Here is a 47,184-nt window from a genome sequence, read left to right on the forward strand (position 1 = left end):
TGACGCTGACGACGCCGGCGGTGCCGGGCGAGTTGATCAGCGAGCCGCCGGGCAGGGCGTAGTTGGTGGTGTTGCGGCTGTTGGCGTCGAAGCCGTAGCCGGCGTTCACACCGAAGTAGAAGCCGGTCCAGGTGAACACCGGCACCGGCGTGAACACCGGCGGCGGCGCGGCGCGGCGCGGCAGGTCGGCGGCGGACGCCGCGGCGGTCATGCCGGCGAGAACGGTGGATGCGAGGAGAAGCTTCTTCATGGTGGTGTTCGGTCCTGGGGTTAGCTTGAGCCGGCAGCCTTCTAGGCGCTCTCGGATGGCGGGTCTGTCGCTTTCCTGCAACAAGCCTCCTCAGGCTAGGGACATCCCGTCAACGAAAGATGAAGACTAGCCGGCCCGCCCCACAGCAGAGGGCCGGGTCGCGGCCCCGCACGAGGCGCGGACAGTTGCAAAACCCCGGATGACGAGCTGCGTTGCGCGCCGCGCATATTGTCGGAAGCCGGCGTGTTCCGGGCGAGATCGCCCGAGGTCTCTGCAGGGACGGGCGAGGGCGGACGTTTTATTCCGGCACAACTTTGACGAGAGGTCGCCGCCTCGTAAGCGATCGGTTAACCCTGTTGACCGATGGTCCGGCGCTCGCGGGCTCGCCCGCGAGCCCCGTCGCGCCCCGCACCGAACCCGGTCCCCGGCCGGTGGAGAGAACCGTCCATGCAGAGCCCCGACGATCGGAGCCGGACAATCTTCGGCAAGCGCCGGACCGTCGAGGCCGCGCCCGGCTCGCAGGTCGGCTCGACTGCCGCGCGGGTCGCGCGCGCCAAGCCGAGCCGGACCGCGGGCCCCCTGCCCTGGGCGCTGCGCGTGGCGGGCTTGGCCGGGATCGTCGCGGTGATCGGCGCCTACCAGCTCGCGCGGCTGAGCCGGCCCGACGCGGCGCTGCCCGGGACCGCCCTCGCGACGGCGGCGCTGCCGCCGATGGCCGAGCCCGAGACGACCGGCGCGCTCGCGGCGCGATCCGCCCGGTCCACCCGTCTGGACCCCTGCGCCGTGCCCGCGCTCGACCGTCTCCGGCCCTGATCGGGGGCCGCTCCCGGGGCCGATCCCCTGTGCGCGGACGCGCGCTGTCGCGATTGCGAGATTGACAAGTCGCGCCAAGGCCCTAACTGACGGGGACGATGCGCCCCGCGGCCCCGGGAGCGTCCGAGCGCCCCGCGCGAGCCTTTCCCAGCCGTTGCCGCGACGGTGTCCTTCGCGCCGGCCGGGCGCGCAACGGTTCCTGAACGCAAATGCCTTTTTCCGACCTGGGACTGAGCGAGAAAGTCCTGAACGCCGTCGAAGCGGCGGGTTACACAGAGCCGACGCCGATCCAGGCCGAGGCGATCCCCCACGTGCTGGCACGTCGCGACGTCCTCGGGATCGCCCAGACCGGAACCGGCAAGACCGCGGCCTTCACGCTGCCGATGCTGACGCTGCTGGAGAACGGCCGCGCCCGCGCCCGGATGCCGCGCACGCTGATCCTGGAGCCGACCCGCGAGCTGGCCGCCCAGGTGGTCGAGAATTTCGACCGCTACGGGACCAACCACAAGCTCAACGTGGCGCTGATCATCGGCGGCGTCTCCTTCGCCGACCAGGACGCCAAGCTGATGCGCGGCACCGACGTGCTGATCGCCACGCCCGGCCGCCTGCTCGACCATTTCGAGCGCGGCAAGCTGCTGCTCACCGGCGTCGAGCTCCTGGTCATCGACGAGGCCGACCGCATGCTCGACATGGGGTTCATCCCCGATATCGAGCGCATCGTGAAGATGGTGCCGTTCACCCGGCAGACCCTGTTCTTCTCGGCCACCATGCCGCCGGAGATCGAGCGGCTCGCCGACATGTTCCTGCACAACCCGCAGCGGGTCGAGGTGGCCCGGCCGGCCTCCACGGCGACCACGATCACGCAGCGCCTCGTCGCCACCGGTGCCGAGGGCCACGCCAAGCGCGAGCGCCTGCGCGGCCTGATCCGCGGCGAGGAGGATCTGAAGAACGGGATCATCTTCTGCAACCGCAAGCGCGACGTCGCGCTGCTGCAGAAGTCCCTGGTCAGCCACGGTTTCGACGCCGCGGCGCTCCACGGCGACATGGACCAGCGCGCCCGCACGACGGCCCTCGACGGCTTCCGCAACGGCGAGACCGCCCTGCTGGTCGCCAGCGACGTGGCGGCGCGCGGCCTCGACATCCCCGCGGTCAGCCACGTCTTCAACTTCGACGTGCCGCATCACCCGGAGGATTACGTCCACCGGATCGGCCGCACCGGCCGCGCCGGCCGGAGCGGCACGGCCTACACGCTGGTCGCCCCCGACGACGCGCGCTCGCTCGGCGCCATCGAGGCGCTGATCGGGCAGCCGATCCCCTGGCTGGACGGCGACCTGACGAGCGTGGCCGACGCGTCCGGCGACACCGGCACGCGCCACCGCGGCCGGTCGAGCGACGGGCGGCGGGGCGGGCGCTCCGCGAAGAGCGGTGGCAGGAGCGGCGACAAGGGCAGCGACAAGGGCGGCGACAAGAGTGCCGACAAGGGCGTCGTCGAGAAGAGCGCCCGGAGCGCCGGCGAGGCCGGGGAGGTCCGCGAGCGCCCGACCCGGTCGCGCGGCGGCCGCGGCGCGGCGCGCGCGGAGAGCCGCCCGGACGACCGTCCCGAGAGCCGCTCTGAGACCCGCCCCGAGAGCCGTCCGGAGCCGCGCGCGCCGGGCCGCGCGTCGGGCCGCGGCGAGGCCGCGCGCGAGGAGCGCGGGCGCCGGATCGACGCCGACGGGGACACGCCCGTCGGCCTCGGCTCCCACGTTCCGGCATTCCTGCTTCGACCAGTCTTGGCGAAGAAGGATAAGTAACAGACGTCTGTTCGGGCTTAACTGTCCGGCTACCAGGCGGCCGTATATCAAGTCTGGGTGACGGCGCATGCGCGCCGGTCGCCCCGGACCGCGGGATACGGATGAGCCAGGAGACCTATTCGGATCGCGATCGCAGCTTCGCGCTGGCGAAGCGCAGCCACGATCTGATTCGCGACTACGGCCCCTCCGCGACGCCGCGCGCCTACGCCGTCTGGTACGCCTACGTCTCGGGGGAGCTGCCGCTCCTCGCCGACGCCGTGAAGCGCCTCACCACCCAGAATGGCTGCCTCACCGAGGGCGACATCGACGACCTGCACGAGACCTATCTCGACGGGCGCCGTCTCGCGAGCACCACCGACGACGTCAGCCGCGTCGTCCTCAGCGAGATCGCGGCCGTCACCGAGATCCTGGACCTCTCCCTGGGCTCGACGGCGCAGTACAGCGAGTCCCTGCGCGGGGTCGCGCAGGATCTCTCCCAGGGCGTCCCGAGCCGGGCGCGGTTCGGCGAGATCGTCGCGACCCTGGCCGCGACGACCCGGGAGGTCGCCGCCAACAACCGGATCCTCGAAGCCCGCATGCGCGAGACCCGCAGCGAGATCGAGACCCTGCGCGAGAAGCTCGACGCGACCCGGCGCGAGAGCCTGACCGACGCCCTGACGGGGCTGGCGAACCGCAAGCATTTCGAGGAGACGCTGAAGGCGTCCATGGAGACGGCCCGGGCGCGCACGACGCCCATGAGCCTGATCATCCTCGACATCGACTTCTTCAAGCGCTTCAACGACCTGTACGGTCATCTCACGGGCGACCAGGTCCTGCGGCTCGTGGCGATCGTGATGCGCGAGAACGCCGGTAAGCAGGCGCAGCTCGCCCGGTTCGGCGGCGAGGAGTTCGGGATCATCCTGCCCGGCGTCGACCGGGCGGTGGCCAAGCAGGTGGCCGAGACGGTGCGCACCAGCGTCATGGGGCGCGAGCTCGTCAAGCGCTCGACCGGCGAGTCGCTCGGCAAGATCACGATCTCCCTGGGTGTCGCGGTGCTGCGCCCGGGCGACACGCCGGCCTCGCTGATGGAGCGGGCCGACCTGTGCATGTTCGCCGCGAAGCGCGCGGGCCGGAACCGCTTCCTGGACGACGCCGCCGAGTCGCTGTCGCAGGTGGCCTGAGGGCGCGGCGCGCCGCCGGCTCGCTGCGCGCCGGGGCGCTCCCGCTCAGACCTGCGCGGGCAGGCGGTCCGCCGAGACCGGCGTGATCGCCACGGATTCCCCGCAGCCGCAGGCCGAGGTCTGGTTCGGATTGTTGAACACGAACTGCGACGCCAGCTTGTTGGTGGTGAAGTCCATCTCGGTGCCGAGCAGGAACAGCACCGCCTTCGGATCGACGAACACGCGCACGCCGCGATCCTCGACCACGTCCTCGCCGGGCTTGGCCGCCTCGGCATATTCCATCGTGTAGGACATCCCGGCGCAGCCGCCGTTCCGGACGCCGACGCGCAGCCCGGCGATCGGCCGGTCGGCCTCCGCCATGATCGCCTTGATCCGATCGGCGGCGCGATCGGTCAGCGAGAGAACCTTGAAACCAGCGGACATCGTCACCCTCCCGCCCATCCGGGTTCAAGGCCCGGGGACGCGCATTCCGACGCGCACAAGATAAGCATTGGCTCGGGGCCGGTCCACCGCGGCGGGGTCACACCGGCCCGGCAATCGGCGCCTGAGGCCGCCTCAGGCCGCCTCGCCGGTCAGCCGCGCGAAGGCCGCGAGATCGACGTTGCCGCCGCTGATCACCACGCCGACGCGCTTGTCCGTCACGTCCACGAGGCCGCTCAGCACCGCCGCTGCCGCGAGGCAGCCGGTCGGCTCGACCACGAGCTTCATCCGGCTGGCGAAGAACCGCATGGTCTCGACGAGCTGCGCGTCGGTGACGGTGAGGATGTCGGACACCTGCGCGCGGATGATCGCGAAGGTCAGGTCGCCCAGCGCCGTCGACTGCGCCCCGTCGGCGATGGTCCGGGGCACCGGGATCGTGACGATCCGGCCCTCGCGGAACGAGCGCTGCCCGTCATTGCCCGCCTCCGGCTCGACGCCGATCACCCGGCAACCCGGCGACAGCGCGGCGGCGGCGAGCGCGCAGCCCGCGAGCTGGCCACCGCCGCCGAGGCAGGCCACCAGCACGTCGAGTGGCCCGACCGTCTCGATCAGCTCCTGCGCCAGCGTCCCCTGCCCGGCGATGACGTCGGGATGGTTGAAGGGCGGGATCAGCGTCAGGCCGCGGGCCTCGGCGATCTCGCGGCCGAGCGCCTCGCGATCCTGGGTGTAGCGGTCGTACAGGACCACCTCGGCGCCGTAGCCGCGGGTGGCGGCGATCTTCGCCGCGGGGGCGTCGCCCGGCATGACGATGGTGGCGGGCGCCCCGAGCAGCCGGCTCGCGAGGGCGATCGCCTGGGCATGGTTGCCCGAGGAGTAGGTGATCACTCCGCGTGTGCGGGCCGCCTCCGGCAGGGCGCTGATCGCGTTGTAGGCGCCGCGGAACTTGAAGGCGCCGGCCCGCTGCAGGTTCTCCGCCTTGAAGAACAGGCGGCCGCCGGTCATCGCGTCCGCCGTGCGCGAGGTCAGGACCGGGGTGCGGTGCGCGGCCCCGGCGATCCGCTCCGCGGCGCGGGCCACGTCGGCGAAGGTGGGGAGGCCGCCGGCGGTCCCGCCGGGTTCGCCCTGTTGGGTGTCGTGCGTCGTCGCCTGCATCGTCGCCTGCATCCCATCCGCCCGGGCCGCGCCCGAAGAAGCGGGGGCGCGGCAGCCTCTCATACGGGCGTTTCGGCCCGCATGCATCCGGCCGATCCACATGCGCAAGCGGAGCCATTCGCCGACTCGCCGCTTATACCCAGCGACAACTTGGCAGGAACGCTGGGGGGCGGCATCGCCATGGCCATCGAGACCACGTGCGGACCCGTATTGCGGCCACGCGACGGAGGCACGCCGTGAGCGCCCTGGACCGCGCGTCGGGCGACGCGGCGACCGAGGTCACCTTCCGGGGGCGCGGGCTCGCGCTGCGCACCGGCTCGCGGCTGATCCTGCTCGTCTGCCCGCTCTGCTCCCAGCGCAACGCGCAGCGCGGCGCGGAGCGCGGGATCTGCCAGTGGTGCGCCTACGTGCCGTCCCCGGACCAAGCCGAGCCCGTGGAGCGCGGGCATAGCTGAGGTTCGGGATCGCCTCTGACGCCTCAAAGCGGCCTCAGATCCATGATCTGGGATTGTGTTTCGACTAAGTACTATCTTCGGTTGCATAATCGGGCGCGCCTCGCCAGACTCCCGACGGGGGCCTGAGTTGGAGCGCGCATGCAACCGTCCGAATGCTGCATCTTTCGGATGACCATCGCCTCCGTGATCGGCAGCTGCATCACGCTCCTGCTCGTCCGGGGGCTCGATCCGGTCGTCGCCCTGCTGCTGATCCCGATCGGCGGCAGCGCGGCGACGGTTCTGGTGATCCTGCTGTTCCAGGCCGTGAGCCTGACGCTCGCGGCGCGGTCCCGCCCGCACTGACCGCTCGGCGGCGCGCGGGTCCACGTCCGACCCGCGCGCCCCGTCGGCCGCCGATCAGGTGTGGATCACCTTGCCGTAGGCGTCGAGCACGCTCTCGTGCATCATCTCGCTGAGCGTCGGGTGCGGAAACACCGTGTGCATCAGCTCCTCCTCGGTGCTCTCGAGGTTCATCGCCACCACGTAGCCCTGGATCAGCTCGGTCACCTCGGCCCCGACCATGTGGGCGCCGAGCAGCTGGCCGGTCTTGGCGTCGAACACGGTCTTGATCAGCCCGTCCGGCTCGCCCAGCGCGATCGCCTTGCCGTTGCCCGCGAACGGGAATCGGCCGACCTTCACCGAGAAACCCTGCTCCTTGGCCTTGGCCTCGGTCAGCCCGACGCTGGCGATCTGCGGCTGGCAATAGGTGCAGCCCGGGATCTTGGCCTTGTCCATCGGGTGGGTGTGCAGGCCCTTGATGGTCTCGATGCAGATGACCCCCTCGTGCTCGGCCTTGTGGGCGAGCATCGGCGGGCCGGCGACGTCGCCGATCGCGTAGAGGCCGGGCACGTTGGTGCGGCCAAGCCCGTCCGTCACCACGATCCCGCGGTCGATCTTCACGCCGAGCTTCTCGAGGCCGATATTCTCGATGTTGCCGACGACGCCGACCGCCGAGATCAGCTTCTCGGCCGTGATCTGCTGGGTCTTGCCGTCGCCGCCCTCGACGGTGGCGGTGACGGAGTTCGCGCCCTTCTCGACCTTCGTGACCTTGGCGCCGGTGAGGATCTTGATGCCCTGCTTCTCGAAGCGCTTGCGGGCGAGGCCTGCGATCTCGGCATCCTCGACGGGCAGGATCTGCGGCAGCAGCTCCACCACGGTCACCTCGGCGCCCATGGTGCGGTAGAACGAGGCGAACTCGATGCCGATGGCGCCCGAACCCATCACCAGCAGGCTCTTGGGCATCGTCTCGGGGACCATGGCCTCGTAGTAGGTCCAGATCAGCTTCTTGTCGGGCTCGATCCCGGGGATCGCGCGGGGGCGCGCGCCGGTCGCCACGATGATGTGCTTGGCCTGGTAGGTGCCGGCGCCCTTGGCGCCCTTCGGCGCCTCGGCGCGCTTCGTCTCCTTCACGGTGACCTGGCCGGGCTGGTTGCCCTGCGCGGCGCTGTCGACCGAGGCCTCGCCCCAGATCACGTCGACCTTGTTCTTCTTGAGCAGCATGCCGACACCGCCGTTGAGGCGGGCCGAGACGCCGCGGGAGCGCTTCACGATGGCGGCGGTGTCGAACCCGACCTTCTCCGCCGTCAGCCCGTAATCGCCGGGGTGCTGGAAGTAGTGGAAGATCTCGGCCGAGCGGAGCAGGGCCTTGGTGGGGATGCAGCCCCAGTTCAGGCAGATGCCGCCCAGGTGCTCGCGGTCGACCACGGCGGTCTTGAAGCCGAGCTGCGCCGCGCGGATCGCCGTGACGTAGCCGCCGGGCCCGGCGCCGATGATGAGGACGTCGTAGGTGTCGGACATCGTGTCTCAGCTCTCCGCTGTGGGGCGCGCGACCGCACCGTCGTTGAGGAGGCGATCAGGGCGAGGTCTCCAGCGCGCTCAGCCGCTGCTCCATGGCCTTGATCGTCTTCTTGATCGACTGAAGATCCGCCTTCGCCTGCGTGCCGAGGCCGGTCTCGTAGGCGACGTAAATCTCCAGTTCTTCCAGCTTCTCGGTATGACCCGTCAGGGTTGTCTTGATCGCTGCGACATCGCGCTTCACCTCGGCGATGTCGCTCTGCATCCGTTGAAGGGCGAGCAGAACCGGATCGGTGACTTCGGACACGCGACTCTCCTTTGATCGCTCAGGCGATCATAGCAGAGTCGCTCCTCACACCAGCATGCCCATCGGGTTCTCGATCAGCCCCTTGAAGGCCGAGACCAGCTCCGCGCCGAGCGCCCCGTCGAGCACCCGGTGGTCGCACGACAGGGTGCAGGTCATCACCTGGACCACGGCCGGCGCCCCGTCCTTGACGACCACGCGTTTCTCGCCCGCGCCCACCGCCAGGATGCTCGATTGCGGCGGGTTGATCACCGCGGTGAAGTGCTTGATGCCGAACATGCCGAGGTTCGACACCGAGGTGACGCCGCCCTGATACTCCTCGGGCTTAAGCTTCTTGGCGCGGGCGCGGGCCGCGAAGTCCTTCATCTCGTTGGAGATGGTCGAGAGCGTCTTCTCGTCCGCCCGGCGGATCACCGGGGTGAACAGCCCGCCGTCGATCGCCACCGCGACGCCGACCTCGGCGTGCTTGAAGCGCAGGATCCGGTCCTCGGCCCAGACCGCGTTGGCGGCGGGCACGCGGGTGAGTGCCAAGCCCATCGCCTTGATGACGAAGTCGTTCACCGAGAGCTTGAAGGCGGGCTTGCCGTCCTTGTCCTTGCCGGCGGAGCCGTTCAGCGTCTCGCGCAGCTTCATCAGCGCGTCGAGCTCGCAATCCACCGTCAGGTAGAAGTGCGGGGCGACCTGCATCGCCTCGGTGAGGCGCTTGGCGATGGTCTTGCGCATGCCGTCGAGGGGGACGTCCTCGTAGGCGTCCTTGGCGAAGAAGCCCTTGACCTGATCGGTCGTGAGCCCGGCCGGCGCCCCGCCCGCGGGGGCGGTCTTCGGGGTCGGGGCTGCCGCCTTCGGCGCCTCGGCGGCGGGCTGCGCGGCGGCGGGCGCCTGGGTGGCGCCGGAAGCCTTCGCGGCCTGCACGTCGCGGGCGATGATGCGGCCGTGCGGCCCGCTGCCCCGGACGGCGCCGAGATCCACGCCCTCCTGCTTGGCGATCCGCCGAGCGAGCGGCGAGGCGAAGACCCGGCCGCCCGAGCCGGCCTGCGCGCCGGCCTGCGGGGCGCCGCCGGGCTGCGCGCCCTCGGGCGCCGCGTTCACCCGCTCGTACGCCATGTGGCCGCCGCCGGGCGTCGTGTTCTGCCCGGCCGCCGAGGCGTCGGCCTTCGGCTCGGGCTTGGATTCCGCCTTGGCCTCGCCGTTCGAGGCGGCCTTCGGCGCGCCGCCGGCCTGCACGCTCGACGGGTCCTCGCCCTCGCCGGCGATGATGGCGATCAGGTCGTTGACCGGAACGTCCGCGGTGCCCTCGGGCACGAGGATCTTGGCGAGCACGCCCTCGTCGATGGCCTCCACCTCCATGGTGGCCTTGTCGGTCTCGATCTCGGCCAGCACGTCGCCGGACTTGATCGGGTCGCCCTCCTTCTTCAGCCACTTGGCGAGGTTGCCCTTCTCCATGGTCGGGGAGAGCGCGGGCATCAGCACGTTGATCGGCATGGCATCAGGTCTCGGGCAAGGCCGGGGCGGCCGGATCGTCGAAGGGGAAGAGGTCGTCGAAGGGGAACGGGACGGCGTCGAAGGGCGGCAGGGCCACGGTCTCGCCGCGCTGGATCGTGGCGAGGAGCACCCAGCGCCCGTCCGCGGGGGCGAAGCCTTCCAGCACGCCGGCCGCCGGGTCCAGCAGCCAGAGGTGGTCGACGCCGGACCCGGCGTAGATCCGGCGCTTCGGCCCGCGATCGAGGCGAATCGTCGACGGCGAGAGGATCTCGCAGACCCAATCCGGAGGCGTCTCGATGAAGGCATCCTCGGGTTCGGTCGGCATCCGCTCGCGGCGCCAGCCCGCAAGATCGGGCACGACCACCTGGGATCCGAGGTGAAGCTCAGGCTCGGTGATGGAGACCCATCCGCCGGGACCACCACGGCCGCGTGCGAACGGCCGATCCAGCTCTCCCGACAGGCGGGCCGCGGCGATGCCGTGCCGGGGTCGCGGATACGTCTCCAACACCCCGTCGATGATCTCGGCGACGCGATGCTCCGGGACTGCCTCCAGATCCGCGTAGGTCGCCTGCCGGACAGCCGCCTCAGCCATGGTCGGCCGCCATCGTCAGTTGAGGCCGCCGGGGTCGAGCCCCTCGGCCTCCCAGCCCGCGCGGATGCGCTCCAGCGCCTCCTCCTCCGACATGTCGGTCTCCAGCGCGTAGGCGCGGGCCGCCTGCCGGGCGAGGTCGATCAGCAGCCGGCCCCAGGTCGCCGGGTCGTCGAAGGAGCGGCGGAGCGCGACGCTCACCGCGCCGTCCACCACGGCCGCGCGCAGAACCTCGATACCGCCCTGCTCCAGGGCGTCGGGCGGGATGGCGAGTTCGGCGAAGTCGCTGCTGGGATCCTGGCTCATGGCGCGCCGGCTGTTCCTCGGTCCTGGCCGGGGCGGGCGACGGCGTCGCCCGCGCGCCGGTCACTTGTAGCAGACGCTCTTGGCGGCCTCGACGACCTCCGCCACCGTCGGCAGGGCCAGCTTCTCGAGGTTGGCCGCGTAGGGCATCGGCACGTCCTTGCCGGTGATCCGCAGGACCGGGGCGTCGAGGTAATCGAAGGCGTCGACCATCAGGCGGGCCACGATCTCGGCGCCGACGCCGGATTGCGGGAAGCCCTCCTCCACGGTGATGCAGCGGCCGGTCTTCTTGACCGACGCGACCACCGTCTCGGTGTCCATCGGCCGGATGGTGCGCAGGTCGATCACCTCGGCCTCGATGCCCTGCTCGGCGAGGGCCTGCGCGGCCTTGAGGGCGTAGGTCATGCCGATCGCGAAGGACACGATGGTCACGTCGCTGCCGGTGCGGTGGATCTTCGCCTTGCCGATCGGCAGCACGAAGTCGTCGAGCTGCGGCACCGGGAAGGACTGCCCGTACAGGATCTCGTTCTCGAGGAAGATGATCGGGTTCGGGTCGCGGATCGCGGCCTTCAGCAGGCCCTTGGCGTCGGACGCCGTGTAGGGCGCGATCACCTTGAGGCCCGGCACGTTGGAGTACCACGCGGCGTAGTCGTGGCTGTGCTGGGCGGCGACGCGGGCGGCGGCGCCGTTCGGGCCGCGGAACACGATCGGGCAGCCGAGCTGACCGCCGGACATGTACAGCGTCTTGGCCGCCGAGTTGATGATGTGGTCGATCGCCTGCATGGCGAAGTTGAAGGTCATGAACTCGACGATCGGCTTCAGGCCGGCCAGCGCCGCGCCGACGCCGATGCCCGCGAAGCCGTGCTCGGTGATCGGGGTGTCGACCACCCGCTTCGGCCCGAATTCCTGCAGCAGGTTCTGGGTGACCTTGTAGGCGCCCTGATACTCGGCGACCTCCTCGCCCATGACGAAGACGTCGCCGTCGCGGCGCATCTCCTCGGCCATGGCGTCGCGCAGGGCCTCGCGGACGGTCTGCGTGACCATCGGCGTGTCGGCCGGGAACTCCTCCATCACCGGCTCCTGCGCCTTGTTGGTGATGACGGCGGGCGCGGCCGGCGCCTTCGGGGCGTCGTCGCCGGTCTTGGCCGCGGGAGCCGGTTTGTCGGCCATGCCCTCGGCCTGCATGTCGGGGGCCGGGGCGGGTTGCCCGCCCGCGCCGTTGGGCTTGGCGCCGCCGCCGGACTGGACGCTCGACGGGTCCTCGCCCTCGCCGGCGATGACGGCGATCGGCGTGTTCACCGCGACGCCCTCGGTGCCCTCGGCGATCAGGATCTTGGCGAGGACGCCCTCGTCGATGGCCTCCACCTCCATGGTGGCCTTGTCGGTCTCGATCTCGGCCAGCACGTCGCCGGACTTGATCGGGTCGCCCTCCTTCTTCAGCCACTTGGCGAGCTTGCCCTCCTCCATGGTGGGCGAGAGGGCGGGCATCAGGATGTCGGTCGCCATGCTCAGCTCTGCGGTCGTTTATTCGTTGGGGGGGCGGCCAGCGGTGTCGTCCGCGCTCAGGCGTGCGCGTCCAGGAGGATGTCGGTCCACAGCTCGGACGGATCCGGCTCGGGGTCGTTCGTGGCGAACTCGGCCGAGGCATTGACGACCTCGCGGACCTTGGCGTCGGTGGCCTTCAGCTCGGCCTCGGGCACGGCGTGCAGCTCGAGCAGGCGCTTGCGCACCATCTCGATCGGGTCGTGCTCGTCGCGCATCTTCGAGACCTCGTCCTTGGTCCGGTACTTGGCCGGATCGGACATGGAGTGGCCGCGGTAGCGGTAGGTCTGCATCTCCAGGATGTAAGGGCCCTGGCCCGTGCGGGCGTGCTCGATCGCCCGGGTCGCCGCCTCGCGGACGGTGCGCACGTCCATGCCGTCGACCTGCTCGCCGGGAATGCCGAAGGAGAGGCCGCGCTTCGAGAAGTCGGTCTGCGCCGAGGCCCGGGCCACCGAGGTGCCCATGGCGTAGCGGTTGTTCTCGATCACGTAGACGACCGGCAGCTTCCAGAGGGCCGCCATGTTGAAGCTCTCGTAGACCTGCCCCTGGTTGGCGGCGCCGTCGCCCATGTAGGTCAGGCTGACCTTGCCGTTCTCCCGGTAATGGTCGGCGAAGGCGAGGCCGGTGCCCAGCGAGACCTGCGCGCCGACGATGCCGTGGCCGCCGAAGAACTGCTTCTCGCGGCTGAACATGTGCATCGAGCCGCCCTTGCCGCGGCTGTAGCCGCCGCGGCGGCCGGTCAGCTCGGCCATGACGCCCTTCGGATCCATGCCGCAGGCCAGCATGTGGCCGTGGTCGCGGTAGCCGGTGATGACCTGGTCGCCCTCGACCGAGGCCATCTGCATGCCGATCACCACGGCCTCCTGGCCGATGTAGAGGTGGCAGAAGCCGCCGATCAGGCCCATGCCGTAGAGCTGGCCGGCCTTCTCCTCGAAGCGCCGGATCAGCAGCATCTCGTGATAGGCGTGGAGATCCTCGTCCCGCGTGAACTGCGGCATGTTCGGCGCGGGGCGGTGCGCCTCGGCGGCCTGAGGGCTCGCGGCCTGCACCGGCGCGGACGACGCGTCCGTTGCGGGCTCTTTGGCAGGCTCCTTGGCGGCGTCCATCGGCGCTCTCCCCGTGATTCCACGCGACTGCGTGGGGGTGTAGGACAGCGACGATTGGAAAGCGAGGGCTGCCGCTCTGACAGGAAGCCGCTCTTGTCAGAGCACTTTCAGGACTGCGGAAAACCGTCCCCGGGACTTCCGCGGGATGCTCGCGCGACGGTCAGGGCGTGATGATGACCACGTCGTTGGCGTGCACCCGGCCCAGGACGATCCGGGCGCGCTCCTCCAGGAGGTCGCGGTCGATCTGGTCGCTCTTGAGCAGGTTCACCCGATGCTCCCAGACGGCGCGCTCGGCCTTCACCGCGGCGAGTTCCTGGCTGAGGCCGTAGGCGCGGATCTTCAGGGCCTTCTTGGCCTCGAGGCCGCGGTTGCCACTCTCGGCCTGCCACACGAAATAGCCGACAACGAGCGCCGACAGGGTCCAGAGACCCAGCGGCAACACGACCATTCTGACTCGGCGGCGCACGACCATGGCGCGACCCTCGCGCGGAAAGGTTAACGGTTCTTTTCGATCGCGCCGCGGTCGGGACAGGGCCGGGTCGGGGCCGGGCCGCGGCCGGCACGGACAGGGGCGAGCCTGAGGCATGGACCTGACGCATCTGGGGCGCTGGATCGCCGCGCACGCCACGGCGACCGACGACCACGACACCCTGCTCGCGGGCTTCTGCGAGTCGCTGGTCGAGGCCGGCCTCCCCGTCTGGCGGGTCAGCGTCATGGCGCCGGCCCTGGACCCGACGCTGCGCGGCGTCAGCCTGAACTGGCACGCGGGCGAGGGCATGTCCTTCGTCGCCAACGCCCACGGCGCCGACGAGGAGAGCGACTGGCTCCTGAGCCCGGTCTACGCCCTGGTGGAGAAGGGCGAGACCTTCGGCCGCTGGCGCCTCGACGCGCCCGGACTGGCGGTGGACTTCCCGGTCCTGAACGCCCTCGGGGCGCAGGGCGGCGTCGACTACGTGCTGCACATCGCCGAGTTCGCCCCCGGCACCGCGCTGCGGGGCATCGCGGTCTCATTCTGCACCCGCGCCGCCGCCGGCTTCACCGGGGCGGACCTCGCCGCGATCGCCGATGTCCTGCCGTTCCTGACGCTGGCGATGGCCAAGATGGGCCTCGCCCACACGTTCCGGGAAGTGTCGGCCACCTATCTCGGCCGGTCCACCGCCGAGCGCATCCTCGACGGCCAGATCCGGCGCGGCGAGGGGCGGGCCGTGCCGGCGGCGATCCTGCTGACCGACCTCCGGGGCTTCACGGCCCTAGCCGACCGGGTGGATCCCGCCGACATGGTCACGTGGCTCAACGAGCACTTCGACGCCCTCGGCGACCCGGTGGCGCGGCACGGCGGCGAGATCCTGAAATTCCTCGGCGACGGCTTCCTGGCGATCTTCCCGGTCCCGGACGCCGACACCCTGCCCTGCCCGGTCTGCGGCGGCGCCCTCGACGCCGCGACCGAGGGGCTCGCCGCCAACGCGGCGCTCAACGCCCGCCGCCGCGCCGCGGGGCTGCCCGAGCTCCCGGCCGAGTGCGTCGTCCATTTCGGGACGGTCATCTACGGCAATGTCGGCACCGAGCGGCGCCTCGACTTCACGATCATCGGGCGGGCGGTCAACGAGGCCAGCCGGATCGAGAGCCAGTGCGCGGCCCTCGGCCACGAGCTCCTCGTGTCGGACTCCTTCGCCGAACGGTGCGCCCGGCCGCTGGAGCCGGTCGGGACGATCGAGCTCCGGGGCCTATCGCGGCCGATGCGGGTCTGGACCGTGCCGGGCGAGCCGTCCGGTGCGGCGACGGCCTGAGGAGGCGGAGATCCTCCGTCCGAGTCGAGCGGACGAGCGGACGGATCGGCGCCGCCCTCAGAACAGCGCGCAGCTCCGCTGCAGCACCAGGCCGACCGCGCCCTGCGCGAAGCGGGTCCGGTACGCCTCCTGCACGGCGCGCAGGGAAGCGACCGCCTCGGGCGTGGGTTCGGTGACGATCAGGACGATGCGGGCGGCCTCGTGGACGATCCGTCCGTCCGGTCCGCGCCACTGGCCCCGGCCGGCGAAGACCGTGAGCCCGTCCGGGAAGCGCGGGGTGATCCGCTCGGCCAGGAACCGGTCGAAGGCCCGGCCCGAGACGCGCCCGCCGTCCGGCCGCGACAGGCCGAATAGCAGCTGCGCGCTGAGCGTCGGGCGGGCGCCGTCGCAGAGCGGGTCCGCGCGGGCGGGGCCGGCCGCTCCGACACCGAGTAGGCCGGCCAGCAGGATCTTACCGATCAGCGGCGGGCGAGCTGCTTGAGCGCCGACGGGCCGGCGTAGAGCGCCTGCGGGCCCAGGCCCTCCTCGATGCGGATCAGCTGGTTGTACTTGGCCAGTCTGTCCGAGCGGGCGAGCGAGCCGGTCTTGATCTGCCCGCAATTGGTGGCGACCGCGAGGTCCGCGATGGTCGAGTCCTCGGTCTCGCCCGAGCGGTGCGACATCACCGCGGTGTAGCCGGCGCGCTGGGCCATATCGACCGCCGCCAGGGTCTCGGTGAGCGAGCCGATCTGGTTGACCTTGATCAGGATCGAGTTGGCCGTGCCCTCGGCGATGCCGCGGGACAGGCGCTCGACGTTGGTGACGAACAGGTCGTCGCCGACGAGCTGGCAGCGGTCGCCGATCTTGTCGGTCAGGAGCTTCCAGCCGGCCCAGTCGTCCTCGGACATGCCGTCCTCGATCGACACGATCGGGTAGGTGGCGACGAGCTGCGCGAGGTAGTCGACCTGCGCCTCGATGGTGCGGGTCTTCCCCTCGCCCTCGTACGCGTAGGCGCCGTCCTTGAAGAACTCAGTGGCGGCGCAGTCGAGGGCGAGCGCCATGTCCTGGCCGGGCTTGAAGCCGGCGGCGCTGATCGCGTCCATCACGAAATCGAGGGCGGCCTCGGCGGACGGCAGGTTCGGGGCGAAACCGCCCTCGTCGCCGACGTTGGTGTTGTGGCCGGCCTTCTTCAGCTTGCCCTTGAGGGTGTGGAACACCTCGGAGCCCATGCGCACGGCCTCGGCGAGCGAATCGGCGCCCACCGGCATGATCATGAATTCCTGGAAATCGATCGGGTTGTCGGCGTGCGCGCCGCCGTTGATGATGTTCATCATCGGCACCGGCAGCACCCGGCCCTGCACGCCGCCGACGTAGCGGTAGAGCGGCAGGCCCGAGGCCTCGGCCGCGGCCTTGGCCACCGCCAGCGACACGCCGAGGATCGCGTTCGCGCCGAGGCGCGCCTTGTTGGGCGTGCCGTCGAGCTCGATCATCGCCTCGTCGACCGCGACCTGGTCCTCGGCCTCCATGCCGCCGATCGCGTCGAGGATCTCGGTCTGGGCCGCCTCGACCGCCTTCAGGACGCCCTTGCCGAGGAAGCGATTCTTGTCGCCGTCGCGCAGCTCCACCGCCTCGTGGGCGCCGGTGGAGGCACCCGACGGCACCGCCGCGCGGCCGAAGGAGCCGTCTTCCAGGATGACGTCGACCTCGACCGTGGGGTTGCCTCGGCTGTCGAGGATCTCGCGGGCGCTGATATTGGTGATCGCGGTCATGGAACGTCCTCTCGCGGGGGCCGCGGGTCGGCGACCGCGCCCCGATCGGGGGTGCGGCGCATCGCGGCGGCTTATCCGTCAAGCCGCGGCCGGCGGCAAGCGCCGGGACGGGCGGCGCACAGCCGGGTTCACCCGGGAAAGCGTCGCGGATCAGGCGGATGCGCGCGGGGCCGGCAGGCTCTATATGGCCGGCCATGACCTCCACCGACGATCTCCAGCTCGGCCAGCCGACGCCCTTTCCCGCCTCGCCCGAGGAGGCGCGGCTCGACCGGGTCCCGAACCCGCACGCGGACACCGACTACGTCGCCCGGTTCACCGCGCCCGAATTCACCTCGATCTGCCCGGTCACCGGGCAGCCGGACTTCGCGATCCTCGTGATCGACTACGTGCCCGGCGACTGGCTCGTGGAGTCGAAGTCGCTGAAGCTCTACCTCGGGTCGTTCCGCAACCATGGCGCGTTCCACGAGGATTGCACGGTGGCGATCGGCAAGCGGCTCCGCGACCTCTTGGAGCCGCGCTACCTGCGCATTGGCGGCTTCTGGTATCCCCGCGGCGGCATCCCGATCGACGTGTTCTGGCAGACGGGCGAGCTGCCGAAGAACGCGTGGCTGCCGGACCCGGGCGTCCCGCCCTACCGCGGACGCTGACCGGACAGACGAAAAGGGCGACCGGCTCGCGCCGGTCGCCCCCGATCCTCGTCGGATCTCCGATCTCAGTAGCCGTAGCCGTAGTAGCCGTAGCCCGGGGCCGCGTAGCCGTAGCCGCCGTAGACCGGGGCGTAGCCGTAGCCGTAGGACGGGGCGTAGCCGTAGCCGCCGCCGTAGTAGCTGTCGCGGGCCGCGCCGGCGGCGATCGCACCGGCGGCGAGGCCGGCGATGCCGAGGCCGATGGCGGCGCCGGTGCCGATGCCGCGACGGCCGCGGTAGTAGCCGTGGCCGTAGCCGCCGTAGCCGCCGTGGTAGCCGTAGGGACGCGCCTCGGCGCTGGTCGTGACGGCGACGCTGCCGAGAGCCATGGCGGCAGCGGTGGCGATGATACCGATCTTGCGCATAGTGTTCCTTCTCGATCCTCGATCGAACATGCCCAATAACGTGGCCGCACCCGGACAGTTCCAGATTTCATGACGTGCTTGCGTGCGGATCCGCACGCGGGCAGGATTATGAACCGCCGTTCATCGTTCCCGCCTCTCCGTCGACTCTGGTCAAGCTTGGGCGCCTCTGCGGGAACTGCCTCCGAACTCTTGCGCGGCGCCGTTCAGGGCGGGCGTGACGACTGCGCCGCGCGAGACTTCTGTCCTGAGGCCGCGACGGCCGCCCGGCGCGCGCGGAGGAAACCCCTCCTCTCCCGGCCCGGCCGTGCTACGGATCCTCGCGGAGGACCGACGATGGATGCCCTGACCCTGATCCGCGAGAGCCTCGCGCCGCTGGCCGGCAAGCGGATCGTCGATATCGGGTGCGGCCCCGGGGCGCTGGCGCGGCGGCTGGTCGACGCCGGCGCGCGCGTCACCGGGATCGACCCCGGCGCGGCGGCGCTCGCCCGGGCGCGGGACGCCGTGCCGGAGGCGCGCTTCGAGGCCGCGACCGGCGAGGCCCTGCCCTTCCCCGACGCCAGCTTCGACGGCGCCGTGATGCTGAACGCCCTCCACCACGTCCCGGACCCGGCTGCGGCCCTCGCCGAGGCGGCCCGCGTGCTGGTCCCGGGCGGACGGCTCGTCGTGGTCGAGCCCCTGGCGGAGGGCAGCTTCTTCGAGGCGCTGCGGCCGATCGAGGACGAGACCGCGGTCCGCGCCGCCGCCCAGGACGCCATCGCGGCCGCCCTCGCCCGCGGCGCCTACACGTGCCGCCGCGAGGCGACGATCGAGCGGCGCGAGCGCTTCGACTCCCTCGACGCGTTCCTCGCCCGCGTCAGCGCCGTGGACCCGGCCCGCGAGGCGACCATCCGGGACCGGCGGCCCGTCGTCGCGGAGGCCTTCCTCGGGGCCGCGGCGCGCGAGGCCGACGGGACGTTCGGCCTCGTCCAGCCCCTGCGGATCCACGTCCTGGAGCCGGCGGCCGCCTGAGCCGGTCAGGCGGTCCGGCGCTTGGCGAGGCGGTCGAAGGCGAGGAGCTCCTCGAGCAGGGCCGGCATGTCCCTCAGCGCCACCATGTTGGGGCCGTCGGAGGGCGCGCGGTCCGGGTCGGGATGGGTCTCGATGAACACCCCCGCCACGCCCACCGCCACGGCGGCGCGGGCGAGGACGGCGACGAACTCGCGCTGGCCGCCGGAGCTCGCCCCCTGCCCGCCGGGCTGCTGCACCGAGTGGGTGGCGTCGAACACCACCGGCGCGCCCTGCGTGACCTGCGCCATGATCGGCAGGCTGCGCATGTCCGAGACCAGAGTGTTGTAGCCGAAGGAGGCGCCGCGCTCGGTGACGATGACGTTGGGGTTGCCCGCCTCCGTCACCTTGGCGGCGACGTGCTTCATGTCCCAGGGCGCCAGGAACTGGCCCTTCTTGATGTTGACCGCCCGGCCGGTCGCGGCGGCGGCCAGCAGCAGATCGGTCTGGCGGCACAGGAAGGCGGGGATCTGGAGCACGTCCACCGCCTCGGCGGCGCGGGCGCACTGCTCGGCGGCGTGCACGTCGGTCAGCACCGGCAGCCCGAGGGTCTCGCGGATCTCGGCGAAGACCGGGAGCGCCCCGTCGAGGCCGATGCCCCGGGCGGCGCTGCCCGAGGTGCGGTTGGCCTTGTCGAAGGAGGTCTTGAACACGAGGCCGACGCCCAGGCCCGCGGCCATCTCCTTGAGGGCGGCGGCGATCTCCAGGGCGTGCTGGCGCCCTTCGAGCTGGCACGGGCCGGCGATCAGCGTCAGCGGCAGGTGGTTGGCGAAGCGCGCGTCGCCGACTTGGACGACGGGGCCGGGTGTCTCGATCTTCGACATGCCGGCCCGTCTAGCCCGCGCGGCGGATCCGCGAAAGCCCGGGCCGGGGCGCGACCCGGCAGACCGTGCGGTCGTCCCGGAGGGCGTCGGTGCGCGGGCCGGTCTCGCACAGCATCAGGATCCGGCCGGCGCCGCCCCGGCGCGGGGCATCCGCCAGCAGGCTGGCCTGGTGAAGGTTGAGCGCCAGCACCTCGATCACGGCGGCGTCCGCCCCGGCTAGCGCCTGCGCGGCGCGGCCGATCAGGACGAAGTAGGCCGGCGCCGGCTCGCGGTCGCGGGAGGCCACGGTGATCCGGGCCGGGGCGCGGCAGTCGAGGCTCAGCCGCTCGGCATCCTGCGCCCGGAACACCGCGACGGGCCCGGCCCGGCCGGCCAGGGAGGCGCCGGTGGTGCGGATCACCCGCGCGGCCAGGGCGTCGCAGGCATCCGCCGCCCGGGCCGGGGCGGGCCCGAGGAGGAGCGCGCCGGCGAGGGCGGTCAGGGTGGTGAGGCGCAGCATCGGGATATCCGCGGCGGGAGATGGTCGCCCCCGGGAGATAGCGCGCGCCGCGGCGGGCGCGAAGCCGCGGCGCTCCGCGGGGCGTGGACAGGGGCGCCCGGATGACCGATCTGAGCGGGCGGCGCGGCGCCGCACGCCGCTCGCAGACCAGGCTCCGACGCGGCCATGCTCCGAAACCTCCTCGCCTCCGTCCTGCTGGCCCCGCTGGCCCTGCTGCCGGCGGGACCCGCTTCCGCCGAGCCGCTGCCGCAGCCGACCTACGGGCCGGAACTCGAGGGCTTCGCCTACCCGTTCCCGGTGGAGCGGTTCCTGTTCACCTCGCAGCGCCAGCCGCTGCAGATGGCCTATCTCGATGTCCGCCCGGCGACGCCGAACGGCCGGACCGCGGTGCTGCTGCACGGCAAGAACTTCTGCGCCGCCACTTGGGAGAGCCAGATCCGGGCGCTCAGCGCGGCCGGGTACCGGGTGATCGCGCCGGACCAGATCGGCTTCTGCAAGTCGAGCAAGCCGGCGGCCTACCAGTTCACCTTCCGGCAGCTCGCCGAGAACACCCACGCGCTCCTGGCCAAGCTCGGGATCGAGCGCCCGATCCTGGTCGGCCACTCCACGGGCGGCATGCTGGCCGCCCACTACGCCCTGCTCTACCCGAAGGCGGTGGAGCAGCTCGTGCTGGTCAACCCGATCGGCCTGGAGGACTGGGCCGCCAAGGGCGTGCCGCCGACCTCGGTCGAGCAATGGTACCAGCGGGAGCTGAAGGTGACGGCGGCCTCGATCCGGGCCTACGAGACGGCGACCTACTACGCCGGCGCCTGGGAGCCCCGCTACGAGCCCTGGGTCACGATGCTGGCGGGCCTCAACGGCGGTCCCGGCAAGGAGGCGGTCGCCTGGGACTCGGCGCTGCTCTACGACATGATCCTCACCGAGCCGGTGGTCTACCGGTTCCCGCAGATCGCGGTGCCGACGCTGCTCCTGATCGGCCAGAAGGACAACACGGCGATCGGCAAGGACCTCGCGCCGCCGGAGGTGCGGGCGAGCCTCGGCAACTATCCCGAACTCGGCAAGGCGGCCGCCAGGGCCATCCCGGGCGCGCGGCTCGTGGAGTTCCCGGATCTCGGCCACGCGCCGCAGATGTCCGACCCGGACGGGTTCAACGCGGCGCTGATCGCGGGCATCGCGGCGCGGTAGGCGCCGCGCGACGTCGCCCGTCGTCCCGGGGCGCTCGCGGCGCCCCGGGACGACGGCGGGCCGGTCCTAGAAGTACGACTTCAGCACGCCCCGGCGGCGGACGTCGAGGGTCGCGCAGTGGAACGAGCCGCCGAACGGGCCGTAGCTGAGGAACGGCGCCGGGATCGGGTCGAAGCCCCAGTCCTTGAGCGCCTTGATCAGCGTCGGCTGGCTCTGGTCGACGACGATCTTCTTCTCGGTGATCGCCAGGACGTTGATCGAGGTCCAGGGCGAGCACATCGAGATCTTGCTCATGAAGCCCTCGACCGGGTCGGGGCGCGGGGCGATCAGCACGTCCCACTTCTTGAGCACGGCCGGCAGCTTCTCGACGTCGACGTAGTCCGGGTTCACCAGCACCTTGCCGGGCGCCAGCGGCATGAACGACGAATCGATGTGCATCGGCTGCGGGCAGCGGCTCTCGATCTCGTGGATGCGGAAGCCCGGGCCGAGGTGGCGGCGCAGCCACTCGATGCCCATCAGGTTGGTCACGTTGGAGCGGGTGACGAACAGGTCGCGGCCGCAGCGGACGAAGTCGGCGGCGTCGAAGACCGGCTCGAACTCGTTGACCGTGAACTGCATGGGCTCGCCGGCCTTCAGGTTCGGCACCCGGTAATCGTAGTTGTAGAGGTCGTCGGTCAGCTGCGGGCGCGGCGCGGAGGTCCAGCGGGCGCCGGCGCGGAAGTACTCCTTGAACAGCGACCGGTAGGCGTCGCCCTCGAAGTAGCGCGAGCGCCAGCACATCGGGCTCTCGATGATCTCGTCGCCGATGACGAGGTACGGGTCGCGCGGGCAGGCGACGCAGAAGCCGCGGGAGGACCAGCGCGGCGCCTTGAACTTCTTGGAGAAATCCACCGCGTCGGGGCGGCGGACCTTCACGCCCTCGCCGGCCAGGATGGTGATGAAGTTGTCGAGCTCGGCCTGGGCGAGCTTCTTCATGAACTTCGGATACTTCCAGCCGCTCGCCAGCCGGTAGAACGGCTGCGCGGCGCGCGGCAGGTTGAAGATCACCGTCAGGTGGTGGGTCGGGATCGTGGCGCCGTCGAGCGAGCCGACGATCACCTCCTCCAGCGGATCCCACTCGTTCCAGGCCATCACCGGCGACTGCGGAGCCGGCACGCCGGGTCCGGTCCCGCCCGGAAAGCCGCCCGCATGCGTGTCGTCGGTCACGGCCTCCAGGGCCGTGATCGGTGATTCGCGCTCCATGACGTGTGCCCCTTCTGCGACGTGCCGCGGCCTTCTGCGCGGGCTTCTCGGCCCGGCCGCCGCTTTGGCCCCCGGTGTGTCAAACGGGTGATAGACACCGCTAATCCGTGCTGCAACGTGACAGAAACGTTCCCGGCCCGGCGGACCTATTTCTGCCGCGACCGTGACCGATTTCCCGCATCAAGCCTTACGCGAGCTTGAAAGACGACAATGAAGCGCCTGACGACCTTGGCCTCGATCGCCGGTCTGTGCACGGTCGTCGGCCTGTTCATGTCCTCCGGCCTGGAGGACGTGTCGGCCGCCGTCGTGAGCGCCGGCTGGGGCGCCGCCCTCGTGGTGCTGGCGCGCCTCGTGGCCGTCGCCTGGGCGGGACTCGGCTGGTACGTCGTGTTCCCCGCCGGCGCGACCAAGCTCGCCGACTGCGTCTCGCTCCGCTTCGTCCGCGAGGGCATCAACACGCTGCTGCCGGTCGCTACCGTCGGCGGTGACTTCGTCGGCGCCCGCCTGCTGTCGAAGCGCAACGTCCCGGGCGCGCTCGCGGGCGCCAGCATGTTCGTCGACCTGATGACCCAGGCGCTGACGCAGCTCCTGTTCACGGTGGCCGGACTCGCCCTGCTGGTCCTGATCTCCGGCGACGGGCCGATCGCCCACACGGTCGAGGGCGGGCTGGCCCTGGCGGTCCCGGCCCTCGGCGCGTTCTACCTGATCCAGCGCCGGGCCGGTCACCGCCTGATCCAGGCCCTGCTCAGCCGCTTCGCCTCCGGGCGCGAGTGGCGCGCCTTCGGCGCCATCGACCAGCTCTACGACAGCCTGCGCCGGCTCTACGGCAACCACGGGCGCTTCGCGGCGGCCCTCGCGGTCCACCTCGTTGGCTGGGTGATCGGCACGCTCGAGGTCTATGTCTGCCTGCGGTTCATGGGCTACCCGATCGACTTCGCGCAGGCGCTCATGATCGAGAGCCTCGCCCAGGCCGTGCGCGGCGCGGCCTTCGCGGTGCCCGGCGCCCTGGGCGCGCAGGAGGGCGGCCTGATCGCCCTGTGCGGCCTGTTCGATATCCCGGCCGAGGCGGCGCTCGCCCTCTCGCTGGTCAAGCGCTTCGCCGATCTCGGCGTCGGGCTCCCGAGCCTCCTGCTCTGGCACCGGATCGAGTCCAGGCTCCGGTCCGAGGCGCCCGAGGAAGAGGTGCGCGAGCCGGAGCCGGAGGCCGGGCGCAAGGCCAAGAGGGTCGCGCAGCCCGCCACCCTCGGCCCGTTCTACAGCTACGCCCCGCCGCGCATGGGGGCGCGGCTCGGCGACGGCGAGGAGTTGAAGAAGTGCGCCTGACCCGCCGGCTCGCGGCCGCCCTCGTCGCCGCTCCCTTGGCCCTGACCCTGCTCGTCCCGGCCCCGTCACGGGCCGCGGACGATCCGGCCGTTCAGACCGTGCGCGACCTCTACGCCGCCTTCTCGGCCGCGCTGAAGGACGGGCCCGGCCCCCTGCCGGCCCGGGTCGAGGCCGTCGGCCCCGCGCTCGACAAGGCGTTCGACTTCCCCGCCATGACCCGCATCGCGGTGGGCTCGAAATGGTCGAGCTTCACCCCCGAGCAGCAGGCGGCGGTGATCGACGCGTTCAAGCGCAGCCTGACCGTGACCTACGCCAACCGGCTGGCCCGCGCCGCCGGCGGCAAGTTCGACGTGACCCCGAAGGTCGAGGAGCGGGGCGCCCAGCGCGTGGTGCCGACCCGCGTCACCGCCGCGGACGGCGACGATTCGGCCGTAGACTTCGTCGTCAACGCCGACAATCGCATCCAGGACGTCCTGCTCAACGGCGACGTCAGCGAGATCGCCGCGCAGCGGAACGCCCTGTCGGCGCCGCTGAAGTCCGGGGGCGCCGACGGCGTCGTGAAGTTCCTCCGGGCGCGGACCGACGGCATGCTCGCGGCCAAGCCGACGCCCTGAGGATCGCCGGCGCCAGCGCCGACCTGAACCGGCCGCTCGCGGCCATCGCCGCCTCGGCGGCCGGACGACCGCACGGACCCGACCGGATGGATGTCTCCTCCCTGGCGCTGCACGGCCTCTCGTGGCTCTCGCTGCTCTGCCTGATCCTGGCGGCGGCGGGCTGCGTCTACGGGCTGGCCGCCGCCATCTGCGCGGGCCGCTACGCGGGCCGACGCCCGCCGGCGCTCCCCGGGGGAGCCACGCGGCCCTCCGTGACCGTGCTGAAGCCGCTCTGCGGCCTCGAGCCCAACCTCTACGCGAATCTCGAGACCGTTCTGCGCCAGGACTACGCCGGGCCGGTCCAGGTCGTGTTCGGCGTCCAGAAGCCCACCGATCCCGCGATCGGCGTGGTCGAGCGCCTGCAGCAGGCCTATCCGGAGGCCCGCATCGACCTCGTGATCGACGGCCGGCAGCACGGATCGAACCGCAAGGTCTCGAACCTGATCAACATGGCCGAGGCCATCGCCCACGACGTGGTGGTGCTGGCCGACAGCGACATGGTGGTCGGCCCCGACTACCTGGAGCGCCTCGTCGCGGAGCTGTCGCAGGACGGCGTCACCGGCGTGACCTGCCTGTACCACGGCGTCCCGGCCTTCCGGGGCCTGTACGATCAGCTCTCGACGCTCGCGATCGACACCCACTTCCTGCCCAACGTGGTGATGGGCCTGAGCCTCGGGCTGGCGAAGCCCTGCTTCGGCTCCACCGTGGCCTTCACCCGGGCGAGCCTGGAGGCGGTCGGCGGCTTCCGAACCTTCCGCAACGATCTGGCGGACGACTACGCCATCGGCGCGGCCCTGCGCGGACTCGGCGGCCGCGTGGTGATCCCGAGCTTCACGATCGGCCACACCAGCGTCGACACCGATCTCTCCGGGCTGTGGCGGCACGAGCTGCGCTGGAACCGGACGATCCGCACCGTCGACCCGGCCGGCTACGCCGGCTCGATCGTCACCCACGCCTTTCCCCTCGCCCTGCTGGGCGCGCTCCTGCCCGGCGCCGGGACCGGCGCGCTCTGGGTCGCCGCCGCGGCGCTGGCGAGCCGCGTGCTGCTCTGCCGGCAGCTGGAGCGGGCCTTCGGCCTCGCCCCGCACCCCTACGGACTGTTGCCGATCCGCGACATCCTCTCCTTCCTGAACTTCTCCTGGGCCTTCGTGTCGGGGGCGGTGACATGGAAAGGTCACGATTATCACGTGGTTGCGGATGGCACCCTGATCCCGGACGCCGAACTCGGCCGCGATGCCGGCGCGCCGCTCCGCTGAACCCGGCTCCCTCGTCCTCCGCCCTCCCCCCGGCATTGCCCTGAGGCCTTGAACCCCATGCGCACGCTCTTCCTCCAGGCCCCCACCTTCGACGGTTTCGACGGCGGTGCCGGCTCCCGTTACCAAGCCAAGCGCGAGATCAAGTCGTTCTGGTACCCGACCTGGCTGGCCCAGCCGGCCGCCCTGGTGCCGAACTCGAAGCTGATCGACGCGCCGCCGCACAACATCAAGCTCGCCGAGATCGTGGCCCAGGCCAACGACTTCGACCTCGTCGTGCTCCACACCTCGGTGCCGTCGTTCAAGTCCGACGTGAAGACGATCGAGGCGCTCAAGGCCGCCAACCCGAAGCTCATCGCCGGCCTGATCGGCGCCAAGGTCGCGGTCGACGCCGCCGGCGCGATGGCCCAGGCCCCGGTGGTCGATTTCTGCGCCCGCAACGAGTTCGACTTCACCGTCAAGGAAGTCGCCGAGGGCGTCCCGATGTCGGAGATCAAGGGGCTGTCCTATCGCGACGCCAACGGTGTCGTGGTCCACAACGAGGACCGCGAGATCATGACCGACATGGATCAGCTGCCCTTCGTCACCAGCGTCTACAAGCGCGACCTGGAGATGGAGAAGTACTTCATCGGGTACCTGAAGCACCCGTACATCTCGTTCTACTCCGGCCGGGGCTGCAAGAGCCGCTGCACCTTCTGCCTCTGGCCGCAGACGGTCGGCGGCCACACCTACCGCACCCGCTCGGTCGCCCACGTGATCGAGGAGATCAAGTACTGCCTGAAGGAGTTCCCGCAGACCAAGGAGTTCTTCTTCGACGACGACACCTTCACCGACAACCTGCCGCGCGCGGAGGAGATCGCCCGCGAGCTCGGCAAGCTCGGCGTCACGTGGTCGTGCAACGCCAAGGCCAACGTGCCGCGCGAGACCCTGAAGGTGCTCAAGGAGAACGGCCTGCGCCTGCTGCTGGTCGGCTACGAGTCCGGCAACCAGCAGATCCTGCACAACATCAAGAAGGGCATGCGGGTCGAGGTCGCCGAGAAGTTCACGAAGGACTGCCACGACCTGGGCATCGCCATCCACGGCACCTTCATCCTCGGCCTGCCGGGCGAGACGAAGGAGACGATCCAGGAGACGATCGCCTTCGCCAAGCGGATCAACCCGCACACGATCCAGGTCTCGCTGGCGGCCCCCTACCCCGGCACCTTCCTGTACAAGCAGGCGGTGGAGAACGGCTGGCTCGACATCGAGAACGCCGAGCTCGTCGACGAGAACGGCGTGCAGGTCGCGCCGCTGCACTACCCGCACCTCTCGCACACCGAGATCTTCACCTCGGTCGAGGAGTTCTACAAGAAGTTCTACTTCCGGGCTCCGAAGATCGCCTCGATCGTCAGCGAGATGGTGCGTTCGCCCGACATGATGAAGCGCCGCCTGCGCGAGGGCGTCGAGTTCTACCGCTTCCTCAAGGAGCGTCAGGGCACCGCCAAGGCGGCGTAAGTCCGGGGTCCGGGGCCTGCGGCCCCGGCGGGGTGTGGGGCAGAGCCCTGCACCTCTTCCAGGGCTCCGCCCTGGACCCGTCGATACCCGTTACGAGGTTTGCGTGAAGCGTCTGGTCGTCACCGCGGATGATTTCGGGCTGAGCCCCGAGGTCAACGAGGCCGTCGAGCAGGCCCATCGCGACGGGATCCTCACGGCGGCGAGCCTGATGGTCTCGGCGCCGGCCGCCGCCGACGCGGTGGCCCGGGCCAAACGGCTGCCGTCCCTGCGCGTCGGGCTGCACCTCGTCCTCGTGGAGGCGTGGCCGACCCTGCCGGCCGCCGAACTGCCCGACCTGACCGACGCGGCCGGCCTGATGCGCGCCGACATGGCCCGCCTCGGCCTCGACTTCGCCCGCAGGCCCGCGGCCCGGCGCCAGCTCGCCGCGGAGATCCGCGCGCAGTTCGAGGCCTACCGGGCGACCGGCCTGCCGCTGGACCACGTCAACGCCCACAAGCACTTCCACGTCCACCCGCTGATCGCCGGGGCGGTGCTGCGCATCGGCCGCGACTTCGGGATGCGCGCCCTGCGGGTACCCCGGGAGCCGCGGGAGATCCTGCGCCGCGCCGAGCCCGGTGCCCGGCCACGGCCGGCCCTCGACATCGCCCCCTGGGCGGCGCTGCTCGCCGTCCGCGCCCGGCAGGCCGGGCTGCTGATCCCCGACCGCACCCTCGGCCTCGCGTGGTCCGGTGCGATGACGCCCGCCCGCGTCGCGGCTCTGCTGGCCGAACTCCCGGACGGGCTGACCGAGCTCTACACCCACCCGGCCACCGCCGGCGGCTTCCCCGGCGAGGCGCCGGGCTACCGCTACGCCGACGAGCGGGACGCGCTGATCACCCCCGCGTCCCTGTCGGCCGCCGGCGCGTCGGGCGCGGCCCGCGGCGGGTTCTCCGACTTCCTGGGTTGATCCAGGCCGATATCTGACTTTAGTCAGATACCATGGATCCTGCCGAGATCGCCCGCGTCCGCCGCTTCGCCCGCGCCGTCACCGCCGAGGTCGGCGCGCTCGACTCCTCGTTCCTCGGCCGAGGCCGTCCCCTGGGGGCGGCGCGCGTCCTGAACGCCGTCGGGGCGGGGCGCGCGGAGATCGGCGAGATCCGCGCCTATCTCGGTCTCGATTCCGGCCTGATGAGCCGTCTCCTGCGCGGCCTGGAGGAGGAGGGACTGGTCGCGACCGCACCGCATCCCGCGGATGCCCGCCGCCGGGTCGCGTCCCTGACCGAGGCCGGGCGGCGCGAGTTCGCGGCCTACGAGGCGCTGTCGGATGCCCGCGCCGTCGCCCTGCTGGAGCGCGCGCCGCAGGTGTCGGCGCTCTTGCACGCCATGGACCGGATCGCCCTGGTCCTCGGCCGCGACGCCATCGCGATCACCGAGGCCGATCCCGCGAGCGCGTCCGCCCGCGCCTGCCTCGCCGCCTACTACGCCGAGCTGGCGAGCCGATTCGCCGGCGGGTTCGACGTCGCCCTGTCGTGCGACCCCGAGGCCGGCGCCCTGGTGCGCCCGCGCGGCACCTTCCTGCTCGCCATCGCGGACGGCCTTCCGGTCGGATGTGTCGGGCTCAAGGGGAGCGGCGGCGCGGTGGCGGAGATCAAGCGGCTCTGGATCGATCCCGCGGCCCGCGGGCTGGGCCTCGCCAAGCGGCTCATGCAACAGGTCGAGGCCGCCGCCCGCGACCTCGGGATCCGGACGCTGCGCCTCGACACCAGCAGCGCCCTGCCCGAGGCCCTAGCGCTCTACCGGCGGTCGGGCTGGGTGGAGATCGACCGCTTCAACGACGACCCCTACCCGGACCACTTCTTCGAGAAGGCCCTCTGAGGATGCCCCGGGGCGCGGGCCGGCGCGGTTCGGCCCCTCCTACTTGGCCGGCACCGGATCCTGGTGCGCGGCGGTCTTGCGCAGGGCCGCGCCGGCCGCCTTCTCGGCTTCCGGACGATCCTCGTCGGGCTGCTCGGGCGGCTCGCCGAGGGTCGCCGGCACCACGAAGAACGCCGCCACCAGGGTGAAGAACAGCGACAGCGCCAGCAGCTTGCCCATGCTCGCCGTGCCGGGATGGCTCGACAGGACCAGCGATCCGAAGGCGCTGCCCGTGGTCAGCGCCGAGAAGAAGATCGCCCGGGTCAGGCTGGAGGCGAGCATGTCGGTCACGCCCGCCCGCCACGCGATCACGTAGTAGATGTGGAACGCCACGCCGACCGCGAGCATCAGCGGCAGGGCGATGATGTTGGCGAAGTTCAGCGGCATGCCGACGATGCGCATCGCCATCAGCGTCCAGAGGGTCGCGATCACCAGCGGGCCGAGGGTCATCGCCACGTCCCACGGCTTGCGCAGGGCGACCGACAGGATGACGAAGATCAGCACGAAGGCCGTCACCGCCGCCTGCACGAAGGCGCCCAGGATCGTGTAGCTCGACTGCGTGGTGGCCACGGGCGCGCCGGTGGCGTGCGGGGCGACCTTCAGGACCTCGTCCGAGAACCGGCGGAGCACCGTGTCATCGTTCGAGTCGCCCTTCGGGTGAACCTCGATGCGCGCCCGGCCGTCCGCCGCCACCCAGTCGGCCTTGAGCTGCGGCGGCAGGTTCTCCAGCGTGATCTTCTCGGGATGCAGCAGGTCGCGCAGGCGCGCGAGCAGCGGCACCAGGTCCTTGGTCAGCGCCACCGAGGCCGCCTCGCGCATCTGCACCGGGCCGGCGGCGAGCTTGTCGAGGGTGCCGGCGAGCTGCTTCGCTTGCTGGGCGCCCTTCGCGTCCCCCTTGGCGTCGGCGGTGAGCCCGTTGAGCGCCGCGGCGGCGTCCTTGAGCGCCTTGACGTTGTCGGCGTCGGTCGGCGGCGGCGGCCGGCGGCCGGGATTGAGCACCGGGTCGAGGAGCTGGGCCGTGTCGGCGATCTGGGCCAGCTTCTTGTCCTGATCCCGCGGCACGAAGGTGTCGATGCTGTTGACCGAGGCCGTCACCGGGAGCGCCAGCAGCGTCTTCGACAGCGCCGGGACCGCCTCGACGCTGGGCGCCAGCACGTCGATGAAGTTCGGGCTCGTCTCGGGATTCTTGATCAGGTCCAGGTAGGTCGCGATGGACTGCGTCTTGGGGCTGCGCAGGTGCATCGGGTTCGAGTCGAACGGAAGGTGCCAGAGCAGCGGAGCGCCGGCCAGGGTGATCAGGCCGACGACGATCAGGATCGGCTTGCGGTGCCGGATGATCCACGGATCGACGCCGACGAGCCACTCGGTCTGCACCGCCGCCTTCTCGCCGACCGGCTTGAACACCGCGATCAGCGCCGGCAGCAGGGTCAGCGAGAACACGAAGGCCACGATCATGCCGACGCCGGCGATCAGGCCCAGCTCCGACACGCCCCGGAAGGCCGTGGGCAGGAAGGCGAAGAAGCCCGCCACCAGCGACACCGCGGCGAGCGTCAGCGACCAGCCCACGCCCCGGGCCGCGGCGCGGATCGCGCTCTCCAGCGTCGGCTGCTCGTAGCGGTCGGCCCGGTAGCGGACCGAGAACTGGATGCCGAAATCGATGCCGAGTCCGACGAACAGGGCCGCGAAGGCCACCGAGATCGGGTTCAGCTCCTTGACCATGACGAGGCCCAGGGCGGCCGTGACCACGAGGCCCGCGAAGGTGGTGATGATCACCGCGCCGACGAGCTTGCCCGAGCGCAGGGCCAGCCACAGGAACAGCACGATCGCGCCGACGATGATGCTGTTGTTGAGGCCGGCATCCTCCGACAGCGTCGCGAACTCCTCGTCCGCCACCGCCACCGTGCCGGTCAGGCGCATCCGCAGGCCGTTCTGGGCGTCGATCCCGAGGTCCTTGGCGACGTTGCGGATCAGCTTGGTCGCCTGGTAGCCGGGCTCCAGGGCGTTGAAGTCGAGCACCGGCTGGATCACCACGAACTTCATCTTGTCGGTGACGCTGGTCTCACCCCCCGACAGGAGCTCCTGCCAGGACATCCGCGCCGGCTGACCGGCCAGCACCTTCTGCAGGGTGGCGTCGATCTGCCCCATGGGCTTCTCGAGATCCTCGATCTTCGCGTCGCCGGTCTTCACGCCGCGCGCGCCCAGCGTCAGCACCCGCATGATGCCCCGCAGCGAGGGGTCGGCGGCGAGCGGCCCGAGCAGACCCTGCTGCTGGGTCAGCGCCTCCAGGGTCTTGTCGAGCTCCGCCTGAGACATCAGCAGCAGGCCGTTCTTGTTGAAGAACGGGCCGCCGTCGGGCCGGTACACCGTCTCGATCAGGTTCTTGTGCGCCGTGAGCGCCTTGGCGAGGTTGGCGGCCGCCTCCTCGGTCTCCTCCGGCGTCTCGCCGTTGATGACCGCCACGATGGTGTTGCTGCGCTGCGGGAACGCCTTCTCGAAATTGATCTCGTCCTGCCGCCACGGCTCCTTCGGGTCGATCAGGCGCTCGACGTCGGTGTTGATTCGGAACAGGTGCGCCGCGACTCCGAGGCTCGCGACCGTGAGGAACGCCGTGAGGGCAATCACGATCCACCGATACCGCACCGAGAACGCGACGAGACTTTCGATCACGAGCACCCTGCCTGTTCGCATCGGACGCGCCCCGCGCGCGACCGGCTCCTGCCATCCGTCCGGTCCGAACCCGGGCCACCGACGCCGTCGGGCTCAGGGCTCCGCAGCGCGATCGCTCCGCGATCCGATCGGGCGCGCATCGGGTTCGAGGACCGCCGCACCGCCCGATCCGAACGCGCCGCGCGCGTCCGGCACCCGACTGACTTCGCCCGATGCGGTCCGCGATCCGGACACCGATCGCGGGCCAGGACTTGCATCGCGGCCACGAGGCTCAGTAAAGAGGGCGATGCCAGATTGCAACGCGGCCGCCGCGGCGCGCATCCCGCGCCCGCCCGTGTGCGCTAGCGCACGGCGATTCAGGCGCGGCCTCCCGAATCCTGGGATTTCGGTCGTATTGCCGACGCAATGCACGTGCTGTCCTCAACGATCGGGCGCTTCCGTCCACGGACTTCGCACACGCGGTCCATGTGGCACCGTTGCGTCAGGAGCGGAATAAGATGTCATCGCCCCGCCCAAACGGGGTCGTTTCAGATTAGTTCCAAGCTAGATCGCTGGAATTCGAGATTTTTTCGCGTTAAGCACCCCGACGCCCCGGGGTCGACGAAGTAAGGAGCCGCAATCTTGGGTATCCCCCTCCGGTACGTCGCGAAGATCGGCGGCTACATCCTGAAGCAGCACCTCACGGGCCGCAAGCGTTACCCGCTTGTGATGATGATGGAGCCGCTGTTCCGCTGTAACCTGGCCTGCGCCGGCTGCGGCAAGATCGACTACCCGGACGAGATCCTGAACAAGCGCCTGCCGGTCGCCGACGCGCTCGAATCGGTGCGCGAGTGCGGCGCCCCGGTGGTGGTGATCGCCGGCGGCGAGCCGCTCCTGCACAAGGACCTGCCGCAGATCGTCGAGGGCATCATCGCCCAGAAGAAGTTCGCGATCGTCTGCACGAACGCGCTGCTCCTCGAGAAGAAGATCAAGGAGTACAAGCCGAGCCCGTACTTCACGTGGTCGATCCATCTGGACGGCGACAAGGAGATGCACGACCAGTCGGTGTGCCAGCGCGGCGTCTACGACAAGGCCGTGGCGGCGATCGCGAAGGCCAAGGAGATGGGCTTCCGCGTCACCATCAACTGCACCTTCTTCAACAATTCCCAGCCGGAGAAGATCGCCGACTTCTTCGACAGCGTGACCCGGATGGGCATCGACGGCATCACCGTCTCCCCCGGCTACGCTTACGAGCGCGCTCCCGACCAGAAGCACTTCCTGAACCGGAAGGCGACGAAGGAGCTGTTCCGCGGCGTGTTCCGGCACGGCAAGGAGAAGGGCCGCGAGAAGTGGACCTTCCAGCAGTCGGGCCTGTTCCTCGACTTCCTGGCCGGCAACCAGACCTACCACTGCACCCCGTGGGGCAACCCGACCCGCACCGTGTTCGGCTGGCAGAAGCCCTGCTACCTGCTCGGCGAGGGCTACGCGGCGACCTTCAAGGAGCTGATGGAGACCACCGACTGGGACGCCTACGGCACCGGCAACTACGAGAAGTGCGCCGACTGCATGGTCCACTCGGGGTACGAGGCCTCGTCGGTCGTCGATTCGGTCCGCAAGCCCTGGAAGCCGCTGGTGCACGCGATTCGCGGCATCAAGACCGACGGCGCGATGGCCCCCGAGGTCAGCCTGGAGAACCAGCGCCCGGCCGAGTTCGTGTTCTCGCGCAACGTCGCGCAGAAGCTGTCCGAGATCAAAGCGGCCGGCGTCGACACGAAGCAGGAAGCCCGCAAGCGCACCGCCGCCTGACCGGGCGCGCACGATCGGCGACACGAGACCCGCGGCCGCGAGGCCGCGGGTCTCTTCGTGTCCGGATCCCGGATCGCCTCAGCCGAGCAGCGGCACGTGCGGGGCGCAGTCGCGCGGCAGAGTCCCGTCGAGCCGCGGATCGGGCGCGACCTCGACGTGGACCGCGAAGGGGACGAAGCCCGAGCGCCGGTAGAAGGCGAGCGCCCCGGGATGGTCCAGGGTGCAGGTATGCACCCAGAACCGCGTGATCGGGCGCGCCCAGGCCCGGCCGATCGCCGCGTTCATCAGCGTGCGGCCGATCCCGGTCCCGACCGCGTCGTCGGTCAATCCGAGGAAGACCAGCTCGCAGGTGCCGGGCTGGCGGAAATCCAGTTCCAGCATGCCGAGGTTCCGCCCGTCGCGCCGGAGCGCGAAGATCTCGACATCGCCGTCGGCCAGGATCGCCGCCAGCGCCCCGTCCGCCAGGGTGAGGCGCGAGAACCACAGCCAGTCGGCGCCGACCTCCCGGAACAGGGTCCGGTAGGTCTCCGGGTCGGTGCCCGCCAGCGGCTCGAGGGCGAGGCCGGGCGGGAGCGGCCGTCCGGGACGCGGCGGCGGCGGCCGGTGCATCTCCAGGCTCGTGACGACGGTGGCGAGATGGCCCCGCGGCACCGCCGCGTAGCCCGGGGTGAGGGTCGGGATCCCCGTATCGGGCAGCATGATTCTCCTCGGCGGTCGCGTCGGCGCGGCCCGGTCAGGCGGCCCGCGGGCGGCGCCGGGCGACCAGCCACGGCAGCACGCAGGCCGCCGACACCGCGATCGAGGCGGCGTAGGCCGCGACTGGGTCGATCCGCCCGAGCAGCAGGTGCACGCAGACATAGAAGGCCAGAACGCCGAAGGCGCCCTGGGCGCTGCCGCGCACCACGTCCAGCGCGGCGCCGACCCCGTCCTGCGCCCGGGCGAAGACGATGAGCGGCCAGGAGATGATCGGGATCGGTGCCAGGACGCCGCTCAGGCCCGAGCCGAGATGCGGCGCCAGGCCCGAGACCAGCAGGACCAGGCCGGTGGCGGCCGCGAGCCGGGCCGGCATGTCCCAGCGCGGCGGGCGCGCCCGGCGGACCGGCGCCGCGGTCCCGGCGGCCGGCCGGCACAGGGCGACCACCAGCGCCATCGCCGGCAGGTCGATCGCCGTGGCGAGCCACAGGCCGGGCTGGACCACCCCGTGCAGCAGCGCGCCCGCGAGGACGAAGGCCGCCAGGGCGAGCAGCGCGGACGCGAGGTTCCCCGTCCGCGGCGCGGAGACGGCGTAGGCGAGGTAGCTGACCGTGACCGCGCCGAGTCCCTCCACCGAGCCGATCGCCGCCTCGGCGGCGAAGCGCTCGCCCTGCTCGGCGGCGAGGTAGATCGAGATCGGCGCCGAGGTGAGCGGCAGGCCCGAGAGCAGGCCGCCGACGAGGCTGCCCCACCGGCGCGCGGCCGCCGACACGGCCCACATCAGGGTCGGCGTGACGACGATCTTGGCGGCGATCAGGCTCATGGCGACCGGCGGGGCCCGGGGCCTCAGGCCGCCTGGGGCGGCCCGTCATCCTCCGGGTCGGCGGGCGAGTTGAGGATGTCCTCCAGCTCGTCGACCAGCCGGTCGACCTGGTCCTCGGTGGCGAGCACCTTCAGCACCTCCCCGGTCTCCGTCTCCACGGCCAGCTCGATATGCGGCCCGACCCGGGCCGTCAGGATCCGGGCCAGGATCTTGATTGCACTCATGCGACTGCCTCCTCCGCGGCGATGAGGCCGACCGCCACCGCCGGTCCACAGGTCGAGATCCCGTCGCGCGCGCCGCCGATCCGGTCCCCCAGCAGCGCCGCCAGCGGCGTCGAGGGCCGACCGAGCCGCTCGGCGAGGCGGGCGCCCACGAAGGCGCCGGCGCCGCACAGGACGAGGGGCGCGTCCGCGCCGAGATCGGGCCGGCTGAGGATCTCCGCCGCCGCGTCGTGCAGCAGGCGCAGCTGCGCCTCCGCGAAGTGGGCGGCGAGCGCCGTCCAGGCCGCTCCGGGCGCCTCCGCCCGGTCCCGCCCGACGATCCGGGCGAGCCGGGTCTCGCTCTCGGCGACCGTCTTGCCCTTGCGGTCGCCGCTCGGCTGCTGGTCGGCGCCCTCGGGGAGGAGGCCGAGGATGCGGTAGACGTCCGCCATGTGGGCGAAGGTCTCGGTCATCAGCCGGGTCCGGCGGCCCGCGAAGGGGGCGTGGTCGGACAGCGCGATCACCGGCGTGCGCACCGCGCCGGTATAGACGAGCTCGCCGGTCTCCAGCCGCTCGGCGTCGCTGTAGCCGGTCGCGGCCGGCCGTCCGCCCGCGACGGGGATCAGGTCGGCGGTGGTCGAGCCGATATCGATCAGGAGCGCGTCCGGGACGTGCCGGCCGGCGAGCGCCGCGGTGGCGTGCCAGTTGGCCGAGGCCACGTCCGCCGCGCGGGACGCGGCCGCCTCCGGGGCGACGAAGCCCGAGCGCCCGGCGTAGATCCGCACGGTCCCGGCGAGGTGCGATCCGGCCCACCCGGCGAGCGCCGCGACGCCGGCGCGCCGATCGGCGAAGCAGTCGGTCAGCTCGCCCGTCATGGTCACGGCGTGGAGCGCCGCGCCGCGGGCCCAGTCGGGGGCGGCCTCCAGCGCCCGGTCGAGGGCCGGCAGGCCCTGCCAGAGCGGGCACGGCACCTGGGCCGCGGCCGCGACCCGGCCGTCCTCGACCAGGGCGACCTTGACGTGGACCCCGCCGAGGTCCCACCCGATCGTCGTTGGGTTTGATGAGCGCATGGGACCGCGATGAGCGCCTCGATGGACCACAGGATCGGGCGCCCCGGCTTCGCGGTGATCCCGGTGCTCGATCTCCGGGGCGGCCGCGTGGTGCGGGCGCGCCGGGGCGAGCGCTCCTCCTATGCCCCGATCGAGACGCCCTTGGCAAAGGGCTCGGCGCCCGACGCGGTGGCCCGGGGGCTGCGCGACGCGTGGCCCGCCGCCATCCTCTACGTCGCCGATCTCGACGCGATCATCGATCGCGCCGCGCCCGATCTCCGCGCCCTGGAGGCGATCGCCCGCGCCTGCCCGGGCGTCAGCCTGTGGGTCGATGCGGGCTTCGCCGAGCCGGCGGGCGTCGACGCGTTCCTGGCCTCCGGCCTGGGCCGCCCGGTGATCGGCAGCGAGAGCCAGGCGGATGCCGACCTCGTGACGCGGCTCGGCGACCGGGCGGTGTTCTCCCTCGACACGCGCGGCGCGGAGCGGCTCGGCCCGGCGGCCCTCCACGACGATCCGGCGCTCTGGCCGCCGGAGGTGATCGCCATGACGCTGGCGCAGGTCGGCGCCGGGGCCGGCCCGGACCTTGGGGCCCTGGGAGCCCTGCGCGCGCGGGCGCCGGATCGCCGCCTCTACGCGGCGGGCGGCGTGCGCGGCCCGGACGACCTGCGGGCGCTGCGGGCGGCCGGGATCGCCGGGGCGCTGGTCGCCTCGGCCCTCCACGACGGGACCCTGTCCCGGGCGACGGCGCCCGACCTCGCCTGACGCTTCCGGCCCGGGCCGGCGGCTGCTAAACCGCCCGGCAGAGAGACCACCGACACGAGCCGTCAGACGATGGAAAAGTTCACCACCCTGGAGGGCGTCGCGGCGCCCCTGCGGACGATCAACGTCGATACCGACCGGATCATCCCGGCGAAGTACCTGAAGACGATCCGGCGGACCGGGCTCGGCAAGAGCCTGTTCGCCGAGATGCGCTACCGCGAGGACGGCTCCGAGAACCCGGACTTCATCCTCAACCAGCCGGCCTACCGGAACAGCAAGATCCTGGTGTGCGGGGACAATTTCGGCTGCGGCTCGTCCCGGGAGCACGCGCCCTGGGCGCTGGCCGATTTCGGCATCCGCTGCGTGATCTCCACGAGCTTCGCCGACATCTTCTTCAACAACTGCGCCAAGAACGGCATCCTGGCGATCGTCGTGTCGCCCGAGGACCTGGAGAAGCTGTTCGAGGACGCCGAGCGCGGCGCGAACGCCACCCTGACGGTCGATCTGGCGGCGCAGACGATCCGGGGGCCGGACGGCGGCACCCTGCATTTCGACGTCGACGAGGGCCGCAAGCACAACCTGCTGAACGGACTCGACGAGATCGGGCTGACCCTCGAGCGCGTCTCGTCCATCGACGCCTACGAGCAGAAGCTCGCCCAGCGCGCGTGGGCCTGAGCGGCGGTATCCGCGTCTCGACGGCGCTCGCGTCGCGCTGAGGCGACCGCCGGTCCGACCCGGATGCGGCCTCACCCGAGCCGCATGGACAGTTCGACGTCGTCGGCGAACGGCACCGACAGGTAGCCCCGGCTCGGCGCGCGCACCCGTGCCAGGTAGTCCGGGCTGTGGTCCGCGTTGTCGGCGACCACGAGCGCGCCCGGCCCGAGGCGGCTCTCCACGAGGCTGAGAACCTCCGGATAGAGCCCCTTCGCCCCGTCGAGGAGCAGCAGGTCGACCGAGTCGGGCAGGTCGAGGCCGAGGGTCTGGAGGGCGTCGCCCTCGCGGAACTCGACGAGATCCGCGAGCCCGGCCGCCATCAGGTTCGCCCGCGCCCGCACCACCTTGGACGGCTCGAACTCGCAGGTGATGAGCCGGCCGCCGCCGTTGTCGCGCAGGGCCGCGGCGAGGTGAAGGGTCGAGAGGCCGAAGGAGGTGCCGAACTCGACGATCGAGCGCGCCCGGCGGGTCCGCGCCAGCATGTAGAGCAGCCGGCCGGTCTCCCGCGAGACCGCGAGGGGCATGTCCTTGAGCCGGCTGTAGAAGTCCCGGTAGCCGGTGCGGCTGCCCATGAGGCGCGTCCGCTCGTCCGCCGAGAGATCCCCGACGGCGCTCAACGGTGAGGATGCCTCCGCCTGCACGAAGAGACTGTCCAGCAGCGAGGCGATACGCGGTTCGGCGAGTGTGGAAGCTGAGAGTGACATGGCGCGTTGCTGTCCGTCTTGCGTGTTCAACTGAACACGACGCAGAGTACCGCTGCCCCCTGCCCCCGCCTATTCGCGTTCCGAGCACCACCCCATGCCCGACCGGCCAAGTCTCGGAATTTCCAAGCGAAAGCAGCCCCGACAGGCGCGCTCCAGCGACCTCGTCGCGGCCGTTCTGGAGGCGGCCACTCAGGTTCTGGGGGAGGTCGGCGCGGAGCGCTTCACGACGGCGCGGGTCGCCGAGCGCGCGGGCGTCAGCATCGGCTCGCTCTACCAGTACTTCCCCAACAAGGCGGCGATCCTGTTCCAGTTGCAGAGCGACGAGTGGCGGGACACGACCGCCCTCCTCGCCGGCATCCTGACGGATCCCGCGACGGCGCCCGGCGCGCGCCTGCGCGCCGCCGTCCACGCCTTCGTGCGCTCGGAATGCGCGGAGGCCGCGATGCGCCGGGCCCTCGACGCGGCCGCCCCCGCCTATCGCGACGCGCCCGAGGCCGCGGAGCCGCAGCTGGCCGGCGCGCAGGCCTTCCGCGATTTCCTGCACGCGGCACTTCCGTCGGTTCCCGAGGCGGAGCGTCAGGTCGCGGGCGAGATCATCGCGACGACGCTCGGCACGGTCGGCGAGCGCATCTCGGAGTCGATCCGCGACGAGGCCGCCCTGGAGACCCGCGCGGACGCCCTGGCCGACATGCTCTGCGCCTATCTGGACCGCCTCGGAGGCGAAGGCCGGGCCGTCGGGCCTTCCCGATGACGCGCCACGGCGCCGCCCGAGGTCCCGGGGCGCGGCCCCGGGTCGGCCGGTTCAGCCGGCCTCGCCGGTGAAGGCCTCGAAGGCGCGGGCGGTGTAGACCAGGGCGGCGCCGGCGTTCAGCGCCACCGCGACGCCCAGCGCCTCCACGACCTCCTCCTTGCTCGCGCCGGCCTTGCGGGCGGCGTCGGAATGCACGGCGATGCAGCCGTCGCACCGGGTCGTCACCGCCACCGCGAGGGCGATCAGCTCGCGGGTCTTCGCGTCCAGCTTGCGCTCGGTCGGGGCCGCCGCCGCGAGCTGATCGTGGGCCTTGAGGAGGTCCGGGCTCACCGCACCGATGCGCCCGAGTGTGCTGACGAGCTCGGCGCCGTACTGATTCCAGTCCTTCATCATGCGTCCTGTCTCCCTGCTCGGTGGGGCCGACCACTGGCGGACCGGCTCCGCATCAACCTACTGGTTGGTAGGCAGATGGGTCAAGGTAAGGCGGGTTTCCTCACCGTTCGTTAACCCACATGTCGCCTGAATCCGCGCCCAGACTCCGTTCCGCATCGTGAGGATCGTCAGCATGCCGAAGCACCCGACGGGACCGAGGACGGCGCGCGCGCTCGGGCTGCTCGCCGGCATCGCGGTCCTGCCCTTGGCGAGCCTGCCGGCGCGGGCCGATTTCGACAGCTGCCTCGCCGGCATCCAGTCCCAGGCGGCGGCGGCGGGCGTCTCGGCGCAGACCTTCCGGTCCGCCACGAGCGGCATCAGCTACGACGACAAGGTGATCGAGCTGTCCCAGGCGCAGCCCGAATTCAAGACGCCGATCTGGGACTACATGGCGGCGCTCGTCGACGAAGAGCGGGTCGAGGACGGGCGCGCGGCCATGCGCCAGAACGCGGCGGCGCTCGCCCAGGCCGAGTCGCGCTACGGGGTCGACCGGTACACGATCGCGGCGGTCTGGGGCGTCGAGTCGAATTTCGGCAAGAACCTCGGCAAGATGCCCCTGGTGCAGTCGCTGGCGACGCTGGCCTGCTCCAACAACCGCCGCCGGGACTTCTTCCGCGGCGAGCTGATCGCCACCCTGCGGATCATCGAGCGCGGCGACATCGCGCCGGAGCGGCTGACCGGCTCCTGGGCGGGCGCCTTCGGCCAGACCCAGTTCATGCCGACCACCTATCACCGCCTCGCCGTCGACGGCGACGGCGACGGGCGGCGCGACGTGGTCGACTCGACGGCCGACGCCGTCGCCTCCACGGCGAACTTCCTGCACGTCGCCAAGTGGCAGCACGGTCAGGTCTGGGGCTACGAGGTGAAGCTGCCCCGCGGCTTCAACGTCGCCGCCGCCGGGCGCAAGAACAAGAGGCCGGTTGCCCACTGGGCGTCGCTCGGCGTGACCCGCGTGGACGGCCGTCCGCTCTCGGGCGAGGGGCCGGCCGGGATCATCGCGCCCGCCGGCATCGACGGGCCGGCCTTCCTGGTCACCAGGAACTTCGACGCGATCTACTCGTACAACGCCGCCGAGTCGTACGGCCTCGCCATCGCGGTCCTGTCCGACCGGCTGCGCGGCAAGGCCGGCGTCCAGGCGGCGTGGCCGACCGACGACCCGCCCCTGTCGCGGGCCGAGCGGCGCGATCTCCAGACCCGGCTGGCCGCCCGCGGCTACGATGTCGGCGAGCCGGACGGCAAGGTCGGCCAGAAGACGCGCGACGCCATCAAGGACGTGGAGCGCCGGCTCGGCATGACGCCCACGGGCCGCGCCGGCGGCAAGGTGCTGGAAGCCCTGCGCGGCGGATGAGCCGGCGGCTGATCACCTCGGGCTCCCCGTTCGAGCGGGATTACGGCTACTCCCGGGCGGTAATCGACGGCGACACCGTCTACCTGTCCGGGACGACCGGCTACGACTACGCCACGATGACGATGCCCGACGGCGCCGCCGCGCAGGCCGAGGCCTGCTGGCGCACGATCCGCTCGGTTCTCGCCGAGGCCGGGACCGGCCTCGCCGGCCTCGTGCGCGCCACCTACTACGTCACCGACCGGGACGATGCCGAGGCCGTGCTGGCGGTCTGCGGCCGGGTGCTGGCAGATGTCCGACCGGCCGCCACGATCGTGATCGTGGCGGGCCTCCTGCGCTCCGAGATGCGCGTCGAGATCGAGGTGACCGCCCGGATCGGCTAGCCGCCTGACCACGATCCCGGCAGCGCGGTTGTGCCGGGCCGCGGCGCCACGCCGATCCGCCGCCGATATCATCCCCGATCGCGCCCGAGCGGCGCCCGCAATGGGCCGACTTCGCCCAGCTGCCGCGGACGGCCGGGACGTTTCGTCCGCGCGCCGCGGGCAAGATCTCAGGTTCTCCATCGCCGTTCCGCGGCCCGTTCCTCCGCCCGATGCAGACCGCGTCGTGGCCGACGACCTCTTCGTCCGCTCTGCACCGCTGATCCTATCCTCTTTCAGATCTCGCCCCGGATCCTCGGGCTTGCGTTGACATGTACGCGCAGATTTATCAGGTCTCACCGCAGCATCTCCGATGCTGGCGCTCCTGCGGTATGTATTATGATCAGAATATTTTTCAGTAAAAGCCTTTCACTTCGAATGATGGCGCAGATTTCGCTCATAACAATGCTTATCGCGGTCATCGGCGCTGCCGGGTTGCGAATGTATTATCAGGAAATGCTGTCGGAGAGGCTGCAGTCCCTGCGCACGGTCACGGAGCTGTTCACCACCTATGCGCAAAGCCTCGAGACCCGGGTCAGGAGCGGCGCTCTGTCCCGGGAGGCGGCCCTGGCGGCACTGGTCGAGACCGCCATGGCCATGCGCTTCGACACGGGCACCAACTACGTCGCCATCTACGCGATGGACGGCACGGCGCTGGCGGTTCCCGACCGCCGACTCGTCGGCAGCAATCAGCTGGAGACTCGGGTCAACGGCGTTCGCGTGGCCGGGACCCTGATCGATCTGCTGAAGAAGTCCGACACGGCTACGATGAGCTATCTCTATCCCCGGCCCGGGCATGAAGGCCTGTCTCCGAAGACGACGCTCGCCGTCAGGTTCGCGCCCTGGGACATCTTGATCGCGGCGGGGACCTACACCGACGACATCAAGGCCGCCTTCCAGGCGCTCGCCCTCGCGGCGATCGGCCTTCTGCTCGGGCTCGGCGCCCTGGGAGTGATCGGCTCGCTCCTGATCGGGCGCGGCATCACGCGGCCGCTCGACCGGCTCGGCCGCCGGATGCAGGTGCTGGCTCAGGGCGACGGCGCGGAGCCGATACCCGGGCTCGAGCGGACAGACGAGATCGGCGAGATGGCCCGGACCGTCGAAGTCTTCCGACAGGCCCTGGTCGCCAAGGCCGCCATGGACCGGGCGGCCGCGCAGGAAGCGGAGGCCAAGGCCCGGCACGCGCAGAGCCTCGACGCGCTCACCCGGGCGTTCGAGGCCCAGGCCGGTGCGCTGATGACGGGCGTCTCCGCGGCCGCGACCGAGATGCAGGCGACCGCCGAGGCGATGGCGCGGACGGCCTCGCGCACAAGTGCCCGGGCGACGCGCGTCGCCGGGGCCGCGCAGGAGACCGCCGGGAGCGTGCAGAGCGTCGCCGCGGCCACCGAGGAGATGGCGATCACCATCCAGGAGATCTCCGGACGGATGGCGCAATCGTCGGCCAAGACCGCGCGGGCGGCGACCGAGGCGCAGCGCACGGACGCCCTCGTGGGCGATCTCGCCGACGGGGCCGAGCAGATCGGGGTCGTCGCCAGCATGATCGCGGGCATCGCCCGACAGACCAACCTCCTGGCCCTCAACGCCACGATCGAGCCGGCCCGGGCCGGCGAGGCCGGCCGGGGCTTCGCCGTCGTGGCGGGCGAGGTCAAGGCGCTGGCCGAGCAGACCGCGGCCGCGACCGAGGAGATCGCCGCGCGGATCGGCGCGGTCCAGGCCTCGACCCGGCAGGCCGTCGAGGCGATCCACGGGATCGGTCGCACCATGGGTGAGGTCAGTACGCTTGCCGCGACCGTGGCGGCCGCGATCGAGCAGCAGGGGGCGACCACCGAGGAGATCGTGCGCAGCGTCGCGCGCGCGGCGGCCGGCACGGAGGCCGTCACCGGCAACATCGCCGACGTGTCGCAGGGTGCCGAGGCGACGGGCGACGCGGCTGAGCGGGTTCTCGGCGCCGCGATCGACCTGTCGCGCAGGTCCGAGCAGCTCTCCGCCGAGATCCACCGGTTCCTCGACGGGATCCGGGCTGCCTGAGGTGGCGTGCCGGCGGCCTGGACGAGACTGTCGGCCAAGAAAAAAACCGGCCCGGCTGAGCCGGACCGGTCTGAATGAAACGGGACGATCGCTCCGGCCCGCGGAGCGGATCGGACAGCTTACTCGGCGGCGGGCGCCGCGGCCGGGGTGTCCTTCGCCTTGTAGCGGTCGGTGCGCTCGACGATGCGGGCCGACTTACCGCGCCGGTCGCGCAGGTAGTACAGCTTGGCACGGCGCACCTTGCCGCGGCGGGCCACCTTGATCGAGTCGATCATCGGGGAATGGACCGGGAAGACGCGCTCCACGCCCTCGCCGTACGAGATCTTGCGGACCGTGAAGCTCTCGTTGAGGCCGCCGCCCGAGCGGGCGATGCAGACGCCCTCGTAGGCCTGCACGCGGGTGCGCTCGCCTTCCTTCACGCGGACGTTGACGATGAGCGTATCGCCCGGCTCGAAATCCGGGATGGTCTTGGCGAGGCGCGCGACTTCCTCGCGCTCCAGCTGCTCGATGATGTTCATGGCATAGCTCCGGCCGTCGCGCCGTTCCGCCCCTCATGGGCGATCGGCGCCAGGATTTCGGCGATCCTGTTGTGAGTTGGGCGGCTCTCTACAGGATCGCCGCCGGCTTGTCGATTGGGGTACGGGCGCGATCGAGCCGCGGCGCCGCCGGGATGTCGGATCGTGCGATCGATCCCGGACGGAACTCCGCCGCGTCCCGCTCCTCCAGGTGGGGCCGGGTCTTCGCCGCGCCCCTCCCCGGCCGCGGAGGCACCGCGACCGCGCCGCCCGGCTTCGCGTCAGCGGCGCTCCTCGGATCCCGACCGCGCTTCGGGCAGCACGCAGGCGGAGAGGAAGGCGGCGAGATCGTCCGTGATGTGGTCGATATGCGGCTCGCGCACCGCCTCCTGCTCGAAGGCCTCGCGATAGGGATCGGTGACCTTCGGCACCACCAGCACGGTCGCCATGCCGAGGTCGTGCGGCACCGCGAGGTTGCGGGCGATGTCCTCGAACAGGGCGGCCCGGGTCGGCTCGACGGCGTGCTTCTCCAGGAACCGCTCGTAGGTCGTGCGCTCCGGCTTCGGGACGAAGTCGGCGGCGGCGATGTCGAACACGTCCTCGAAGTGGTCGAGGATGCCAAGCTTGCCGGCGACGTTCTCGGCGTGGCGGCGCGACCCGTTGGTCAGGATCAGCTTGCGCCCGGGCAGCCGCTCGATCGCGTCGCCGAGGCTCTTGTCGAGCTTGATCGACGAGTGGTCGATGTCGTGGGCGAAGTCGAGGAAGTCGTGCGGATCGATCCGCGACTCGACCATCAGCGCCGACAGCGTCGTGCCGTAGCGGTGATAGAAGTACTTCTGCAGGGCGCGGGCCGAGATGCCGTCGAGCCCGTAGAGCTGCATCACGTACAGGGTGATGCGCTCGTCGACCTTCGGCCAGACCGCGGCGTCGCTCGGGTAGAGGGTGTTGTCGAGATCGAACACCCAGGTGTCGACATCGGCGAAGCCGCGCGCCGCCGGCGTGGTGAACTGGGCCTTGTCGGGGTGGTGCACCGGAACCCCTCAGGTTGCTGTTGCCCCGGAATCTGGACCGGAATGGCCAAGCTCGCAAGTTTGATGCTTGTCCGGACCTTGTGAGGCCGGCCCCTCCGGGGCGGGCGGGGGTACGACAATGCGCCGGGCGCGCGGAGGTTGCGTCCGCGCACCGCACCGCGCCGTCGGGGGCGGCGCGGTGCGCGGGCGGCCGCGTTCTCAGCCCCGACGGATCAGGGTGCCGGCACCGTAATCGGTGAACAGCTCGAGGAGCACGGCGTGGTTGACCTTGCCGTCGAGGATGACGACCGCCTCGACGCCGCGCTCGATCGCGTACATGCAGGTCTCGATCTTCGGGATCATCCCGCCCGTGATGGTGCCGTCGGCGATCAGGCGCCGGCAATCCTCCACGGTCAGCTCGGGGATCAGCTTCTTGTCCTTGTCGAGCACGCCCGGCACGTCGGTGAGCAGCAGCAGGCGCTTGGCCCGGAGCGCCCCGGCGATCGCCCCCGCGAAGGTGTCGGCGTTGACGTTGTAGGTCTGCCCGTCCGCCCCGTAGGCGACCGGCGCGAGGACCGGGATCAGCTCGGCCTTGAGCACCGCGTCGAGGACGCCGCGCTCGACGTGGTCCGGCTCGCCGACGAGGCCCAGATCGACGGTCTGCTCCACGTGGCTCTCGGGATCGACGACGGTCTTCATCGCCCGCTTGGCCCGGACCATGTTGCCGTCCTTGCCGCACAGGCCGACCGCCCGGCCGCCCTCGGCGGAGATCCAGCCGACGATCTGCTTGTTGATCAGGCCCGCCAGGACCATCTCGACGACCTCGACGGTGGCCTCGTCGGTGACGCGCAGGCCGCCGCGGAACTCGGACTGGATGCCGAGCCGGTCGAGCATCTTGCCGATCTGCGGACCGCCGCCGTGCACGACGATCGGCTTCAGCCCGGACTGCTCCAGGAGGACGATGTCCTCGGCGAAGTCCTCGGCCGCGGCCCGGTCGCCCATGGCGTGGCCGCCGTACTTGATGACCACGATCTCCTGGTCGTAGCGCTGCATGTGGGGCAGCGCCTGGGCCAGGACCTCGGCACGCACGTGCACGTTGGGCAATTCGGTCATCGCGGTCCTTCACCGATCCTTGGGTCGGGTCCTCGGGGCGGATCCGGGCCTCCCCGCCGGGCGGGGGCGCTTCTACAGGAAGCCGCCCGCGCTGCGAAGCCGCCCCGCGCGCCTTCGCGGAGGCGCGGCCCGCGGACCGGCGGCCGATGCGGGCCGCCCCGCGGCCGGCTGTCAAACTACAGTCATCCTTCGCGGGTGTTGCATTCCCGTGACAGACTGGAGCAGATCCAGGCTGGCCCGGGTTGCATCCGCGTGCGCCCCGGATCATGTTGCATCGCAGCAAGCCGAGGGCGAGCTGCCGGGAGGGCCCGATGCGGATTGCGATGATTGGGGCCGGATATGTCGGCCTGGTCTCCGGCGCCTGCCTGGCCGATTTCGGCCACACGGTCGTGTGCGTCGACCGGGACCCCGACAAGATCGCCAGCCTGAACGCCGGCCGCATGCCGATCTACGAGCCGGGCCTCGACGTCCTGGTCGCCGAGAACGTGCGCCAGGGCCGGCTCGCGTTCAGCACGTCCATGCGGGAGGCCGTGGCCGAGGCCGACGCGGTGTTCATCGCGGTGGGCACGCCCTCCCGCCGCGGCGACGGCTTCGCCGACCTGAGCTTCGTGTTCGACGCCGCCCGGGAGATCGCCGGCGCGCTGTCCGGCTTCACCGTGGTGGTGACCAAGTCGACCGTGCCGGTCGGCACCGGCGACGAGGTCGAGCGCATCATCCGCGAGACCAACCCCGGGGCGCAGTTCGCGGTCGCGTCGAACCCCGAGTTCCTGCGCGAGGGCGCGGCCATCGCCGACTTCAAGCGCCCCGACCGCATCGTCGTCGGTGCCGAGGAGGCCAGCGCCGAGGCGGTGATGCGCGAGGTCTACCGGCCGCTCTACCTCAACCAGGCGCCGATCATGGTCACGTCGCGGCGCACGGCCGAGCTGACCAAGTACGCGGCGAACGCGTTCCTGGCGGCGAAGATCACGTTCATCAACGA

49 protein-coding genes and 1 pseudogene are annotated in these 47,184 nt (G+C 71.4%); 23 read left to right on the forward strand and 27 right to left on the reverse strand.

The window, feature by feature from the left end:
• Positions 1-250, reverse strand: a pseudogene (locus ACTJK8_RS26275) (porin family protein); the annotation flags it as partial.
• A gap of 447 nt (positions 251-697) precedes the next feature.
• Here ACTJK8_RS26275 and ACTJK8_RS26280 point away from each other — a divergent pair.
• The 3 genes from ACTJK8_RS26280 to ACTJK8_RS26290 all read left to right on the forward strand — a co-directional run bounded on the left by ACTJK8_RS26280 (position 698) and on the right by ACTJK8_RS26290 (position 4,016).
• A complete protein-coding gene (locus tag ACTJK8_RS26280; RefSeq protein ID WP_440762763.1) occupies positions 698-1,063 on the forward strand; it encodes a hypothetical protein in 366 nt (121 codons plus the stop codon).
• Between the two features lie 209 nt (positions 1,064-1,272).
• Complete coding sequence (locus ACTJK8_RS26285; RefSeq protein WP_059409614.1) at positions 1,273-2,856, forward strand: DEAD/DEAH box helicase; 1,584 nt, start codon at positions 1,273-1,275, stop codon at positions 2,854-2,856.
• Between the two features lie 101 nt (positions 2,857-2,957).
• On the forward strand, positions 2,958-4,016 hold the full coding sequence (locus ACTJK8_RS26290) for a GGDEF domain-containing protein (protein ID WP_012318000.1): 1,059 nt from the start codon (positions 2,958-2,960) through the stop codon (positions 4,014-4,016).
• Positions 4,017-4,061: 45 nt separating this feature from the next.
• Here ACTJK8_RS26290 and ACTJK8_RS26295 read toward each other — a convergent pair whose 3' ends face one another.
• On the reverse strand, positions 4,062-4,439 hold the full coding sequence (locus ACTJK8_RS26295) for a HesB/IscA family protein (RefSeq protein WP_024830854.1): 378 nt from the start codon (positions 4,437-4,439) through the stop codon (positions 4,062-4,064).
• A gap of 132 nt (positions 4,440-4,571) precedes the next feature.
• Positions 4,572-5,588, reverse strand: a complete 1,017-nt coding sequence (locus ACTJK8_RS26300; RefSeq protein WP_012317998.1) for a threo-3-hydroxy-L-aspartate ammonia-lyase — start codon at positions 5,586-5,588, stop codon at positions 4,572-4,574.
• A gap of 236 nt (positions 5,589-5,824) precedes the next feature.
• On the opposite strand from ACTJK8_RS26300, the gene ACTJK8_RS26305 reads away from it, so the two are divergent.
• A complete protein-coding gene (locus tag ACTJK8_RS26305; protein ID WP_024830855.1) occupies positions 5,825-6,043 on the forward strand; it encodes a hypothetical protein in 219 nt (72 codons plus the stop codon).
• Between the two features lie 168 nt (positions 6,044-6,211).
• A complete protein-coding gene (locus tag ACTJK8_RS26310) occupies positions 6,212-6,385 on the forward strand; it encodes a hypothetical protein (protein WP_208861836.1) in 174 nt (57 codons plus the stop codon).
• A 54-nt stretch (positions 6,386-6,439) separates the two neighbouring features.
• Here the strand turns inward: ACTJK8_RS26310 and lpdA are convergent, their stop codons facing one another.
• From lpdA to ACTJK8_RS26350, 8 genes are all read right to left on the reverse strand, one after another.
• Positions 6,440-7,879, reverse strand: coding sequence for a dihydrolipoyl dehydrogenase (gene lpdA / locus ACTJK8_RS26315; protein WP_440762764.1), 1,440 nt, complete (start codon positions 7,877-7,879; stop codon positions 6,440-6,442).
• A 55-nt stretch (positions 7,880-7,934) separates the two neighbouring features.
• Positions 7,935-8,183 (reverse strand): hypothetical protein, encoded by a 249-nt coding sequence (locus ACTJK8_RS26320; protein WP_287080770.1) that lies wholly within the window; start codon positions 8,181-8,183, stop codon positions 7,935-7,937.
• A gap of 45 nt (positions 8,184-8,228) precedes the next feature.
• Positions 8,229-9,662 (reverse strand): pyruvate dehydrogenase complex dihydrolipoamide acetyltransferase, encoded by a 1,434-nt coding sequence (locus ACTJK8_RS26325; protein WP_012317994.1) that lies wholly within the window; start codon positions 9,660-9,662, stop codon positions 8,229-8,231.
• Positions 9,663-9,666: 4 nt separating this feature from the next.
• A complete protein-coding gene (locus ACTJK8_RS26330; RefSeq protein ID WP_127991425.1) occupies positions 9,667-10,254 on the reverse strand; it encodes a Uma2 family endonuclease in 588 nt (195 codons plus the stop codon).
• A gap of 15 nt (positions 10,255-10,269) precedes the next feature.
• Entirely contained in the window at positions 10,270-10,557 is a 288-nt protein-coding gene (locus ACTJK8_RS26335; protein ID WP_012317992.1) for a DUF5076 domain-containing protein, read from the reverse strand.
• Between the two features lie 60 nt (positions 10,558-10,617).
• A complete protein-coding gene (locus ACTJK8_RS26340) occupies positions 10,618-12,060 on the reverse strand; it encodes a pyruvate dehydrogenase complex E1 component subunit beta (protein ID WP_440762765.1) in 1,443 nt (480 codons plus the stop codon).
• 56 nt (positions 12,061-12,116) lie between these two features.
• Positions 12,117-13,094, reverse strand: coding sequence for a pyruvate dehydrogenase (acetyl-transferring) E1 component subunit alpha (gene pdhA, locus ACTJK8_RS26345; RefSeq protein ID WP_234742070.1), 978 nt, complete (start codon positions 13,092-13,094; stop codon positions 12,117-12,119).
• Between the two features lie 268 nt (positions 13,095-13,362).
• On the reverse strand, positions 13,363-13,674 hold the full coding sequence (locus ACTJK8_RS26350; RefSeq protein ID WP_012317989.1) for an FtsB family cell division protein: 312 nt from the start codon (positions 13,672-13,674) through the stop codon (positions 13,363-13,365).
• A 112-nt stretch (positions 13,675-13,786) separates the two neighbouring features.
• Between ACTJK8_RS26350 and ACTJK8_RS26355 the strand changes: the two genes are divergently transcribed.
• Positions 13,787-14,989 (forward strand): adenylate/guanylate cyclase domain-containing protein, encoded by a 1,203-nt coding sequence (locus ACTJK8_RS26355; RefSeq protein WP_012317988.1) that lies wholly within the window; start codon positions 13,787-13,789, stop codon positions 14,987-14,989.
• 57 nt (positions 14,990-15,046) lie between these two features.
• Here ACTJK8_RS26355 and ACTJK8_RS26360 read toward each other — a convergent pair whose 3' ends face one another.
• Together ACTJK8_RS26360 and eno are read right to left on the reverse strand one after the other, a co-directional pair.
• Positions 15,047-15,451, reverse strand: a complete 405-nt coding sequence (locus ACTJK8_RS26360) for a DUF3574 domain-containing protein (protein WP_246694653.1) — start codon at positions 15,449-15,451, stop codon at positions 15,047-15,049.
• Positions 15,448-16,737 carry a phosphopyruvate hydratase gene (gene eno, locus ACTJK8_RS26365; protein WP_012317987.1) on the reverse strand — a complete coding sequence of 430 codons (1,290 nt, stop codon included), beginning with the start codon at positions 16,735-16,737 and terminating at the stop codon, positions 15,448-15,450. The genes ACTJK8_RS26360 and eno overlap by 4 nt, the downstream gene beginning before the upstream one ends.
• A gap of 194 nt (positions 16,738-16,931) precedes the next feature.
• Here eno and queF point away from each other — a divergent pair, with 194 nt between their 5' ends.
• Positions 16,932-17,384, forward strand: coding sequence for a preQ(1) synthase (gene queF / locus ACTJK8_RS26370; protein WP_043073251.1), 453 nt, complete (start codon positions 16,932-16,934; stop codon positions 17,382-17,384).
• Positions 17,385-17,449: 65 nt separating this feature from the next.
• Here the strand turns inward: queF and ACTJK8_RS26375 are convergent, their stop codons facing one another.
• A complete protein-coding gene (locus tag ACTJK8_RS26375; protein WP_012317985.1) occupies positions 17,450-17,788 on the reverse strand; it encodes a hypothetical protein in 339 nt (112 codons plus the stop codon).
• A gap of 333 nt (positions 17,789-18,121) precedes the next feature.
• Between ACTJK8_RS26375 and ACTJK8_RS26380 the strand changes: the two genes are divergently transcribed.
• Positions 18,122-18,796, forward strand: coding sequence for a class I SAM-dependent methyltransferase (locus ACTJK8_RS26380; protein WP_440762766.1), 675 nt, complete (start codon positions 18,122-18,124; stop codon positions 18,794-18,796).
• Between the two features lie 5 nt (positions 18,797-18,801).
• On the opposite strand, the gene kdsA is transcribed toward ACTJK8_RS26380, so the two are convergent.
• On the reverse strand, positions 18,802-19,656 hold the full coding sequence (gene kdsA, locus ACTJK8_RS26385; RefSeq protein ID WP_024830864.1) for a 3-deoxy-8-phosphooctulonate synthase: 855 nt from the start codon (positions 19,654-19,656) through the stop codon (positions 18,802-18,804).
• Between the two features lie 10 nt (positions 19,657-19,666).
• A complete protein-coding gene (locus ACTJK8_RS26390; RefSeq protein WP_012317982.1) occupies positions 19,667-20,155 on the reverse strand; it encodes a hypothetical protein in 489 nt (162 codons plus the stop codon).
• Between the two features lie 165 nt (positions 20,156-20,320).
• Between ACTJK8_RS26390 and ACTJK8_RS26395 the strand changes: the two genes are divergently transcribed.
• Positions 20,321-21,340: an alpha/beta fold hydrolase gene (locus ACTJK8_RS26395; protein WP_012317981.1), complete on the forward strand. Its 1,020-nt coding sequence runs from the start codon at positions 20,321-20,323 to the stop codon at positions 21,338-21,340.
• A 66-nt stretch (positions 21,341-21,406) separates the two neighbouring features.
• On the opposite strand, the gene ACTJK8_RS26400 is transcribed toward ACTJK8_RS26395, so the two are convergent.
• On the reverse strand, positions 21,407-22,582 hold the full coding sequence (locus tag ACTJK8_RS26400; RefSeq protein WP_012317980.1) for an amidinotransferase: 1,176 nt from the start codon (positions 22,580-22,582) through the stop codon (positions 21,407-21,409).
• 210 nt (positions 22,583-22,792) lie between these two features.
• Between ACTJK8_RS26400 and ACTJK8_RS26405 the strand changes: the two genes are divergently transcribed.
• The 6 genes from ACTJK8_RS26405 (at position 22,793) to ACTJK8_RS26430 (ending at position 29,159) form a co-directional block, all read left to right on the forward strand.
• On the forward strand, positions 22,793-23,905 hold the full coding sequence (locus tag ACTJK8_RS26405) for a flippase-like domain-containing protein (RefSeq protein ID WP_182180273.1): 1,113 nt from the start codon (positions 22,793-22,795) through the stop codon (positions 23,903-23,905).
• Positions 23,896-24,519, forward strand: a complete 624-nt coding sequence (locus ACTJK8_RS26410) for an MlaC/ttg2D family ABC transporter substrate-binding protein (protein ID WP_012317978.1) — start codon at positions 23,896-23,898, stop codon at positions 24,517-24,519. Before ACTJK8_RS26405 ends, ACTJK8_RS26410 begins: the two co-directional genes overlap by 10 nt.
• Before the next feature lie 86 nt (positions 24,520-24,605).
• Positions 24,606-25,814, forward strand: coding sequence for a bacteriohopanetetrol glucosamine biosynthesis glycosyltransferase HpnI (hpnI, locus tag ACTJK8_RS26415; RefSeq protein WP_182180271.1), 1,209 nt, complete (start codon positions 24,606-24,608; stop codon positions 25,812-25,814).
• A 57-nt stretch (positions 25,815-25,871) separates the two neighbouring features.
• A complete protein-coding gene (gene hpnJ, locus ACTJK8_RS26420) occupies positions 25,872-27,305 on the forward strand; it encodes a hopanoid biosynthesis associated radical SAM protein HpnJ (RefSeq protein ID WP_012317976.1) in 1,434 nt (477 codons plus the stop codon).
• 103 nt (positions 27,306-27,408) lie between these two features.
• Positions 27,409-28,251: a hopanoid biosynthesis-associated protein HpnK gene (gene hpnK / locus ACTJK8_RS26425; protein WP_070998697.1), complete on the forward strand. Its 843-nt coding sequence runs from the start codon at positions 27,409-27,411 to the stop codon at positions 28,249-28,251.
• 32 nt (positions 28,252-28,283) lie between these two features.
• Positions 28,284-29,159, forward strand: coding sequence for a bifunctional helix-turn-helix transcriptional regulator/GNAT family N-acetyltransferase (locus tag ACTJK8_RS26430; protein WP_053622396.1), 876 nt, complete (start codon positions 28,284-28,286; stop codon positions 29,157-29,159).
• A 39-nt stretch (positions 29,160-29,198) separates the two neighbouring features.
• On the opposite strand, the gene ACTJK8_RS26435 is transcribed toward ACTJK8_RS26430, so the two are convergent.
• A complete protein-coding gene (locus ACTJK8_RS26435) occupies positions 29,199-31,865 on the reverse strand; it encodes an MMPL family transporter (protein WP_063110481.1) in 2,667 nt (888 codons plus the stop codon).
• 621 nt (positions 31,866-32,486) lie between these two features.
• On the opposite strand from ACTJK8_RS26435, the gene hpnH reads away from it, so the two are divergent.
• Positions 32,487-33,650, forward strand: a complete 1,164-nt coding sequence (gene hpnH, locus ACTJK8_RS26440; RefSeq protein ID WP_012317972.1) for an adenosyl-hopene transferase HpnH — start codon at positions 32,487-32,489, stop codon at positions 33,648-33,650.
• A 78-nt stretch (positions 33,651-33,728) separates the two neighbouring features.
• Here the strand turns inward: hpnH and ACTJK8_RS26445 are convergent, their stop codons facing one another.
• The 4 genes from ACTJK8_RS26445 to ACTJK8_RS26460 are packed head-to-tail and all read right to left on the reverse strand — an operon-like array spanning position 33,729 to position 36,436.
• Positions 33,729-34,349, reverse strand: a complete 621-nt coding sequence (locus ACTJK8_RS26445) for a GNAT family N-acetyltransferase (RefSeq protein WP_053622397.1) — start codon at positions 34,347-34,349, stop codon at positions 33,729-33,731.
• Between the two features lie 34 nt (positions 34,350-34,383).
• Positions 34,384-35,166, reverse strand: a complete 783-nt coding sequence (locus ACTJK8_RS26450; protein WP_116656754.1) for a hypothetical protein — start codon at positions 35,164-35,166, stop codon at positions 34,384-34,386.
• A 23-nt stretch (positions 35,167-35,189) separates the two neighbouring features.
• A complete protein-coding gene (locus ACTJK8_RS26455) occupies positions 35,190-35,390 on the reverse strand; it encodes a hypothetical protein (RefSeq protein ID WP_012317969.1) in 201 nt (66 codons plus the stop codon).
• A complete protein-coding gene (locus ACTJK8_RS26460) occupies positions 35,387-36,436 on the reverse strand; it encodes a hydantoinase/oxoprolinase family protein (RefSeq protein ID WP_012317968.1) in 1,050 nt (349 codons plus the stop codon). Before ACTJK8_RS26460 ends, ACTJK8_RS26455 begins: the two co-directional genes overlap by 4 nt.
• Before the next feature lie 9 nt (positions 36,437-36,445).
• Here ACTJK8_RS26460 and ACTJK8_RS26465 point away from each other — a divergent pair, with 9 nt between their 5' ends.
• Together ACTJK8_RS26465 and leuD are read left to right on the forward strand one after the other, a co-directional pair.
• On the forward strand, positions 36,446-37,177 hold the full coding sequence (locus tag ACTJK8_RS26465) for a HisA/HisF-related TIM barrel protein (protein ID WP_209650001.1): 732 nt from the start codon (positions 36,446-36,448) through the stop codon (positions 37,175-37,177).
• A gap of 69 nt (positions 37,178-37,246) precedes the next feature.
• Entirely contained in the window at positions 37,247-37,849 is a 603-nt protein-coding gene (gene leuD / locus ACTJK8_RS26470) for a 3-isopropylmalate dehydratase small subunit (protein WP_029359938.1), read from the forward strand.
• A 71-nt stretch (positions 37,850-37,920) separates the two neighbouring features.
• Here leuD and ACTJK8_RS26475 read toward each other — a convergent pair whose 3' ends face one another.
• Positions 37,921-38,592 carry an O-methyltransferase gene (locus ACTJK8_RS26475; RefSeq protein WP_012317965.1) on the reverse strand — a complete coding sequence of 224 codons (672 nt, stop codon included), beginning with the start codon at positions 38,590-38,592 and terminating at the stop codon, positions 37,921-37,923.
• 94 nt (positions 38,593-38,686) lie between these two features.
• Here ACTJK8_RS26475 and ACTJK8_RS26480 point away from each other — a divergent pair, with 94 nt between their 5' ends.
• The gene (locus ACTJK8_RS26480; protein ID WP_012317964.1) at positions 38,687-39,343 is read left to right on the forward strand and encodes a TetR family transcriptional regulator; all 657 of its coding nucleotides are present in this window, start codon (positions 38,687-38,689) and stop codon (positions 39,341-39,343) included.
• Positions 39,344-39,394: 51 nt separating this feature from the next.
• Here ACTJK8_RS26480 and ACTJK8_RS26485 read toward each other — a convergent pair whose 3' ends face one another.
• Positions 39,395-39,736 carry a carboxymuconolactone decarboxylase family protein gene (locus ACTJK8_RS26485; protein ID WP_012317963.1) on the reverse strand — a complete coding sequence of 114 codons (342 nt, stop codon included), beginning with the start codon at positions 39,734-39,736 and terminating at the stop codon, positions 39,395-39,397.
• A gap of 172 nt (positions 39,737-39,908) precedes the next feature.
• Here ACTJK8_RS26485 and ACTJK8_RS26490 point away from each other — a divergent pair, with 172 nt between their 5' ends.
• From ACTJK8_RS26490 to ACTJK8_RS26500, 3 genes are all read left to right on the forward strand, one after another.
• Positions 39,909-41,123, forward strand: coding sequence for a lytic murein transglycosylase (locus ACTJK8_RS26490; RefSeq protein WP_440762767.1), 1,215 nt, complete (start codon positions 39,909-39,911; stop codon positions 41,121-41,123).
• The gene (locus ACTJK8_RS26495) at positions 41,120-41,503 is read left to right on the forward strand and encodes a RidA family protein (RefSeq protein WP_012317961.1); all 384 of its coding nucleotides are present in this window, start codon (positions 41,120-41,122) and stop codon (positions 41,501-41,503) included. The genes ACTJK8_RS26490 and ACTJK8_RS26495 overlap by 4 nt, the downstream gene beginning before the upstream one ends.
• A gap of 477 nt (positions 41,504-41,980) precedes the next feature.
• A complete protein-coding gene (locus ACTJK8_RS26500; RefSeq protein ID WP_440762768.1) occupies positions 41,981-43,567 on the forward strand; it encodes a methyl-accepting chemotaxis protein in 1,587 nt (528 codons plus the stop codon).
• 119 nt (positions 43,568-43,686) lie between these two features.
• Here the strand turns inward: ACTJK8_RS26500 and rplS are convergent, their stop codons facing one another.
• The 3 genes from rplS to argB form a co-directional block, all read right to left on the reverse strand.
• Complete coding sequence (gene rplS, locus ACTJK8_RS26505; RefSeq protein WP_012317959.1) at positions 43,687-44,085, reverse strand: 50S ribosomal protein L19; 399 nt, start codon at positions 44,083-44,085, stop codon at positions 43,687-43,689.
• A gap of 278 nt (positions 44,086-44,363) precedes the next feature.
• On the reverse strand, positions 44,364-45,113 hold the full coding sequence (locus ACTJK8_RS26510; protein ID WP_024830878.1) for a pyrimidine 5'-nucleotidase: 750 nt from the start codon (positions 45,111-45,113) through the stop codon (positions 44,364-44,366).
• A gap of 198 nt (positions 45,114-45,311) precedes the next feature.
• Complete coding sequence (gene argB, locus ACTJK8_RS26515; RefSeq protein WP_012317957.1) at positions 45,312-46,205, reverse strand: acetylglutamate kinase; 894 nt, start codon at positions 46,203-46,205, stop codon at positions 45,312-45,314.
• Positions 46,206-46,516: 311 nt separating this feature from the next.
• Between argB and ACTJK8_RS26520 the strand changes: the two genes are divergently transcribed.
• Positions 46,517-47,184, forward strand: a 668-nt coding sequence (locus ACTJK8_RS26520; RefSeq protein WP_440762769.1) for a UDP-glucose dehydrogenase family protein, incomplete at its 3' end; no start/stop codon positions are given.

Origin of the sequence: Methylobacterium sp. 22177, from assembly GCF_052045615.1 — a bacterium.
GTDB lineage: Bacteria > Pseudomonadota > Alphaproteobacteria > Rhizobiales > Beijerinckiaceae > Methylobacterium > Methylobacterium radiotolerans.

What these genes read in the sequence shown, in the direction of transcription:
- ACTJK8_RS26280 (WP_440762763.1), top strand. Translation starts at nt 698, where the DNA reads ATGCAGAGCCCCGACGATCGGAGCCGGACAATCTTCGGCAAGCGCCGG.
- ACTJK8_RS26285 (WP_059409614.1), top strand. Translation starts at nt 1,273, where the DNA reads ATGCCTTTTTCCGACCTGGGACTGAGCGAGAAAGTCCTGAACGCCGTC.
- ACTJK8_RS26290 (WP_012318000.1), top strand. Translation starts at nt 2,958, where the DNA reads ATGAGCCAGGAGACCTATTCGGATCGCGATCGCAGCTTCGCGCTGGCG.
- ACTJK8_RS26295 (WP_024830854.1), bottom strand. Translation starts at nt 4,439, where the DNA reads ATGTCCGCTGGTTTCAAGGTTCTCTCGCTGACCGATCGCGCCGCCGAT.
- ACTJK8_RS26300 (WP_012317998.1), bottom strand. Translation starts at nt 5,588, where the DNA reads ATGCAGGCGACGACGCACGACACCCAACAGGGCGAACCCGGCGGGACC.
- ACTJK8_RS26310 (WP_208861836.1), top strand. Translation starts at nt 6,212, where the DNA reads ATGACCATCGCCTCCGTGATCGGCAGCTGCATCACGCTCCTGCTCGTC.
- lpdA (WP_440762764.1), bottom strand. Translation starts at nt 7,879, where the DNA reads ATGTCCGACACCTACGACGTCCTCATCATCGGCGCCGGGCCCGGCGGC.
- ACTJK8_RS26325 (WP_012317994.1), bottom strand. Translation starts at nt 9,662, where the DNA reads ATGCCGATCAACGTGCTGATGCCCGCGCTCTCCCCGACCATGGAGAAG.
- ACTJK8_RS26330 (WP_127991425.1), bottom strand. Translation starts at nt 10,254, where the DNA reads ATGGCTGAGGCGGCTGTCCGGCAGGCGACCTACGCGGATCTGGAGGCA.
- ACTJK8_RS26335 (WP_012317992.1), bottom strand. Translation starts at nt 10,557, where the DNA reads ATGAGCCAGGATCCCAGCAGCGACTTCGCCGAACTCGCCATCCCGCCC.
- ACTJK8_RS26340 (WP_440762765.1), bottom strand. Translation starts at nt 12,060, where the DNA reads ATGGCGACCGACATCCTGATGCCCGCCCTCTCGCCCACCATGGAGGAG.
- pdhA (WP_234742070.1), bottom strand. Translation starts at nt 13,094, where the DNA reads ATGCCGCAGTTCACGCGGGACGAGGATCTCCACGCCTATCACGAGATG.
- ACTJK8_RS26350 (WP_012317989.1), bottom strand. Translation starts at nt 13,674, where the DNA reads ATGGTCGTGCGCCGCCGAGTCAGAATGGTCGTGTTGCCGCTGGGTCTC.
- ACTJK8_RS26355 (WP_012317988.1), top strand. Translation starts at nt 13,787, where the DNA reads ATGGACCTGACGCATCTGGGGCGCTGGATCGCCGCGCACGCCACGGCG.
- eno (WP_012317987.1), bottom strand. Translation starts at nt 16,737, where the DNA reads ATGACCGCGATCACCAATATCAGCGCCCGCGAGATCCTCGACAGCCGA.
- queF (WP_043073251.1), top strand. Translation starts at nt 16,932, where the DNA reads ATGACCTCCACCGACGATCTCCAGCTCGGCCAGCCGACGCCCTTTCCC.
- ACTJK8_RS26375 (WP_012317985.1), bottom strand. Translation starts at nt 17,788, where the DNA reads ATGCGCAAGATCGGTATCATCGCCACCGCTGCCGCCATGGCTCTCGGC.
- ACTJK8_RS26380 (WP_440762766.1), top strand. Translation starts at nt 18,122, where the DNA reads ATGGATGCCCTGACCCTGATCCGCGAGAGCCTCGCGCCGCTGGCCGGC.
- kdsA (WP_024830864.1), bottom strand. Translation starts at nt 19,656, where the DNA reads ATGTCGAAGATCGAGACACCCGGCCCCGTCGTCCAAGTCGGCGACGCG.
- ACTJK8_RS26390 (WP_012317982.1), bottom strand. Translation starts at nt 20,155, where the DNA reads ATGCTGCGCCTCACCACCCTGACCGCCCTCGCCGGCGCGCTCCTCCTC.
- ACTJK8_RS26395 (WP_012317981.1), top strand. Translation starts at nt 20,321, where the DNA reads ATGCTCCGAAACCTCCTCGCCTCCGTCCTGCTGGCCCCGCTGGCCCTG.
- ACTJK8_RS26400 (WP_012317980.1), bottom strand. Translation starts at nt 22,582, where the DNA reads ATGGAGCGCGAATCACCGATCACGGCCCTGGAGGCCGTGACCGACGAC.
- ACTJK8_RS26405 (WP_182180273.1), top strand. Translation starts at nt 22,793, where the DNA reads ATGAAGCGCCTGACGACCTTGGCCTCGATCGCCGGTCTGTGCACGGTC.
- hpnI (WP_182180271.1), top strand. Translation starts at nt 24,606, where the DNA reads ATGGATGTCTCCTCCCTGGCGCTGCACGGCCTCTCGTGGCTCTCGCTG.
- hpnJ (WP_012317976.1), top strand. Translation starts at nt 25,872, where the DNA reads ATGCGCACGCTCTTCCTCCAGGCCCCCACCTTCGACGGTTTCGACGGC.
- ACTJK8_RS26430 (WP_053622396.1), top strand. Translation starts at nt 28,284, where the DNA reads ATGGATCCTGCCGAGATCGCCCGCGTCCGCCGCTTCGCCCGCGCCGTC.
- ACTJK8_RS26445 (WP_053622397.1), bottom strand. Translation starts at nt 34,349, where the DNA reads ATGCTGCCCGATACGGGGATCCCGACCCTCACCCCGGGCTACGCGGCG.
- ACTJK8_RS26450 (WP_116656754.1), bottom strand. Translation starts at nt 35,166, where the DNA reads ATGAGCCTGATCGCCGCCAAGATCGTCGTCACGCCGACCCTGATGTGG.
- ACTJK8_RS26455 (WP_012317969.1), bottom strand. Translation starts at nt 35,390, where the DNA reads ATGAGTGCAATCAAGATCCTGGCCCGGATCCTGACGGCCCGGGTCGGG.
- ACTJK8_RS26460 (WP_012317968.1), bottom strand. Translation starts at nt 36,436, where the DNA reads ATGCGCTCATCAAACCCAACGACGATCGGGTGGGACCTCGGCGGGGTC.
- ACTJK8_RS26465 (WP_209650001.1), top strand. Translation starts at nt 36,446, where the DNA reads ATGAGCGCCTCGATGGACCACAGGATCGGGCGCCCCGGCTTCGCGGTG.
- leuD (WP_029359938.1), top strand. Translation starts at nt 37,247, where the DNA reads ATGGAAAAGTTCACCACCCTGGAGGGCGTCGCGGCGCCCCTGCGGACG.
- ACTJK8_RS26475 (WP_012317965.1), bottom strand. Translation starts at nt 38,592, where the DNA reads ATGTCACTCTCAGCTTCCACACTCGCCGAACCGCGTATCGCCTCGCTG.
- ACTJK8_RS26480 (WP_012317964.1), top strand. Translation starts at nt 38,687, where the DNA reads ATGCCCGACCGGCCAAGTCTCGGAATTTCCAAGCGAAAGCAGCCCCGA.
- ACTJK8_RS26485 (WP_012317963.1), bottom strand. Translation starts at nt 39,736, where the DNA reads ATGATGAAGGACTGGAATCAGTACGGCGCCGAGCTCGTCAGCACACTC.
- ACTJK8_RS26490 (WP_440762767.1), top strand. Translation starts at nt 39,909, where the DNA reads ATGCCGAAGCACCCGACGGGACCGAGGACGGCGCGCGCGCTCGGGCTG.
- ACTJK8_RS26495 (WP_012317961.1), top strand. Translation starts at nt 41,120, where the DNA reads ATGAGCCGGCGGCTGATCACCTCGGGCTCCCCGTTCGAGCGGGATTAC.
- ACTJK8_RS26500 (WP_440762768.1), top strand. Translation starts at nt 41,981, where the DNA reads ATGTATTATCAGGAAATGCTGTCGGAGAGGCTGCAGTCCCTGCGCACG.
- rplS (WP_012317959.1), bottom strand. Translation starts at nt 44,085, where the DNA reads ATGAACATCATCGAGCAGCTGGAGCGCGAGGAAGTCGCGCGCCTCGCC.
- argB (WP_012317957.1), bottom strand. Translation starts at nt 46,205, where the DNA reads ATGACCGAATTGCCCAACGTGCACGTGCGTGCCGAGGTCCTGGCCCAG.